Raw genomic sequence first — 57,671 nt, forward strand, 5'->3', positions numbered from 1 at the left:
TGGGTCTCACATTACCCGAAACAGGGAAGTATTTGTAAATTAGGTGGGTTTATTATCCATACAAGGCATTTAAACGGAACTAAAACAGTTGGTTAGGTTTCGCTTCGCTACACATTGTAACCAACAATTTTAGTCCGCTTAATGCGGCGTTGAGGCTGTAGAATTTCTCTAAAGTAGAAAATAGCAGGTGATTTTTGTGTTCATACAGCCCGTCAAACTCACTTTCTAGTGGAATATTCCCTCAGATTTCACGTAGCAACGCAATTTGAGGCTTAATTTTTTAATAAATTTTGAGACTGTTTTTCTAAAATAGAAATTCTACAGTCTCGTTATGCATCAAAGGATGATTATGTTGGAAGCAAAGAAGATTTTTGACTGGCTCAAGCTTTCCCCTAAGCACGCTTTCATCTTGCTAGTGCTTACCAGTATTTTACTTTTTGGTGGAGATAAACTGACAACACTGCTTGGTTTAGAAAAGGCGAAGGAGTTAGTCCAACCTTGGCTAGGTGTTGTTTGGCTTCTTTGCGTATCTCTGTTAGCTGCTGAACTTTTTATTCCTGGTTTTAAATGGGCAAAAGGTCGTATCTCCCATCTACGAAAGATGAAGTTCTATCGAGAAAAATTGCATCAGCTAACTCCAGAAGAGAAGGTGTTTCTGAACCTGTATATTGAAAACGATACGAAAACAGTTTCGGCTCGCTACACGGATGGCATTGTCCAGGGGCTCATCACAAACAGAGTTATTAGGATCGCATCGAGTATGTCGCAGTACGATGATGTTTTTCCGCTCAACATTCAGCCATGGGCATGGCGCTACCTTAAAAAGAAGCCTCATTTAGTGAAAGTTGATGCATAACAATCAAATGAACCATGCACTCGTCGCTGCGCTCCTCGCGGGGACAAGTGCCACGACGCGGCGGAGCCGCTGCACTTGCCCGTTATTGGGCTACATGTTTTTCATTAATGTTATAGGAGTTTTATCATGCAAATAATTTTCTTTGCTGTTGGTGTTTTAGTTTATTTCTTGGGTTTTACTGTTTTTGCTGGAGCTAAGAGTTCTATACATGAAACGGTTGGTTTACTGATATTTATAAACGGTACTTTATTTATTATCGGTGCTGGAATTATCGATGCTGTTAATAAGAAAGCTAAAGCAGAAGTGGCAACCCAAGCATCTTAAAAACATTAACTTGCAGTAGTGTTGTTCAAAACATAACACATATGAGCCTACCACCAGTCAATAAGCGAACCTAACTAATTTGACTGCTTTTGCAGTCAAATTAACATCAATCAACAAACTCATCTTCTGAGTGTGTCATTTAGCTGTTACATCATCGTGCTTTTAGAAATAGCAGCATACCAATACAGGTAGAGGCTGTTTGTGGGAATTCTTTAACAATAAAGGGTGCTGCCTGTGGCTTTCCATTCCTTTGAAATATCAGGGGCACTACGACTAAATGGATTTAGGAGGTAGAGCGACGCAGGAAGCCAAAGCCGAGACATTTATCGGTTAACCCTAAGATGGCACTATTCAAGTCTCAAGTGCTTTATGCACAGTTAGTTTCAGGCTCATTTAAGGTGTAAACGACTTTGTTGATTGCATTCATTAATGCGCGCCAATAAGGTGTCATTATTTATAAAATCAAGTGCAGGCGATGTAGCTTAAATAGCATTTGGCATAGTGATGATGGTGAGAAGTCATTGCTTCATTAGCCACATCATTCACGGTCATGCTCGCTTCTCTTTATTAGAGTATCTAGTTAGACGTTCAGCTCACCTTATTGCGCGACTTATCCTTTCAATAATCGTTGTTCATCACCCTCAGTTTTTTCAGTATGAAATTGACCCAGCGGCATACTTTTCGTTAATAATGAAGTTATTAAGTGTTTGTGAAAGCGTTCGAGATATCGGTTTAATAAAACATACCAGCCATTTAAGCGGAACTGAAGTCGTTAGTTTTGTTTGTTGCTTAACCGTCTTAATCCATTTAATGTATATGTTGTTTTAATGTAACCCAAACATGGAAGGTTGTATGAAAAAAATGAGTTATATCTTGATAATCCTAGGTCTTATGGGATGTCAAGCAACATCTACAAAAGTAGAACCCGTATTCACTTCTGATGTTATTGAAATTACAGAGAAAAATTTGCCCAACTATTGGGTATTAAAGAATACAAAAGTTAAGATGCTAAATAAACGTCCTGCTTGGTTATCAAAAGGTCGTGGTGAGTGGACTGTATTAACTGTTATAGACTCCAATGGGTATGTAGTAGAAAAAACGTTAATTAGCTCAACCCCCGAAGGCTTTATGACACAAAGTCAAGTTGATGAAATGCCTAAATCTGAATTTAAACCGTCAGAAGCAAATAAAAACACAACACCGGTTAAATTTTATAGTACAGGAAAAGTAGTGCGTAGAAGCGAATTGTAGAATATAAACGGCTGTTAAATATGGAGAAATATAGCTTGCAGCGTTTCGCTTTTAAACGTTTTAGCCAATACTTTAACTAACGTTTTAAAAAACAAGGTTTTGCCCATTAATCGGGTTAATAACTAAAGCCTCTATTCATACTGTTTAATCGCAAAAGTACAAATAAATTTCGGTACCCTTAGTCTGTACATACTTGCTGATAACCAAGTATGTACAGACTAAAATAAACTCTTGTGAGTTTATAGCGTTAACCAAAACCAAAGTAAAACAAGGCCACCAAGTAAAACAAGGCCACCCATAATTATTACAGAATATTGTGAGCATTTAGAGCTAAAGCGACGACAAGGTGCATCAAACTGCCAACGTTGGCTGTGCGCTTAAGTAATTATTCCTGACAAACCACCATCTTTCTTATACTTGATTGAAATCAAGATTTTCTGCTGTGCCGATTTCTGCAAATGATGAGTAAATCATTAATTTAACTTTAATTTTTAACTACATAAATTGAAATTGATGAATTGAGAACATCGAGCAAAACCCTCGCCAAAGCTATAAAAACGAGTTATGTTACTTGTTTAAAAAATGGGTGGCTCTGTTTTTACTTCGCCAATAAGGTGTCATTATTTATGAAGTCAAGTGCAGGCGACGTAGCTTAAATAGCATCTCGGGTCACTAATAAGATTATGCCTAAGGAAGTTGTGTCACGAGTATGGATATTATTCTCAAATTTTTCATTTTAGGGTTTCTAATTTTCTTTGCTGGTTTTCTACTGTTCCAAACTTATATCAGGGAAGTGAAAAAGATTGATATAGAAAATATTGGATGGTGGAAATTCAATATGATATTGAGAGGCTCTGCGCTTGTACTTTTCCTCAGTATGATGCTTTCAGTAGCAGGTTTAACTATGGTGGTTTTCTTTGCCAAGCCATTAATAGAGTTTTACTTTTAGTGTTAATTGGCACATAACAAGAGACTATGGCGTCAAGAGTTAATTTTATACTTTTGGCACTTCCCATAAAACGCTATCTCTTAACATAGGCTTAAGATCACAACCCTCTTTCTAATACAGGCAATAATAGCCACTTTCTTTGGTTTTCCTGCCGCAACTAACCGCTGATAGTCTATTTAAAACCTGATTGAGGCAATGCCACGAAGGTGAATCATGATGATTTGTGAGCCGACCGTCCGCCTCATGGACGGGGCGGTTGAGCTATAGGGATATACTTGTGCGTGTCGGTGAGTGAATTTCATGGTTCGCTTGTAAAGTGAACTTAGACGAGTCTAGTTTGTTCTTGGTGAACCCACGACGTTATTGACTTATCAGAGTAGCATTGCACTACCACTCTGTAACATTGTATTTACATCTTGCGCTGAGACTATTTGTCTTATCCATCTTGGTTATATCTTATTCCACTGTATCTTAAATCTGGCTCGCACTTCTAAAACGACAATAACAAAGTGAGCAAGGAGAATAAAATGCAAGACAACAAGCAAGCCAATTGGGATTTAGCGACGATCACTATTCACGGTGGTCATCAACGGGAAGCTTTCGGGGCATTAGTGACTCCTTTGTATCAAAGTGCCACTTTCGTGTTTGATAGCGCCGAGCAGGGTGGCGCCCGATTTGCCGGAGATGAAGCCGGTTACATTTATACCCGTTTAGGTAATCCCACCACTTCAGAACTTGAACGTAAAATGGCGCTGCTTGAAGGTGCAGAAGATGCCGCCGCCTGTGCTTCTGGCATGGCTGCGGTATCAAGTGCATTGCTTACCCATCTGCAGGCGGGAGATCATTTAGTGGCCTCTAAAGCGGTTTATGGCTGTACCTTTGCATTAATGACCACTCAGCTAAGCCGATTAGGCATCCACGCCACCTTAGTGGACTTTGCCGATTTAGCTGCGGTAGAGGCGGCTATCACCCCACAAACCAAAGTGCTTTTTTGTGAAACACCAGTAAACCCCCATTTAGAGGTGTTTGATTTAGCGGCGATGGCAAAAATTGCTAAAAAACATCAGTTGGTATCGATTGTCGATAACACCTTTATGACGCCGTTATTGCAGCAACCGCTGGCAATGGGGATCGACATGGTGATCCACAGCGCGACTAAATACCTTAATGGTCATGGTGATGTCATTGCAGGCATAGTGTGTGGCAGTAGTGAGCATTTACATAAACTGAAATATGAAATATTAAAAGACTTTGGCGGCGTGATATCGCCGCACGATGCTTGGCTTATTTTACGTGGATTGAAAACCTTAGATGTTCGTTTAACACGACATTGTGATAATGCAGAAATTTTGGCTGAATATTTAGACAAACATCCGGCCTTTGGCAAGGTGTTTTATCCTGGACTTGCTAAACATGCTGGGCATAAATTTATTGGCAAGCAGATGAAACGAGCTGGTGGAGTGATTGCATTTGAATTGAAAGGCGATAAACAAGATGCGATTAAATTTGTAAATCGTCTTGGCTTGTTTGCTATTGCAGTCAGCTTGGGCGATGCGGAGTCTTTGATCCAGCACCCAGCATCAATGACCCATTCACCTTATACACCAGAAGCCAGATTGGCCGCTGGGATCACTGATAATCTGTTAAGAATTTCAGTGGGTCTTGAAAATGTGCAAGATTTGATTAATGACATTGAACAAGCTTTGCGCTAATTAAGCTCAATTCGAGAGATGAGTTGAATAACAGATGTTTAACGCACTCATATTCAATTGGTTATCTTCAAAGTGGCACGTTGAAGATAACAAGGCGGAATAACCTGCCAATCGCTGGCCTGTTGCAAGTAGATTCAATACTGTTTGCGGTGCAACGGCTGTTTGATATCCAGTTATTATCCCAAGCTGGGATGAGTCTGCCTAGATGAGATCTTAAAGGCTGTCGGCAATTTGCTGATAGCCTTCAATGACGCGGCTATCCAGTGCCGATTTAGTGTTGGCTGTTTTTGAATAGTGTTTAAGCAGCTTGTTCAGGTAACGCTGGATAACTAGCGATTGTTCAGCGCAATGGCTTTGCCATATCTTATCGCCAAATAAGCTGATTAAGGGCGCTGATGTTAGGTTTATCTGATTAGCTGATGGCTGACTAACGTAAAGCAGTTCATAATAACGGCGGTTTTCGCAGATAAGCTGTTCATCAATCAATTGGCATTGACTTACATTAAGCATGGCCCTGAGTTTTGCCACGTGATGTACCGGACAAAGTAGAAAATCTAAGCTCAATGACGGATGCGCGCTTATCAGTTGTTGCACCATTTGTAGCATTAAATCTCCGCCAACCCCAGCAATTATAACCAGCTGTCGACCTTGATAATCATTTAATGGCAACCGCGCCACATCGATGCAATGCACTTGCCAGTGTGATGTGATATCAGTGCTAAGTGGAAAAAATAATTGCAGCTTGTGTTCAACCTGCTGCATAAGCTCGGGGACGATATCCACAAAGTGAGTCGTTGTTGCCAGTTTTTGCTTCAGTATCTGTGCGCCTAATAATCCATGATCGCAGCAGCAATCCCAAATATGCTCGTATTGTGGGCCGATCATATTGATAATTTCGGATAAACGATGACTGAGTTTCATAAGGTCTTATAAAGTGTCTAAAGTGATATAGCTCAAAGCTGGTGGATTTTAACCATAATAAGATGTTATCGCTAGAGGAGAAAATGGCGATAGTTATAGATATTGCCTTGATTCTTCCATAAAATGATAAGTTAACTTTTTTGCTGCTATTTTGATAATTGTCAGCGGCGTACTTGGATGTAATGAATGTCGGCTAAACTGTTTAACCTTCCTATCAAGCTATCTCATGACTTATTGGCTAAGTTGTTTACTGCCACGCAAATGCAAAAAGCACAAAACTACTTAATCCAAGGGCGAGTGCTAGAGGTTAGCGCCAGCCATGATAATCATAATATCGAAGCCTATACGCAAGGCGCGGCAGATGAGCCTTATCGCCAAGATATCAGTTTAGTGAATGTGAATCATAAAGTGATTATGCGCTCTTATTGTACTTGTCCTGTTAGACGAGACTGTAAGCATGTTGCCGCAGCGTTGCTGGCTTTAATTGATAATAAGCCTGTGGAAGAACAGCGGGTTTCTCAATGGTTAACTCAGCTTACCCAATTAGATGGCTCTCATGTCAAACAGGATGATAATACGGTACCGGATAGAATTATTTATTGTCTATCTAGCGATCCTCAAGGTGTATATGTTGAGCTAAAAAGTAGCAAACTGAATAAAAAAGGCCTTTATAATCGCGGCAGTAAGCAAATTATCAGTGATTTACGTCTGCATCTTCCTTGGTGGATAGGCCCAGAAGACAAACAAATTATTGGGTTACTGTTTGCTAATAACTTACAGGGAAACAAAGTTTATTTAGAGGGTGAAATTGGCTACCTAGCATTGATGAAAATGATGCAAGCTCAAGTGGCATTTTGGGAAGATAATCGTTTTCCTTTGGAAGAGTGCGCGGGTGTGGTACCTGAATTTATTTGGGCAGAGATGGATAAAAATCATACTCAGATGCAAATGACTATGCCAGGTTTAGAAAACTGGGAGTTTATCGCCACTGAGCCGCCATTATTTATTGAGCTGGATTATTTGAAGTTGGGTTTAATTGATACCGATCTGTCAGTGGGGCGTTTAAGCCTGTTACAGAAAATGCCCCCAGTACCGAAAAGCAAACTTGATACCATTAGCCATGCACTGTTAAAGCATTTCCCATCAAAAATAGTACCGATCCCAAGTGAAATTGAATTTAAAGAGATTAACCAAGCGGTAGAAACACGCCTGACCTTTGGGTTAATTAATCGCAGCGATAGCATCACTAAGCAACCGGCAATGCGAGTTGAATTTTGCTACGGCGATGTTCGTTTTGATGCAAATGAGCAGTTTGAACGCATCAGTTTATTGAAAAAAGGCAATGTGCAGTATCAAGTCCATCGTCAAGTTGATGTCGAGCAGCAACAGTTAGCGGTTCTGAACGAAATGGGTTTAACTCGGGTGGCCAGTGAGCTGGTGGATATGAGCCAGAATAAACGCTTCTTTTTAACTCAAGGCTTATTGCCCGATGCCATTATTGCTTGGTCTGAATTGTCGACTGAAGGCGCGGATGACCTTGTCGAGCGTGGATTTGTGGTACGTTTTGATAGTGATTTTGACCTTAATATCATTGATGCTGAGCTTGATGTCGATTTGGATGATGAAGATGAGTCTGGCTGGTTTTCATTGTCATTAAATGCCGATATTGATGGGCAACGTATTTCGTTATTGGCATTGGTAGCTCGATGGTTACAGCAGCATGGCGAACCCGATGACGAACAAGAGCTGATATTACCCAGCGATAACGGTCGGTTTATTAAGATTAAAGCTAAGTCGATTAAACCGCTTATTTCAGTGATCCAGGAGCTGTTTAATCGTAATTCATCCGATGCGATTCAAATTCCACGCAATCGTGCCCACTTGCTAAACGATCTTAGCGCCAGTGAAGTGCGTTTACTGAATGGGGAGCGTGTCCGATTACTTGCCAGTAAGCTGGCTTCTTTTAAGGGGATTACCCCCATCACTTTGCCTGACGGCCTCAATGCCACTTTGCGAGATTATCAGAAGCAGGGCGTTGATTGGTTGTGTTTTTTGAAAGAGTATCAGCTTGGCGGCATTTTGGCCGATGACATGGGGCTGGGTAAAACCATTCAGGCGTTAGCTTTTTTATTGTATGTAAAACAACACACGCCGGTAAGCGAGCGCAAACCGAGTTTAATTATTTGTCCGACAAGTTTAGTGGGCAACTGGCAAAAAGAGGCTGAAAAGTTTACCCCAAGCCTTAAAGTGGTGGTGATCCATGGCAGCCAACGTCATCAGTGGTTAGCCAAGCTGGAAGAGTACGATGTAATAGTAACAACCTATCCGCTGATCATGCGAGATGAAGACATTTATCATGAACATGTTTTTGAGCACATTATATTAGATGAAGCCCAGCAAATAAAAAATGCTCAGGCTAAAGTCACTCAGGTTATTAAAACCTTGAAAGCGCGCTTCAGGCTTTGCTTGTCAGGCACACCATTAGAGAACCATTTAGGTGAGTTAAAGTCGCTAATGGACTTTTGTTTACCAGGTTTACTGGGGCAACACACCTATTTTAATAAAGAGTTTCGTGGACCGATTGAGAAGCAAGCCGATCTTGAGAAATCAATGCTACTGAATCAACGTATCTCGCCGTTCATGTTAAGACGCACCAAAAAGCAAGTTGTGGCCGAATTACCCGAAAAAACGGAAATTATCCAATCACTTGAATTAGAAAAAGATCAACGTAACTTATACGAATCTATTCGCTTGGTGATGGAGAAAAAACTGCGCGAATTATTTGCTAAAAAAGGCGTGTCGAGCAGTCATATTGAGTTTTTAGATGCGCTGCTTAAACTGCGTCAAGCCTGTTGTGATCCTCGTTTGGTCAAACTTGAGCAAGCCCAAAAGGTTACAGACAATGCCAAGTTAAACTGGTTGGTGCAAAATTTGCCAGAAATGCTAGAAGAAGGCCGCAAAGTGCTTATTTTTAGTCAATTTACTTCAATGCTTACCCTTATCGAACAAGAGTTAACGACATTAAACATTCCGTTCAGTAAGTTAACCGGGCAAACAAAGCAGCGTCAAAGCCAAATAGATGCCTTTCAAGAAGGTGAAAATGCGGTGTTTTTAATTAGTTTGAAGGCGGGAGGCACCGGACTGAACTTAACGGCTGCGGATACTGTCATACATTATGACCCTTGGTGGAATCCTGCCGCTGAGCGTCAGGCAACTGACCGAGCATATCGTATAGGTCAGCAAAATCCGGTATTCGTTTATAAGCTTATTGCAGAGGGCACGGTTGAAGAGAAAATTCAGGCAATGCAGCAGCATAAGCAAGGTTTAGCGGATGCGATTTTGTCTGATGGACAACAAGGCCCGTGGAAAGGCAGTGCCGACGATCTATTAGCCTTATTGAGCTAATTGCAACTAATCGGCGCGACAAGCTTATTACCAAGAGCTAACGTGCTAGTTGCATGGTTGCTGCATGGTTGCATAGTTGCATAGTTGCGTAGTTGCGTAGTTGCGTAGTTGCACAGTTGCACTGTTGCATTGTTGTATAGTCGCTTAATACTTAGTCGTATTTTTGCTTTAGATGTCATAGTCACAGGTAAAGCTTAATTGAACAGGGTTCTACACTAGGGGATTTTTGCATTAATAAGCCCAGTGCTGAATCAAACCTGCTTAGCTTATTTTTATCAAGTTGAGACGCTGAAAAATGTCATCACGCCTACTTTTATGCGGTTAAATGTATGCGGTTGATAGGAGCACAATATGCAAAAATTAAAGAGTCAGTTGCTTAACATAGCCTTGCCATGCAGTGTGTTGTTTTCAATGTTTTTATTCATGAGTGGTTGCGATAACTCTCTATCTCATCCGGAAATGGCCGAAGAGCAAGTTCGGCAGAAGATAGTGATTAATTGCTCTGAGGTGTGGTATCAGCAAGTTGAAAAACAATTACTTTCAGGTGATGGCCAAGGTCATGGGCCTGATTTAGGCAGTGACGAATGGCAAAGTGTTATTGAGTTTAAGTTAGGAATAAGAGGCGATAAAACCGTGCCTCAGCGAAACACCGATGCCTGGTGCACTTTTATTGATGAGCGTTTACAGCACTAAAACCTTGCCTGCACAGGGTGCAGGCAAGATAAAAGCGGCCTAAATTTGTGGCTTAAAAATCCCGTTGCCAACCTGCATAAATCGTTGTTTCCCATTGGCTGCTGTCCAGTGTTTGTGGGTACTGACTGTAGCCAATAGTGCCTCCCAGCTTTAGTTCTCCAGCAAACAATGGGCGATGATAGCTGCTATCTAGCTGATAAACTCTTTCATATCTTCCCGGTGAAACAGGGTTGCCACCTATATCTGGATGACTGTCTGAGCCATCAACATTTAATCTTAGCCAACGTAATTTAGTGGTCAAGGTTTGCTGATTATCCAGTTGGGTAATAGCCCCTATAACGAGTGTTTCTGAGTCATTGTCATAAGTGCTGCCTAAACTTCGACCGTAATAACGATATCCAGACTTGTAAAAACCATGTTCATAAAGGCAGTTGTATATTTGAGGGTCTATGCCGCAGGCCACTTTGGTATCAGAGTATTCTAGAAAAAAGCGTGTTGACAGTTGCGTGATATAAAAATCGACACCGCCCATGTTAGCTGAGTTGATCAGTTTGTTTTTACCGTGATGATAATCTTCATGGGTACGTTCATAATAAACACCGTAGGGGATACCAAACGCGGTATCTGACCACCTAAAATCATACCCTGCCAACATGTTTTCTTGGCCGTTTTCAATTTCACCTTCAGGCATGCCGCCGTTGAATATGCCATCCCACCAGTCAGACAGGCTATTGCCGTAGCCATCGCCACCCCATTGCATGGTCCAAGATGCGCCAATTTCTAATTTTGATATCGGGCGTAGTGTGCCTCTTGCGCCCCAATGGCGTGCATTAGCGACGTGACGCTCACTTTCCATTTGGCTGAAGCTAGTGGTAAATGTCCAAGGTCCAGCCCAGTTTAACCAAGGGGTTTCAAATGCTTGGCTATTGTTTCTTGAAAGGGTTATGCCGGGTAATGGTCGTGCATTATTTGTTTGAATTAACCCTGTGTCCCAGCTTGGCCCCCAGTATTTTTGCACTGCGCCAGCGGAGGCAATCCAATTTCCCAGCATTACCGCAGCAAAGCTGTCATCTAAACGACTGCTGTTGCCATCAATGGAGTCATGATGATAGCTGGCTGCGAGTCGGCCACTAAACCAATCTTGGGTGACTTCCACTTTAATCTCGGCTTGCGCTTTATCGCGGTAATCATTGCCAAAGCCTATGAAGCGAGCGCGATCATTTGCACCATTAAAACCGGCAGAGATGTTCAGGTCTTGATGATCTTTACGATAAGCGGCAATGACCCTTTGATAGGCATCGGCTTGTGCGCTGGTTAATGAGGCGATATCTGAGTTATCGAGATCGTTTTTAATTCCAGCCCACATCAATGGATAAGTGGTAATGGGCTGAATTATGATGCCATTATCTGATAAAAGTTGTATGTCGGCGCGTAAAGATAGGTCGGTTGGTTCTATCCACCAGGCTGCTTGAAGGCTAAAGCTGGATAGTACAGCAATCCCTGCCAATGGTAATAACTTCATTGATTTTCCTAATTGAACTTTAATGTTTTAACCTCAATATGACGGCCAAATGGCGATAATAAATGACTTTTTCATATTGATCGTTTTGATGGCTATGTCTTGGTATTAATAGAATTGCTTTGGGCTGATTTTGTCGTTTCTGCATAGGTATTTAACATGGCAACCTGATGGTTTTGAGCCATGCTATTTACGGTAAATGCGCGGGCATCTTCATTGTTCGATAGATAATATGCCGTTGCAGGTTTAATCGAATCGCTATTGCCAGAAGAAATATTGGCCATATCAGCATAGATTTGATATTTCATTTGGGCTTTTTTGTAGTGCACATAATTATCGAGCTTTTCATTGTCTTTAATGACCGGTTTGGTGGTTTCAATTGGGTTTTCAGGCGATGGATTAGCACTGACATCCACATCGGCAGTAGATTGAATTTTGGATTGTTCCGCAGCCAATAAAGAGTGAGCTTGAGGGCTAATAGAAACGCTCGTTAATGCCTTTTTAGCTGAGTTTATCGAATGTGCAGCATCGTGCGGTTGACCTTCTGCTCGCTCTACTTTTTGAGCAAGGTTAATGACACTTGAATGTGCATTTGCAGTAACAGATGAACTTTGAGTTGAAATGATATGCATTATGGGCACCTTTAATGTGAGATATATCGAGTGACTAGACTGAACTCCGGCGATAATTTTAACCAAGTAATTCGTTAAGTCAGATTAAAAAATCACCTTATGGCTTGTTGCTAACGCTCTCTTTACAACTTAATTCCGCTGGCAATGTGATTATCACAATAATTCAACTTTTGTGTTATTTTGCTAAACATCTATACCCAGTGTGGCAGTTGCTGTTTTTACTGCGTCATTTAGAATATTGACAGCACAAAGCCAAGTTTTGTAGTCAATGACGCTAAATGGCAGCACCACAAATCAGCACCACCAAGATAGGATTAAATGAAGATAATTTTACTGACCCATCAACGCGAGCGAGATAGAAAGACCAATACAGGCCAGCTGGTACTTGATGTGTTGGGAAGTGCCGCAAACCTTGTTATATGGGATAGAGTTAACCCAGATAGGGCACTGTTAAGTTTGATTGAACAGACAGCGGTGGGCTTGTTATTTCCTCACTCCGAGACAAATGAGATGGGCGAGGTAAGTGTTCCGTCGAGAAACGTTTGTATTGATGAGAATAATAAAGCGGCACTGGCTGGATATGAGTACCTGATTATTATTGACGCCACATGGCAAGAAGCTCGCAAAATATACAATCGTAGTGCTTACTTACATTCTTTAGCAAAAGTCAGTTTGTCTGATTCGATGAAGTCTTGTTTTCAGCTTCGAAGAAACCAAATAGAAGGCGGATTGTGCACAGCAGAATGCGTTGGGTTGTTATTAACTTATTCAGGACAAGCGCGGTTCGCAGAACAATTACGCGATAAGTGGGAAAGTTTTAACCAGATAGGTGGAAATATAACGGTTTGAAAACAAAACTGGGCAAGTCCCTGTGCCCAATTTTTAATCACAAGATAATTCATTTGTTAATATAATGTTAACAGTGGGTGTAATGCAAGACCTTTACAAAAAAGCCGGTATCTTTTTTATAAAGATACCGGCTTGATAGAAGTTAAGCCTACGGGTTAGAGTTTGTAACTCATGCTTAGCATGACCATGTGTGCTGTATAGTCATGGCTATTGCTACCAAAACCAACCACATTCCATATTCCATCAGGGGCGATATCGTTTGCGGCATCATTATCTAAGTACTTTTCAATTTTGTAGTCTAAACGTAGACCCATTTTGTCAGTAGCTTGATATTGTGCATACAGATTAACATTATGTACTTTGGCAAAGTAATCACCGTAATCGCCGGTAATACCTTGGCGAACCTGAGTATTACTATCAGAGTCAGAGTAGCTATAATCTAAGCCCAAACGTAAACGACTATCCATTAAGTTGTTGTAACTTAAGCCAGCTCCCATAACATCAATTTTGTCTTCAATTTCAGCTTGCCAAGTTGCAGAGGCAAAATTGCTGCTACCAGATTGATCTGAATTGATGGTTTGATGATTGTAGAAAGCATTAAACATAACATCTGCTGAGAACATATAGCTTAGATTTGCATCATAGCTGGTGTCTTTAGATTCAGTTAAGCCGATTTCGGTATTATTGTAGTCATCAAGTGCATAGCGAACACCAAAGTCGATGGTTAGCTCATCCATTGGGGTATGACTTACACGAGCTTCAATTTGACTTCTGTCTCTGTCAGCAAGGTAGTATTTACGCAGTAATTGATTTTGCTCTTTTGATGTCCATTCAGAGACTTCATAGTCTGAGCCGTCACGTTGGCCATAACTGCCTTTAACCCACATATCCCAGTTTTCAAAACTGCTCACACGAATACGAGCCCAAAGGTTACTCTCATCAGTGATTTCACGATCTTGGTAGCTACGCTCATCCCGTTTAAACTGATAACCGCCGTCTAATTTTAAACCGTAATTGATGCGGTAATCTGCGCCAAGTTTTGCTCTGTGTGAGGTGTGGTCGTATGGCGTATTATAAGCCACCTGACCATTGACATTATTGATACTAATTTGGGTCCACTCTTCAACTTGAGTGTTGTTTTGGCGGTCGCTGTAATCGTAACTGCCATTAACTCTAAAGCTGCGACTAATTTTAGTGACAGCCTTTAAGTTCATCCCTGTGAGATCAACACTTGCATCCAATGACTCAGCAGGCAGTTGATAGCCATAACCAGATGTAACAAACTCTTGGTCTTGGCTCATTTGACCGACCATTAATCGTCCTGAAACAGCAGTAACCGAGTCATTGAATTGTCCCATCAATGACACTGTGTGTGCTTCGTTATCAGGATCGAGTGCCATATAACCCCGAGTTTGAGCACCAAACGTTGGGTTAAAGGCGTTATCATAACTCAGTTGATTATTAGCATTCTTAAATGATGAACCATTGTAATTTAAGCTAGTAAACCAATTGTCACCTTTTAATTTAATGCCTGCTTCTAAGGTATCGGTTGTGTAATCTACCGGCTCTGCAAGCATGATTGATTGATTAAAGAAGCTGCCTGAAGCTTGCTTAATCCCGGTTTTCTCTTCACGTTGAAAATTGACAAAGGTGGTGAAAAGCGATTCCGTTTGATATTCAAGCCCAAGACCCGCGCGTTCACGGTTAAGTGACAATTCAAATGGATTCAGACTTGAATACAACATGGGCATTTGCGAACTAGCACCTGCGGTGACCCAATCGTCTGGTAAGGTTAAATCATTTCCACCCACACCTTGATAAGGGGTAAGGGCGGTATTTGATTTATAGCTGGCAAGTGAGCGATAGTTAAAATTAAGGTTATAAGTTCCTAACTTGCCCACATTAATATCGGCGCGACCATTGTCCATACCGATATCAGTGGCTTCGATATTTGCTCTATAGCCATTCTCGCCGCGGTATTGAATATCTGCATCGAGTTTGCCAGCAACTTCATTGGCGTTGTTAAACGCATTAGCCGATTTGATATCGTCTTCGCTGTTGTAACCGGCACCTATACCAATACTGCCCGTAGTGCCTGCTTCAACGGTACAGCCTTTACAAGACCATGCTGAAAATTTCACATTTTCAGTGTTAGCGTTGGCTAACCCATATCCGCCGGCCGTTGCCATAAAACTGGCTGGAGCAAGCAGGGCTAGGGTAATTAAGTTTAATTTGTATTTCATAGTGTTAACTCCCTAGCGCTGTAATAGCTTACCTGATGGGTGGTTTGAACCATGCACTTGGCTGTGACAGTTTAAACAACTGCGGCCACCGGTAAATGCATTGTCTCCAACCGTCGAGCCCATACCTGTGTTACCTAAATAGGCATTGCTAGCATGGCCATCGCTGGCATGACATTGCTGACACAGTTGCGGCGCACGTGTTTTTAACATGCCATCATTCACACTACCGTGTGGGTTATGGCAGCTAACACAATTTTCTGTTACTGGCGCGTGTTCCCAAAGTTTAGGACCACGTTTTTCGGTATGACACTCGTAACAAGTTTCATTTACGCTAGGTTTAATTAAATCCGCATCAGCTAGGCTTCCGTGTGGGTTATGACAATCACTACATGTCATTTGATTCCACTTCATTGGGTGACTAGAGCGCTTATTCATATCGGTTTTTTGTTTAGTGTGACAGCTTGTACAAACTTCCATTTCCGTTTGCTTAGACAGCACAGGATCTTTAGCGGTATGAACACTGTGGCAAGAGGCACAAGCCACGTCAGCATTGTCGTGATGGCTGGTGTTCCAAGACATACGTTTGTCATCTAAGTGACAACTCATACAAACACTATTTTGCTTGTCAGCTGGCAGAGTCGAGTTAGGCCCGAAAGTGATCATCGGCTCTTTGCCACCTTTGTTGTGCGAACCTTGCGGACCATGACAGGCTTCACATTGCAAACCCGCCATTGGGCTTTTACTTGAATCAATTGCCCCATGCACGCCTTTGAATAGGTCCATGACCTTTTCTGAACGTTTGTGACACATTAAGCAAGAGTCTGCACCTTTGGGTGAGTATTTGCCTTCTGCAAACTTGGTGTCTAAGGTCGCTTCGACTTCCGCAGGCGACATTTTTTCATCCCATTTCGCAGCATGTGCAGGCATTGCCAAACCCACCATTAATACGGCGGCTGACATTAACCCTGCAAATATTGAATTGGTTTTGTTTTTTGTCTTCATTAGTAGACTTCCTAATTTGTCCATAAAAGCGCTTTGGATATCAAAAAGCGCATTGCCAAGAAACAGGGAGAAGCTTTGGGCTTCTCCCTATGGGCAAATTACATTTTCATTTTGCTATGATTTTCTACGCTTGGCATATGACATGCTAAACAGAACTCTAGTTGAGCTGCGTCATTGGCTTGTTGGTAAGAACCGTTTACCACCGCACCTTGTCCTTCTGCGTGAGTTTTGATTTCTTCAAAACCATGACAAGAAGCACAGGTTGCTGTGATAGGTGTGGTGTAGCTATCGCCACCACCAGCAGTTGCTAATGCACCTTTAAGCTTGAATGCATCAAGATTGAAGTCATTATGACATTGGGTACAATCTTTAATAATACCTTGCTCACCATGAACACTGTGCAGTTTCATTTCAAGTGCACCTTGGTTTGCACCAGAGGCATAAGTGCCATCAGGCGTGTGACAAGTCACACAACCATCTACGCCAATAACAACTTGACCTTCAGAGTTTTCACGGCCTAGTTGTTCTGTCATCACAAAACCGGCGTGGTAACCTTTATGGATTTCAAAGGTTTCGCCGTGACAGTTTTGACAGCTGCTAAAGTTTACTGAATCAGTGTGACGTAAGCTGGGTGCATTACCAGATAATGTGCCATGTGTTAATTGAGCTTTCATTGATGTTGTTGCAACACCTTCAGCACAGTCAACGGCTTTAATACCATCGTTACACATTTCTAAACCAATGAAAGTGAATGCGGTATCGGCATCACCTGCACCAAATGGTAATGAAGCAAAAGTATAGCTTAGGTTACCATTTTCAATGGTGACGCCTTGTTGCAACTGACCCGTTTTAATTAAGTCTTTGGCAATTTTAGCTAAGCCACTACCAGGGCTTGGGTTATAGCCCATTATTGGGAAGTTTGGCCCGACGTTGGTTAAGGTTTCAACCCGTTGAATTTTGCTTAGCATCGAAGCAACATCAAGTGCAGTACCGTCAGCATTTAACATTGAAACGGATAAAGTCGCCGACATATCTGTATCGGTAGCTTTATTTGCGGTTAATGTTGCACTCATGCCATACATGTCAATAAAGGCTTTTTTCTCAACAAATGGACCTGTATGAATTTCTTCGGTCCAAGAGGCGTTATGACAAGCGATACAGTTTGAATTATCTAACTGCTGAGAGTGACCTTTACCGGCTTTAAAGTCGATATTGGTGTGACAACTTGTACAGGTTTCCATTGTTGGAATACGTGTCCAGTTACCCCATTCAGTTAGCTCTTCAGATTCAACGTGACAGGTTTGGCAGTTATCTTGAACAATCGCATGAGCCGTTTCTGCGGTGTAGTCGTTGCGGCCCCAAACTTTGTTTGAGTTGTGAACGTTATGCACTAAATGAGCAAAGGCGACTTCAGGCTTACCACGGCCATCAGCCCACTCTTGAGTATGACAAGTGATACAGGTTTCAACTGAAGTGGCTTTATGATAAATCTTCTCGCCTTCAGCATGACACGATGCACAAGCTGCAGCCGATACGATATTTTTGGTGTATTTTGCTTGGTAGCCTTCGCCGTCAAAATCACGGACAATTTCTTTGACTGCTACTGGGGTTACGCCATCAATCAATGTCGAAGTTGGAGAGACCACGTTAAAGCGTTGGGTCAAGGCAGCGTTAAACTTTTCAGAGTCAAACGTATCGAAGGTAAAGATGTAATTACCGTTCTTTTGATCTTCAAACGTTTTTGATGAGCCCAGTTTTTGCCAATTAGCGCTGCTACCAGCACCCGCTGCACCCTGAGGGATTAACTGGGCTGCGTTTTCAATGACAATGTCTTTTAGACCAATAACCGGTAGGTCGTCTTCATTAGTGGCAAATACTTTTACTACAGGTTTGCCCTCTGTATAGCTAACATTGGTAATTTCAAGATTTAGCACTGTAATGGCTTCTGCGGGTTCACCACCTGGATTGCCAGGGTTACCCGGATTACCATCATCACCACCACAACCAACAAGTGTCATAGAGGTTGCTGTTGCTAATAACAGCGCAATTTTTGAGTATTTTGTGTTCATCATATTTTCCCTGCAAAGGTAAAACATCATCTTAACTGGCAGTTTCCTCTGCAAGGTGCGCCTAAATGGTGCTTATTATTCAGCTAAGTCAATGTTGGAAAATGTATTCCTATCAATAAGGTTACTGCATACATTTGAATAAAGCTTTATTGGTTTATACAGAGTGTGAAGCTGATCTTTCTATTTATAAAGAGGTATTTAACTTGGTAGTTATACCCTGATAAATATTGAATCAAACAGCAGAGCCGCTCCTTGAGCGGCTCTTAAAAACACTCGTTATCCTATTAATGCCCACCCCAGTTAGAGTGAGATTCAAGTATGCGATTATCTGTGTGACATGTAGAACAAGCTTCTTGAACATTCATCGCATCATAATCAGCAGCAGGAATACCTAGCTTCTCGATAGTACCAATTACGCCACCGTTATTCTCAATATGACTAATTGTTGATTCACTTAAGCCGTATGGAGGAACATGGCAACTCACACATGCCGCCGTTTGTGGAGAAACGACCAACAAATCACCATTGGTATCTTTACCAAAAGCAACAGGTGAAGCTGTGGCTTTAATGCCTTGGATAGAGAATCCTTCATCGCCATGACAAGCTTGGCATTCAGTCTTTTTGAAGAATAAAGAGCCACTTGAATCATAAACATAATGTTTTGAATGCACTTTAATCGCTAAATTTGAGTTTGAGCGAGTGCCATTATGGCAAGAGGCACAACCATCAAGATCATTTGAATAGCGATGTGTAATCTCAGTGGTATGACATTGTTGACAGTCTTTCATTTCTGCATGTTGCATGCGAGGTGAAGAATCAACTTTTGAGCCATCGACATTAAAGTAGTAGGTGTCAGATGTTACATATGGCGCTGATTGCTTATTCAGATCTAAATCTTCTGTACTACAATCTGCAATTACACCTTTTCTAGAGCAAACATGAAGTTGACTGCTTAATGCGATCGTTGAGTTTGCATCCAGTAATGTTTTGATTTTAAAATCGTTTGAACTGATTGTTGCAGTAATAGAGCCATCAGTTTGTTCAACGAAGTGATTAATCCCTACTTTTTGGTAGTTAACCAAGAAGTCATCATTTAGCACACCGTTAATCACAATCGCACTATTAAAACCACCGTATTTGTATGGGCGAGGATCGATTTGCTTAAGTGTGACTACGTCATTGCCATTTTTAACAAAAAAGTTAACAGCAATGGAAGATTCATCTTCGGCGACAGACATTGAATTGAAGCTAACTTTGATTTTTGACGCTAAATTATTGCTGTTTAGTGAGTAATGCGCACTTTCAGCGCCACGACCTCGGCCTTCACCACCATGACAGTCAAAACAATTTGCACCTTGTTTATGGGATGCTTTTACTCCCGCAGCTTCAGCCGCTGGGCTTGGGCTGTGGCAGCTCCAACATGCTGTGGTATCCACATCTGCTTTCCAGCTGTCTGTTAAATTGAAATCTTCATTCGGATTATGACAAGTCAAACAGTTTGATGTCATTTGTGGATATACGCCATCACTGCTTAAGTTAGCCGTAGTATGGATACTGTGAACCATACCTTTAATCGAACCATCAAATGCATAGGCTTCACCAATGGCATTACCGTCAGCATCTTTATCTTGTTTGCTGTAGCGGTTGTAATCGGTATGACAGAATGAACAGGCTTCTTCTGTATTATGCTTGCTACCATGCATAGAGAGTTCGCCTGCTTGGCCAGCTCTATGACAGGTTTGGCAGTCAGAGTTAGCTAAGATTTGCAGGGGTTTTTCTACTTGTACGTCAGTGGCTGGTACCCAATAAAAGAAACTATTGTCGACAAGTGTTTTAGATTGGTCATTAGTGGTTTTAATTGATAAATAAATACCATTTGTTGCATCGGCAACAAAGTCATACTTTTCAAGAGTATCAATAGCTTTATCTATTTTTATAGAGTAAGAACCATCTTTGTTGTCTGTGAAGCAGTCAGTGCATGTGCTTTTAGAACCGTCAAAATAGCTTGAACCCGTGAAGTATCCTTCACCTTTATCTTTGTTGAAATAACTTAACCAAATTTTGCGTTCTGGGTTTGGATTGATAATGTCATCAGCGCCGAGTTCAGTCGCAGAGCCTACACGGCCAAAAGAAATTGTAGCGATATCTGTTTGAGTTAACCCAAAAATCGCTGCGCCTTTGGCATCAGCAAGTTTGAAGGTTAAAGATAATAATTTACTGTCGTCTACTTTAGCTTCTGTAATTGTACTTTTGATAAAGGTAGCTGATTTAATTGGGGTGCCAATTGGACCATCTGGACCATCAGGGCCATCTACACCATCGCTACCACAACCTGCTAGTACAAAGGATAAAATCCCTGCACTAAAAACAGCTTTTGCTGTTGTATTAAAATTGAATCGTTTCATCATATTTCCCTGCAATATTTTTATCACTTTCGGTTGTTCATCCAAAAGTGTTTGGTTTTAACCCATAGACAGTTTAACTAACCTCTCACTCTAGTTCAGCGAGAGGACGCGAGAGTTGTGAACTATGCCCATCTATTCCTTTAGTAGTAGCGCTTTAACTATGATGTTGATGTCTCATGTTAATTTTTTACTTAACTAAACTGTTTATTTGTAAAGATATTAGTTTTCTTCGAAACTTTTTTCCAACAATAACATTAGCAAATCTATGGTAATTAAGATTGTCAGAAGTGTGTGCTTTTGGGGTGAAAATATAGATATGTGACTAAGATCACATTTTGTAACTCACTGAAAATAATATGAATTGAGAATAGATCTCATTAACACTTTTCTGTTTAGATAATTTAACTGGAGTAAATGGGTTTTGCGGCGAAGATGCGGTACTTGCAGATATCATCCAATCTAAATGTAAATTTAAATTCTCGATGAGTTGGTAATTCATATAGGTTCTGAGCTGTTGATTTGATGTGTTAGATTGTTCAAATAGAGGTAGGGTCATTTGATAATTCACGCCAATAATGAGTTTATTACTCAGTAATTGGTGCATGATGACTTCGCTGCCTAGCAGGGTATATTCATTGTGACCCGATGCATTTTCTTGCAACCTTTCTGTCGCTGGGTGATTTGATGCATATTCCAATGAGTAAATGGTATGTCTTTGATGCTGAAAGTAACTATTGATGCTGAGTTTGGTTGAAAGTTGCCATTGTGAGTTTATGCCAATTTGTGCTGAGGGAAATGTTGACCAGGGGTAATGCTCAAAGTCGTCATACGTTTCGCTATGACTCAATATGCTTACTGACGGAGAGAAATTTATTGTGTCGGCGTCAAAATTTTGGACCGCTTGGGTATAAGACATGAAATGGTTTGTTAACTCATGAGGTGGATTATTTTCAAACTCTCCGGCATTAATGGATTTATTTATCCCCAGCAGCAAATATAAGGAAAATGTGACAAGTAAGATGTGGCTCATCTACGTTCTCCTTTCAGTAGTAGGGGATACAGCTGCAAGTGTTGTAAAAATATCGAAGCGCTTAGGTCGGTATCTTTATCGTAAATAAAGTATAGAGGATGTTTTACAGCCTGCTTTGGTAAACCACAATTGAGTAATGATTGTTCAACTAGTGGGGAAAACGTAAAAAGGCAGGCTTTAGGGGTTGATTGCACTGATGCGTTAAGGGATAATCGCCGCGTTCTAGATAAGGTTTTAGCCTTTTTAGAAAACTATGGTGACCCTAGGGTCCCCCCGCAACGATAACTTGTGAACTCGGCCAGGCCCGGAAGGGAGCAACCGCAGCAAGCGACTCGTGTGCCGGGGTGTCGGCTCTAGGGGAGCCTCCAAACTCTCCTGATTTACCTTTCACATCAATGCAAATTAGTCATTAGCTTATTCAGTGTGTTTTAACGGCATTACTGATGTTTGTGTTTGTTGAGTTTCTTGCTCTTCTTTTAATCTTTTTTGCAAATTTGCTTTTAGAAATGCCCTCGAACGTTCTAATGCCGTGCTTATTTCAGTTTTCATTTGCTTAAGTTCGTTATAATCTTCAAAAAAATAAGTATCAACTAAGTGTCTGATGTATCTGACAGGTAATTGATTTAACGTCACACAGCAAAGATCTGCCAAGTAATCTTCAGGTAACTCTTCCATTAAGCCTTCATCGCGCAAGATTTCCAACAGTAAGACTTCATAATAATTACGGAATTCTAAATGCATGGTGTTACTCCATTGAAATGTTTTTATGCTGCCATTGTTGTTTTTTAAAGGCTGGCTAAATTGTTCATTGTTTTATTTTTACACCCAAACCTGATTTGCTGCAATCAACAATTGGCTGTGTCTTTGGGTTAATGCTGCAGCTTGACGACTATAGCCTCCGCCAATCACCGCGGCTATAGGAATGTTTTGCTGTTTTGCTATAGACAATACTAGCTTATCTCTTTCAAAAATGCCTTGAGTTGAGATATTTAAGTAACCTAAATCATCATCCTCATGAATATCGACTCCAGCATCATAAATAATCATATCCGGTCGATGTAGCTGGATTAAATAGCTCAATATGCTCCCAATGTGAGACAAGTACTCGTTATCATCGCACCCTTTATCAAGCTCTATATCATAATCCGACAGAGGTTTTCTGGAGGGGAAGTTCTGTTTGCAATGTACCGAGCAACTGATAATGTTCGGTTGGTTTTGGCACAAGGTTGCTGTGCCATCACCTTGATGGACGTCACAATCAAATATCAGTACCGTATCAAGCTGCTCAGTGGTAATAAGATGATTAGCTGCAATGACTAAGTCATTGAAAATACAAAATCCACTACCAAAATCTCGGTGCGCGTGATGATACCCGCCAGTAAAATGCACCGCTATTTGATGTTCAAGCGCCAGTTTGCAGGTTAGCAAGGTGCCATTTACTGCATATAAGGTTCTGTCCACCAAGCGCTGACTCCAAGGGAAACCTATTCTTCTGATTGCTTTGGGCTCTATTGTTCCATTTATAAAGGCATTGACATAATTAGGGTCATGGACAGCTTTGATTAATTCAAGATCTATTTTTTCAGCTTGGTAATGCATACTTGGGCAAACTAAGCCGCCTTGAATAGCATGCTCAAATAATTGCTGGTATTTAGCGGTAGGGAAGCGGTGCATAGGGGGTAACGCCAGCTGAGAATAGCTGGCGTGATAAACAAAAGGCAGTTTCATTATGTCATTACAATTGTTTTATAGCCCATCCCATAAACTCTTTACGGGTTTTTTCATCGGCTTGTAACCACCAATATTGCAACATTTGCTCAGCTTGGGCTGGGTTATCCGCTTTAATAGGTTGAGCCGTTTTAGTTTCAGTTGTGGCAACAGTTGTGGCAACAGCTGTTGCAGCGACTGTGGCCGATGCTGGAGGTGTTGCTGATTGTACTACTGCGGCTGGAGCTACCCCATTACTAGTGGCATTTACAGATAAGGCATCAACGTCATTACCTTTGTTGCCATTAAAAATGTTGGCAAGAAATGACTCTTCTTCAAAATTAGTTTGTTCAACTGAGTAATTAACCGAACCTTTGTCTTCTCGTGTGATAATCACTTTAGGATCTTTAGCAAACGATTTTGGGCGTTTAATCACTTCGCCATCTGCCGCCGAAAGAGTGTAATTCACATCGCCAACAACATTTAACGTCACAATAAAGGGGGCCGACTTGATAAAGCTTTGGCTGTCGCTGAAATCATCTTCAACCATATCATGATATCTAATGGCGATTTTATGACTTCCATTGTCTAGTTTTAAATCAGATTTGTGGCTGAACATGTTCGTTTCAATCTGTTTCCCATCCAGCGCCAAATATTCAAAAGACATAGGAATAGTGAGGTTAGCTGCCATCAACGACGTTGATGATAGCAATGCCATAATAGCACCGGTGGTGACGAATGATTTCATTGTTGCTCCTTAACGATTAAAACTCTGGCGCGGACGCTCAAAGTGCTGTATCCGCTCTTCAATATAGCTAATGGCTTGGCGGCATTTACCTAAACGACGATGCATTAAAAGGATGTCATTTTGCAATCTAATTTTGTCAGCAGCATGACATAACTCTAGATTTGTTTCCATTTGTTGAATTTTATTTTCAAACTTTTTAGCCCAGTTTACATGCTTGTTCAATTCTTCATAAAGCTGATGACTGTTAGACATCACATTATTTGCAATCCAACCAAACTCACTGTTTTGTAATGTTTGCTGTTGTTTTTTTGCATATCGAGCACGATTACTGGCTTTTTTCTGCTCGGCCGACTTTAAGTTCAAACCTGTAGTTAACAATGCCCGTCTTAGGGCGGTGAACCTATCTTGAATGCGTTGACAGCTAAGTTCAATAGTGCTTTTGGCTAGCTTCAGGGTTAACTGTTTTTCTAATTGGCTGACATCTTTTCGCAGCTGTTGAACACAGGGGAGTAGTTGCGCGCCTTGCTGAACAAATAAATTATGGTTAAACCGTTCAACGTGTTCGAGTGTCTTTTTCTGTTGTGGGGCGAGCTGTTGGTCGTGTTGAAGCACTTCTTGTTCGATGTGATCAAGTTGCTGTTTCAACGTTAGAATTAATTGTTGGGTGTTCATACCCAAGCGCTCCAGGCTAAATGGGTCGCGATGGAAACGACAGAGATGATAAACAGTGGTTTGATAAAAGGAATGCCGAATCGAATAGCACTGCGGGCACCAATAAAAGATCCTGCCATCATGCAAACTCCCATCCATAATCCTAGTAACCAATTGACCTGACCAGCAAAAGCAAAAATTACCAGCGCGGTAATGTTACTTATCAATGTCATAATTCTAGCCAATGCACAGCTTTCTAAAAGCGGCAGTTTATGTAGCGATATCGATGAAACCGTCCAAAATGCGCCTATCCCGGGGCCTGCAAAGCCATCATAACTGCCTAATATTACCCCTTGTAACCCTTGGCGGTTATTTGAAGGTGTTTTGCTTGGCGACATACAATGTTGTCCGCCCATAGCTTTGGGGCTGAATAAAGTATAAATAGCAATGCTGATAATAAGTAAAGGTAACAGCTTTTCAAGCCAGTTAGCATTAATCAAAAAAACCAGACCAGAGCCTAAAATGGCGCCAAAAAATGTCGCTATGGCACAGGTTTTCCAAAAATGGGGGGTAAATAATTGCTGCTTATAATAAGTGTAGCTAGAAGTGATAGAACCAAAACAGGCTGCCAGTTTATTGGTGCCTAAAGCCATATGCGGAGGGATCCCAACGGCGAGTAATGCTGGAATGGATAATAGTCCGCCGCCGCCAACAATGGCGTCAATAAAACCCGCAACAATTCCAATAATAGCCAAAACAGCAAGATGGCTTGGGTCTAACAATAATTCCAAAAAAATACCTACTCGATCACACGCCTAAAAGGCGGCAATGCATCAATTAATGATTTTCCATAACGCTTAGTGACTAAACGACGGTCTAAAATAGTCACCCGACCGTAATCTTGCTCTTTACGCAGTAATCTACCACAACTTTGAACTAACTTGCGCGAAGCATCTGGAATGGTTAATTGTAAGAAGGGATTTCCGCCTTTAACCTTAACGTATTCAGCATGAGCTTGTTCTACAGGTGATGTAGGAACAGCAAAAGGCAATTTAGTAATAATTAAGTTAGTAAGGTAGTCGCCGGGTAAATCTAAGCCTTCAGAAAAGCTCCCCGTGCCAAAAATAATACTCGGCTCACCCTCATCACAACGCTCTTTATGTTGGCTTAAAATTTGTTGCCTTGGCATAGTGCCTTGAATAAAAAGTTGCGAGGCAGGGATTTTTCCCTCGACAAGTTCAGCTACTTTTTCCATTTGCCAATAAGACGCAAATAATACTAATGAAGCCATTTCACCGTCAATTAAGGCAATGATTTGAGTGGCTAATTCTGCGGTGTAATCATCGTCGGTTGGCTCATTATCCATTTGAGGGATAAATAATGTGGCATTATTTTCATAATCAAATGGCGATTGCAGTGCTAAGAAGCGGCTACCATCATTGGTGCTTAAGCCCACTTGGTGGGCAAAATGGTTAAAGTTATTCAATGCCCTTAATGTGGCGCTGCATAGCACAACACCAGCGGCTTTTTGCCACAACATAGATTCGAGCATAAAACCCACTTCAATGGGGGATGCACTAACCAGATAATCCTGCTGTTTACCGGTAATAAGTTCAATCCATCTTGCCGTGGGAGCGCCTTTTTTACTGTCTTCTTTGGCGATCATTTTCCACACTTTATGGAGGTTTTCGAGGCGCTGAAGAATAAAGCCCGTTTCAGACAATAAACCTTCGGATTGATGTTTTGGCACTTCGCCGTCTTTAATGGCTTCAGATAATACAGCCACCACTTTATTAAATTGCTTTAGTCCACTGCCTGTGGCTGTGGCCAAGTTTTCAGATTGAATAGTTAATGATTGCGGCAGTTGACCGTGTTCAAAGCGCCATCTGGTTTCTGGGTTAGCAAAAAACTGAGGCTGAGTGTCACAAAAATGAGCCACTTGATTAAGTAAGCTAATTATCTCGGTAATGTGATCAAGCATGGCTTGAACTGGGGCAATAATATTATTGGTTTTCAGCTGGTTTTGTAATTTGCTACACGTTTTACTGGCTTTATCTAACCAATCACATGCCCCTCTAAGAGTGGCTTGGCCGCTGGAAAAGTCCCTTGCAACAATCGGCAGATGATGTGCTTCATCGATAATATAAAACATGTCTTCAGGCTCGGGCAGGATAACGCCACCCCCTAACTCAAGATCGGCAAACAACAAGCTATGATTGGCAATCAATACATCCCAGGTATCGACATCTTCACGAGCTTTATGAAATGGACAATTATGATGAGCCGATACTTGACGGTGGCAACTGTGTTTGTCACAGCATATTTGTTGCCACAAAAAATCAGCAATGGGATCTTTTAAACTATCAAGCTCGCCGTTCCATTTCTTCTGATGGTAATCTTGATGTAATTTTTGCAGTTGTTCTACCTGGCTTTGATCTGGTTTTGTCTGCCACATCGCCATTTGAGAACCATCTTGCGAACCCATCATAGCTTCCAGTTTAGCCAAACACACATAGCGCTGACGACCTTTCACTAAACCAAATTTAAAATCTAAGCCAGAATGTTGCAAAAAAAATGGCAGATCTTTATGTAATAATTGTTCTTGCAGTGCCACGGTTGCTGTCGCTATACAGACTTTCTTTTTACTGGCTATTCCTAAAGGGATTGCACCTAGAATATAAGATAAGGATTTACCAATACCTGTACCGGCTTCAACCACAATAATACGACGCTGCTTGTCGTATTCACCCGCTAAGGTTTTAGAAATTTCTGCCACCATATAGTTTTGTTCTCGACGCGAACGAAACTGCGGCATTGCAGAAGCAATGTCTTTGTAGATGGTGCGAATTTGCGTTTTTACCTTATCGGTTAGCATGAGTAGTATGTATTCTGCCGTGACTGATTTATGCTGTACATAATAACAGTGAATCGTAATGCTTAAAACAGATAATAAAATTGAACTCAAAACTATTGCCAGCAAATAAAACATTAAATCGAATAGAGGGGCAGGTATTAACACGCCATGCGAGCTATCGCCAAGGTCAGTTAGTGCTGCAATATTATGTCAAAACCTTGAGTGGCCCAGTGTTAGTTGAGTTACATCATGAAGAGTTAGTGTGTTTTTGTCGGCAAATTGATATTGATAAGTTAACGCCTTTTCTAACTCAAGCAAGAGTGGCCTCTCTGGCTATGTGCAACTTTCAACATCAAAGTGTTTGCGGTATTTATCTGAAAACAAGCTCCGCTTTAAAACAACTTCAACGCGTGGCGAATGATATCGGTGTGCCTTTGTATGAGGCCGATATTCGCGCTGAGCAACGCTATTTAATTGAACGCTTCATTGCATTTGATATTCAGTTTGAAGGCATTTGGACTGAAAGTTTAGCCAATTTACCTAAGTTAGATGCGTCAAGAGCCAGAAGGGCGATACCGGCTAAATTATTGAATAAAAATATTCAAGCCGTTGTTACAGATGCCTTAGAGCAAGACTTTAATCTCAAAGTTATTTCCCTGGATGTAGAGTGCAGCATGCAAGGCGAACTTTACTCTGTCGGTTTATATGGGGCTAATTACAAACGTGTCATCATGATTGGTACGGCAAATGATTATCCCGATGCTGAGGAATACATCATTTGGGTTGCTGATGAAGAGGCTTTATTGCATGAGCTAATTGCTTGGTTTAGTGAGTTTGATCCCGATATTATTATCGGTTGGGCTGTGATTGTATTTGATTTAGCTCTGTTATTTAAACGCTGCCAGCTGCATCATCTTCCACTGTTGATTGGTCGAGGTGACACCGCGTTATCTTGGAAAGTAGAGGATAAATATCGCCCAGAAACCTTAAATTTACCCGGACGTGTTGTTCTTGATGGCATTGATTGGCTGAAAGCTGCGTTTTATAAGTTTGATAGCTTTTCACTTGAGTTTGTCTCACGAGCCTTACTCGACGAAGGCAAAGCGATTGCGCATGTAGAAAATCGTGGTGGTGAGATTAGTGATATGTTTATTACCAATAAACAAAAATTAGCTCATTACAACCTCACCGATTGTCGATTGGTGTGGGATATTTTTGAAAAAACGCAATTACTGCCTTTTGCAATTGAGCGAGCCAAGCTAACGGGACTAGAGTTCGGCCGGGTAGGGGCATCAATTGCCGCATTTTATCATTTATATTTACCTTATTTGCATCGAAGTGGCTTTGTTGCACCACAAATGCCAGCCAGTAATGGCTTAGAAAGTCCTGGGGGGTATGTTATGGACTCTATCCCTGGGCATTATAAAAATGTTTTGGTACTGGATTTCAAAAGTTTGTACCCATCAATTATTCGCACTTTTTTAATCGACCCCAAAGGGCTAGTAGAAGGATTAAAAATTGCTGAGTCAGATGTCGATTCTGATGACATTGTCGAGGGTTTTTTAGGCGCGAAATTTCACCGTAACAATCCCATCCTTCCGAAACTGATTGCAAGTTTAGCCGAACAAAGGGAGTTGGCTAAAAAAAGTCATAATCAGCCTTTGTCGCAAGCGATTAAAATTATCATGAATTCGTTATACGGCGTTCTGGGCTCAAAGGGGTGCATATTTCATGACGCTAAACTTGCTAGTTCAATCACTATGCGTGGCCATCAAATTATGAAGCTGACAAAAGCTTGGGTTGAAGAAATGGGCTACCAAGTCATTTATGGCGACACCGACTCTACTTTCGTCTGGCTTGGAAACGAGCTGCAAACAAATGCCGATTTAATTGGTCATCAGATGGCAGAGGAAATTACTCAAAAATGGGCTTCATGGTGTGATTCTAAATACAATTTGACCAGTTTTCTTGAGTTAGAATTCGAGAGTCATTTTAATCAATTTATTATGCCGACCTTAAGAGGCAGTGAGCTTGGCAGTAAAAAACGCTATGTAGGGTTAAAACTGGATAAACACCATAAACCTGAAATGGTGTTTAAAGGCATGGAGCAGGTAAGAAGTGACTGGACTGAGCTTTCAAAACGTATTCAATATCAGCTATATCAACGTTTTTTTAATCAGCAAGATGTAAGTGAGTTTTTACAATCTCAAGTTGCCTTGCTAAAGCATGGGGCATTTGATTCTGAATTAGTTTTGAAAAAACGGTTAAAACGAAATGTTGAAGATTACACGGCAAAATCTGCACCGCATGTAAAAGCTGCCAAGCTTATGGCTGAATATCAGCAAGACAATAATTGGTTAAAAAGAGGCGCTGTAATTGAGTATGTGATGACGACAGTTGGTGTACAGCCTGTTTGTGAAAAAATCTGGATATTAGATTATGACTACTACATTGAAAAGCAGATTAAGCCCATTGCTGAACCGATACTTTCATTACTTGGACTGAGTTATGATGACTTTTCTAACGGGCAAATGTTGTTGATATAATGTTTTCGTTAAGATTGTGATTAAAGCTTAACTAAGTTAACAGATGAATAAATTCTATTTACACCATTGAGAGGGTATTTCTTACAGTCGAATTGAATTTTGCGCCGATAATAAGGCCAATTTAGGTGCTAATAGCGGGGCTTTTGCAAGTAAAAACCAATAGCAAAAAACAGTTTAATATGCTTTGTTGTTCTCAAATAAAGATGACTAACCCTCACACATTGATGAAGTCTCCAATCGCAATGTGACTGCTTAATCTGTGTGATATTCAATAGTTTTTTGGTCAAATTTCATCCATCTTTAGTGTCATTTCCCCATGTAAATAACGGCATTGGCTTGTTTTGTTCAGTCAAGTGTTAACCATTTTGTTGCAGCTAACATCATCAGACAACTCAAACAGGCTATTACAGCTGTTGTTCTTTTGTTAAATCGCATAATTTTGTGAGAAATAATTATATATTTAGCTAAGGTATTGAAAAGAAAGTGATATATCGCAGATTTTGACGCCAGCGTTCATAAAAGTGAACAGCTTTAAGTTGATAACTTGATTAACTTTTGCGCTTACAATGCATCAATTGTTGATTACTTGTTTCAAATGTGATTTTATTGCGCTGTAAATGTGTTTTTGTGGCTAAAGGTGTTACAAATCACGTTAACCAGCATGTCAATTAATGAACTGTTGGAATTATAAGAAAGACAAATATGTCCAGGGAGATAGACAATGCATAAGAATTTACTAGCTAAGTCAGTGCGCTTCGCACTTATTAGCGGTGCAGCCGCTGCTGCATTTACTGCTCCAGCAGTTTTCGCTGCTGAAGAAGATGGCGCAAAAGTTGAACGTATTGAAGTTACTGGTTCACGTATTAAGCGTAGTGACTTAGAAGGTGCTTCACCTGTAACTACAATTACAACTGAAGACATGAAGATGGAAGGTAACTTTACTGTTGCTGATGCTCTTCGTAATAGTAACTTAAACTCATTTGGTTCGTTCTCTGAACGTTCAGGTAGCTCTGCTCAATCTCAAGCTACTATCGATCTACGTGGTGCTGGTTCAAGCCGTACACTAGTTCTTATCGATGGTAAGCGTTTCCCTGGTTCACCAACTCTTGGTGGTGCATCAGCAAACTTAAACGCTATCCCAATGGCAGCAGTTGAACGTATCGAAATTTTAACTGATGGTGCATCTTCTACTTATGGTTCTGATGCGATTGCTGGTGTTGTTAACATCATCATGAAAAAGAACTATCAAGGTATTGAGTTCAACGTTGGTGGCGGTTCTCGTGATAGAGACGGCGGATTAACAAGTAAAGAATTCTCAGTGGTTGCTGGTTATCAGATGGATAAAGGTAACATTACTTTCTCTTTCGACCACCAAGACCGTAAAGGTATTTCAGATGCAGACCGTGACTACACTGCAGCTGGACAACTTAATGCAAACTCACAAGCATACGTAGACACTCCAGGTTGGAGTATTTATGGTGCTACAGTAGCAGCGCCTGATTTCTCTTCAGCAGCAGCTTCTCCTTTATGTGACGATTTGATCAACGAATATGGTAATGATGTATTCGCAAAAGTAAAAGCTGACACAGACTGGAGCCCAGGTTCTGAGTACTGTATGTATGCATTTGCTAACGTTTCATACAACAAAGCATCTGTAGACCGTAACACTGTTTATGTTGATGCTAACTATGAAATTGCTGAAGATGTAGAATGGTTTGGTCGTGCAATGGTCACCCAAAACAATTCATTCGGTCGTTATGCTCCTCCAGCAGCTCCTTGGCGTAACATGTCTGCTACTAACCCTCACAACCCATTTGGTGCTGAAACAACAGGTTATTTCCGTTGGGTTGGTATCGGAACACGTGATGGTATCGTAGATGACTACAACCAAGATTATTTAACCGGTTTACGTGGTACTATTAGTGCATTAAATGATGCTCAGTGGGAATTCTACTATCACCACAATATCGCTGATAACAAATCTATCGGTGAGTACTACTTAAGCTACTCAGGCCTTGCTTATAACCAAAAAAATGGTATTGATCTAGGTTCTGAAGCTGGTGTGAACAACATGAAAGCGACAACCTTAACTCAAGGTCGCGCTACTTTTGACCAGTATAGTGGTGGTATCGGTTTCGATGCTTTCGACTTACCAGGTGGTACAGTCGCTCATTACTTCGGTATGGAATACTTCGATCAACAGTTCAGTGAAGTGTATGATGCACAATCTGAAGCTGGCTTAATTGGTGGTAGTGCTGGTGGCGACCGTCAAGTTTGGGCTGCATTCTATGAAGCAGTATTACCAATTGTTGATGACGTAGAATTGAACTTAGCAGCTCGTTACGATGACTACTCAGACTTTGGTAACAACGTAGCACCTAAAGCTTCTGTTCGTTGGCAAGCGCTTGATAATGTTGTTGTACGTGCATCTTACTCAGAAGCATTCCGTGCACCTTCATTAGATCAGTTATATGCAGCAACGACTTTCAGTGCTGATACCGGTACCGATTATCCATTCTGTGCATCTAACGGTATTTCAGATGCTGATTGTGCTTCACGTCAATTTGATACTTATATCCGCGCTAACAAGGATCTAGGTCCTGAAACTTCAGAGTATGTTAACTTTGGTATTGCTTGGGATATCGTTGATGACATCGGTTTAAAAGTTGATTACTTCAACTTGAACATTGATGATGTTATTAGCCGTCGTTCAATCACCAACGTAATGCGTGGTATTGACGCTGGTACTTTACCAACTTCTGAAACTTTCTATGTTAACCGCGCTCCAAATGGCCCAGGTGGTACTTTAGGTCGTGCAAATGAAGTTGGTACTGGTTATGGTAACGGTGACAAACTAGAAATCACTGGTATTGACGTTGCATTAAACGCTAAGTTTGAAACTGGCGCTGGTGATATCGGTATCAACTGGAATAACAGCTTCGTTCTTGATTATATTCAAGAAATCGAAGGTGGTTCTGAAGCAACTGACATTGCTGGTTGGAACGGTTCTCCAGATTTCAAGTCTAATATCACATTAAGCTACTCGCTTGCTGATCATAGCGTTTCTTGGAACTCTAACTACACTTCATCTACTTATGAAGATGATGACACAGGTCGTTTAGACTCGTGGTTAATTCATAACTTAAGTTATGTTTATGATGCTGGTAACTTTGGTTCTATCTTACTAGGTATCAACAACCTAACAGATGAAGACCCAGTACTAAGTTCAGCAGGTACTTTTGATAATCCTGACCTATATAACAACTATGGTCGTGAGTACCGTGCAAGCTATACTCTTAAGTTCTAATTTTAAGAAATATAATTTGTACTAAATAAAAAGGCTCCTAGTGAGCCTTTTTTATTTTCAAAAAAGATTAAAGGTGGTGTATGAGTCAGCATTGGTCAGACTATTGGGAGCAAGGTTATGTGACCTCTTTTGGTTCGGAGTTAACACAGAACTATCAGGGGGAGTTAAAAAACATATGGGAATCATTCGCAACTAAGCTTCCTGCAAACTTCGAAGTATTAGATTTGTGCACTGGTAATGCTTCATTACCTTTGTTAATTCAAGATTGCTTATCCGAAAATGAACTGAATGGACACATTACCGCAGTAGATCTTGCACAAGTCAAACTGGATGAAAAAAGACATAAAAATAGCAAGATCCACATTGAACTGATTTCTGGCGTGAATTGCGAGGCTTTGCCTTTTGAGTCAGGAAGGTTCGATTTCTGCATATCACAATTTGGAATAGAATATTCTTCAATATTACAAACATTATCTGAAATCAGTCGAGTGCTAAAAGTAAACGGGCAGTGCTTGTTGGTACTACACCATATAGATTCAAGGATATTACAGACAAATCGAAAAATTTATCAATTCATTAACCAACCTCAAGTGCAAAGTTTGTTGCAAAACATGAGTAAGCTAATTTTGGCCATGGGCGAGATTAGTACACATGAAGATGTTATTAAAATAAAGCAAGATCAAGAATGTGAAGCGATAAGAAGTAATATAAATAAAGATATAAAAACACTCATTCAAACTGATGAATTAACAGCTAAAGAAAGCGAATTGATGATGTACGTTGGTCAATTTTTTACTCAAGGTATGTTTTGGCCTATTAGCAAAAAACAACAATTCTTAAATTTTATTGAACAAGAGATATCATCATCAAAAGTAAGACTTACTGAACTGATAAATGCTGCGGTCGATGAAGAAAAGCTGGACAGTATTATCTGTGAAACTAGAAAGCTCAATCTCGGTTTAGTTAAAGCTGAAATGGTGATTGAGAATGAAGAACTGATTGCTTATACATTGTCCCTTCAAAAAGATAATGTGGGTTAAAACCGTTAAAATTAGCCTTAAAATGCCCCAAATTATATACACAATGTATAGAAAATAAGCTTTCAATTTAAAAAGACAGACTAACACCTCTTTCCAGTTCTTTTAGATGTTCCCAAATGTTGACACAGGTCAACATTTTGTGAAATGATGCGAACGGGTCTATGCCTTAACTGGTATAGAAAAGGGAAGAAAAACTAACAATCACAAGAGAAAGATGGACTTACCATTGTTAACGTTTTATTAACATTGTTATCAAACATTTACAATTGTACTTCTACACTTTTTTAATTCACTTCAAATTGGTTGGGAACTATGTCCAAGGTAAGCAATAGAACAAAAATCGCTACTGCACTTGTTGGCGCACTGGCATTAGCTAGTAGCAACTTGGTAGTTGCAAATCCTCTTGCCGATGTGCAAAAGGCGGACAGCAAAATTCACGCAGAATCTGCAGCGTCACAACAAAAGGTTGACAAATATTTTGACCAAGCTCAAGACATGTTGTTTGAGTATGGCAGTGTTGCTGATGAGCGCGAATCGCTGAAGTCTTATAATGACTACGTCGCTGGTTTGGTAGCTGATCAACAAAATTCAATGGATGCAATTCAAACAGACATCAACGGTGTTGACCGTTTACGTCAAGGTGTTGTGCCATTAATGTTTAAAATGGTTGAAGCCTTAGAACAGTTTGTTCAATTGGATTTACCATTCAATACTGAAGTTCGTAAAGAACGTGTTGAAAACTTAAAAAACATTCTTAATACAGCTGAAGTTACTTTAGCTGAAAAATATCGTTTAATTCTTGATGCATACAGCATTGAGCGCGAATACGGTAACTTCGTTGCAGTTCACACTGGTAAGCTAAACCTTGATGGTAAAGAAGTATTAGTTGATTTCTTTAACTTAGGTCGTGTTGCACTTTACGCACAAAGCTTAGATCAAAAAACAGCTTGGATGTATGACGCTGAAGCTAAAACTTGGAACAAGTTAGAAGACAGCTATTTACGCGACATCACCAAAGGTATTCGTATTGCTCGTAAGCAAGGCGCTCTAGACCTATTCGCATTACCAATTCCAGCTGCGGAGACTGCACAATAATGAAGAAGTTAATTACATCAGCGCTAGTAGCTGCAACTTTCTCTTTAACAGCCGGTATGGTTTCTGCTGCAGATGCACCAAAAACTATTGATCAACTGTTACAGCAAGTGAAAGTTGACCGCGCTAACGAAGGCAAAACAAACGCTAAACGTGAAAGAGAATTCCAAGCTGAACGTGGCGACAAAGCTTCTCTACTGAAACGTGAAAAAGACGCTCTAGCAGCTGAAAAACAACGTGGTAAAGATCTTAACCAAGCGTTTTTAGATAACGAGCGTAAAATTGCTCAGTTAGAAGAAGATTTAAAAACAGCTCAAGGTGACTTGGGTGAAATGTTTGGTGTTGTTAAAGGTGAAGCCGGTGATTTCGCTGGTAAACTTGCAGCATCTAACATCAGTGCACAGTTCCCTGGTCGTGATGCATTCATCGCTGAACTTGGTGCGCGTAAATCATTACCAAAAATTGAAGAACTAGAGCAATTCTGGGAAGCTCAATTATTCGAAATGGTTCAATCAGGTAAAGTTGTTAAGTTTGACGGCGCGGTAACTGCTATTGACGGTAATGTTGTCAATACTGCTATTCACCGTGTTGGTCCATTCAACTTAACAGCTGAAGGTAAGTATGTTGTTTTCAAGCCTGAATTAGGTTTAATTCAGCAGTTATCACAGCAGCCTGAAGGTTACCAAGTGAGTGCTGTTGGTTCGTGGGAAAGCACAACTTCTGGTTCAGCTCCTTTCTATATCGATCCAGCTCGCGGCGTGTTATTGAATATCTTCACTAACAAAGCAAGCTTAGAAGACCGTTTAGAAGCTGGTGGAACAATTGGTTATATCATTCTAGCTTTATTAGCCTTAGGTATGTTGATTGCGGTTGAGCGTTTAATCACTCTTACTGTTATTGGCGGTAAAGTGAATAGCCAACGTAAGAATATTGCTAACCCAGGTAACAACGCTTTAGGTCGCATCCTTCAAGTTTATCAAAACAACAAAGATGTTGATGTTGAAACTCTAGAGTTAAAACTTGACGAAGCTATTTTGAAAGAAACTCCAGCTTTAGAAGCGCGTATATCTATCATTAAAGTTATTGCTGCTATCGCACCTATGATGGGTCTTTTAGGTACTGTAACCGGTATGATCGCAACCTTCCAATCTATTCAATTATTCGGTACTGGTGACCCTAAATTGATGGCTGGCGGTATTTCTATGGCGCTTATTACAACGGTTCAAGGTCTAATCGCTGCATTACCGTTAATGTTATTACACGCTGTAGTTGTTGCACGTAGCAAGTCTATCGTTCAAGTTCTTGAAGAACAAAGCGCCGGAATCATTGCAGAGCACGCTGAGAAGAGGGCTGACTAATGATGCTAATCCTGATGGACATATGGGATTCCGTCAGGGGCTTCATGGCCTCCGGAGGCGACGTCCTCTGGTTGGTAGCAGCTGTGCTTTTCCTAATGTGGGTTTTAATGCTTGAGCGTTACTGGTATCTGAATTGGATATCACCAAAGCAACATCAAGCCGTTATTGCTGCATGGGAAGCCAGAGATGAAACACACTCTTGGCACGCACACCGTATCCGTGAAGCTTGGGTGTCCCAAGCGAAGCAAGATTTGAATGCACGTATGCTGTTAATCAAGACCCTAGTAGCCATTTGTCCAATGATTGGTTTATTAGGTACCGTAACCGGTATGATTTCAGTATTTGATGTGATGGCAGTTCAGGGGACGAGTAATGCTCGTTTAATGGCGGCTGGTATCTCAATGGCCACAATGCCTACTATGGCAGGAATGGTAGCAGCTCTTTCAGGTGTTTTCTTTAGCACCCGTTTAGACTCAAAAATGAGAATCAGTTTAGAAAAGCTAAAAGACAGCATGCCTCACCACTAGAGAGAGATTGAACATGGCACGTAAGAAGCATTCCAGTATGGAAGAGGAAGCTCAAATTGATATGACCCCGATGCTAGACATCGTGTTTATCATGCTGATCTTCTTCATTGTAACAACATCGTTTGTTAAGCCATCAGGCTTAGACTACAACAAGCCTAAAGCATCACAGGCTACGTCTAAACCATCGGCAAACATCTTTATTGGCATCAGTAAAACTGGTGTGATTATGATGGAAAACCGTCAGGTTGATATCGAGCGTGTAACAGCTAACGTAGAACGTATGTTAGCTGAAGCACCAGAAGCAGCTGTTCTTATTCAAGCAGACAAAGACACTCAGCATGGCTTAGTGGTTAAAGTTCTTGATAACGTTAAAGCTGCCGGTATCGACAAAATTTCTGTATCAGCGGGGAATGAGTAATATGCTAAGAGCACTCGTATCAATCATCATTGGTGCCGCAGTGACTTTTGGTCTGTTCGCCTTCATGGCATTCTTAGTCGGCGGCGGTGCACAACGCAACGATGAGTCGACTGAGACCCCTGTTATTGAAATTACGATGGATAAGCAGGATTCGAAGGCACAGAAGAAACCAAGGGTGACTCCTAAGCCACCACCACCACCAGAGCAACCACCGAAGCCGGATACTACACCTCCAGATGCTTCAAGCAATATTGATACGAATATGTCGTTCAATATGGGTGGTGTTGAAGCGGGTTCAGCATCTACAGGCTTTAAGCTTGGCAATATGATGACTCGTGATGGTGATGCTACACCTATTGTTCGTATCGAGCCTCAATATCCTATTGCAGCAGCTCGTGATGGTAAAGAAGGTTGGGTTCAACTGACATTTACAATTAACGAATTAGGCGGTGTTGATGACGTTTCTGTTATCAAGGCTGAACCAAAGCGCTTATTTGATCGCGAAGCAATTCGTGCATTAAAGAAGTGGAAATATAAGCCTAAGATTGTTGATGGTAAGCCATTAAAACAACCAGGTATGACAGTTCAACTTGACTTCACATTAGAAAAAGGGAGGTAGATAATGCGTAACGTTACAACTATAGCAACAGCACTACTACTTTCTGTCTGTGGAAGTACCATGTTGGCTGGCACCGCAATAGCAGCTGAAAAGTGTGAAATTGATAAACGTCAATCTCGTGCTGTTGGTGAAAGTGCGGCTAAAAAGGTTCAAAAATCTTTTGAAGCTTATACTGAAGGTAATTTAGACCAGGCTATTTCTATATTATTAGAAGCAAATGCTAAAAACGATTTCGACAAAGCTTATGTCGATCGTATGTTAGGTAACTTCTATGCAGAAAAAGGTCAAATGTCTACGGCTATTAAGTATTTAAAGACTGCCGTTCAAGCTGACATTCTTGGTGGAACAGATCACGCTGCAACAATGCGTTTGTATGCCGATTTGTTACTTCAAGAGCGTAAGTTTAAAGAAGCTATTCCATATTATTATAAGTGGATGGAGTTTACCTGTAAGGCTGATTCTCAAATGTATCGCCGTATAGGTATCGCTTACACTGAGTTAAAAGAATGGAACAAAGTACTTGAAGTTGCTGACAAAGGTTTAGCTTTAGCTGAAGCACCTGATAAGAACTTATATCAGATGAAATTAACCGCATACTTTAACCAGAAAAAGTATAAAGACGCCGTAAAAGTCCTTGAGACTATGGTGCCTTTATTCCAAGACGATAAGCGTCTCTGGGTTCAGTTAGCGCAATTCTATCTGATGACTGAAGATTATGATCGTTCTCTAGCGACTTATGATTTAGCTTATAAAAATGGTTTCTTAGAGACTGATGGCAACATCACTCGTTTGTCACAATTGTTAGCGCAAAAAGGTTCACCTTATAAAGCGGCTAAAATTTATGAGAAACACATGAAGTCAGGTTTAATTCCAGAAAATGAGAAAACTCTTAATATTCTCGCTGGTTTTTACCATAATGCTAAAGAGTTAAAAGAAGCTGCTACCTATTATGGTAAAGCAGCGTCTGCAGGAAATAGCGGTGAATTGTATTTGAAGCAAGGGCGTATTTTGTCTCTTGATCAAAAATACAAAGAAGCGATTCCTGTTTTAGAGAAAGCGCTTGACGCCGGGATTGATAATCCAGGTGAAGCTCAGTTTGAGTTAGCGTTAGTTCACTTAAGTCTAAAGCAATACAAGTCAGCTTATAATCGTGCTGTTCAAGCATCGAAAGATAAGAAGACCGCAAGAAGCGCAAACAGTTATATTTCTTACATTAAAGAAAAAGCACGTATTCATAACGTTGCTCTATAACTTGTTCTTCAACTAAAAAAGCCCCGAAAGGGGCTTTTTTTATTGCTATTTTATATTGCAGTGTTGGTTTTATGGGGGTGATACATTGATGCGTTGCCTATTAACATTGAGCATGGCAATTTTAAGCATATTTATTCAATTAACCGTACTCCACAGATTCTTTTATTCATTGCGTGATGGCAACCACAGTGTTTGATTTGGCACTGTTCAAATAGTTTGATAAGTATTGATATCACTCTGATTGCAATTTTTACTGCAGCATCAGAGGGGGATATTTTAATGGATGTTAATTAGCGCTTGGTGTTGGTCGTGTTCTTGCTCAAGTTTGCTTGATAACGATTCGACTTGTACAAACAAGGCTTCAATATTTTTATCATCACTCGGGGTACAAATCCCGCCAGCGAGTTTATAAGCGATACTGAAGTTATGGTCTTTGCCATATTTTTCTTTAAACAGTTTTATTTGTTCGTCAATTCGCTTTAACACTACTTCAGTACCTTGCTCATCAACATTAAATAATCCTAGCGCAAAATGGTTAGTGTCGAGCCTTGCTATTAAATCTGTCGCGCGTAAAAGTGCTTCTTGAACCTGATTGGTAAATAATTCCAGCAAATGAGGTTGTTTTACTGTTTCATGAATGTGTGGGCACAGATACAATAAAGCTAAGCTTTGTTTTTCTCGTAAATGGCGATGCCATTCACGATTAAACACCTCCATAAAATATATCTGATTGTAAACACCCGTTTCTGGATCTCGGAAACCTGAATTGCGAAAAGAATAGATCATTGAGTAACTCCATTGAATATTCTTTTTTAATTATAGATATGATTTTTGATTCATGTGTAAAAGGAACAATAAAAATGAATAAAACCCTCCTTGCGGCCAGCATATCGTTATTATTTTCGATTCAAGGTTGTAGCGATAATACTGCTCAACAAACATCAACTACAACGAGTACGTCTGCAGCTATGCCTGCTGAGAAAGTCAGTGTTTCTGCTAAAGAAGCTTATTTAACTATGGTAGATGACTTTTTTCAGGAGCAACTTAAGTTAGAACCTATTTATGCCACTTTCGTTGGTGTGAACGAGTATAACGATCAGTTCGGTGATTCTTTATCCGAAAGCTACCTTAAAGCCCGCCATGATCTAAATGCTAAGTATTTTGCCCAGGCTAAAAAGATTGATGTGGATGCTTTACCGTCAGATTTAAAGCTAAGTTACAGTATGTTTATTTATGACCGTGATATGGCTTTGATGAGTGAAACCTACCCAGAACACTTCCTGCCTATGAATCAGTTTTATAATACGGTATTTACCATGGTTCAATTGGGGTCAGGTGAAAGTGCTCAGCCATTCAACACCGTCGAGGATTATCAAAACTGGCTGTCTCGCCTAAACGGATTTGTTACTTGGCTTCAATTAGCGCAAGTTCGTATGGAAGAGGGCGTCAATAGCAAGGTCGTTTTACCAAAAGTGCTTGTCGATAGAATGATCCCTCAGCTTGCGGCACAAGTGGTGAGTAACCCTGAAGACAGTTTATTCTATTCGCCTATCAAGTTATTACCAGACTCTTTCACCGATGAGCAAAAAAGCAATCTTACCCAAGATTATAAGGATTTTTTATCTACTAAGTTAATTCCTGCTTTGACAGATCTTCATCAGTATGTTCAAAACTCATACTTGCCAAACGCAAGAGCATCAGATGGATGGTGGGGATTACCAAATGGCAAAGTGTGGTACCAACATTTAGCCAACAGCCATACAACAACAAAAATGTCTGTTGATGAAATCCATCAAATTGGGTTGTCGGAAGTGAAACGTATTTTAGCTGAAATGGACAAAGTGCGTGAACAAGTAAAGTTTGCCGGCGATTTGACGGCTTTCTTCGCTTCATTATCCTCTGAACCACAGTATTTCTTCACAGACAAACAAGATTTGATTGATGGCTACATGGTGCTCAAAGACTCAATTAATCTAGTACTACCAAACTACTTTAATGTCATGCCTAAAGCCGATTATGTCGTCAAGCCGGTTGAAGCGTTCCGTGAGCAATCTGCTGCTGGTGCATCATACGAATCGCCAGCGGTTGACGGTTCTCGTCCAGGTGTGTTCTATATCAATACGTTCAATTTAAAAGCACAACCTAAGTGGGGCATGACTACGTTATCTTTACACGAAGCAGCACCGGGCCATCACTTCCAAATAGCAATTAAGCAAGAGTTAACCGGCGTACCAGAGTTTCAACGATTTCAGGGTTATACCGCGTTTGAAGAAGGTTGGGCGTTATATGCCGAATATTTAGGCATTGAAATGGGACTGTTCTCAGATCCTTACCAATATTTTGGTAAGCTATCCGATGAAATGTTACGAGCTATGCGTTTAGTGGTGGATACTGGGTTACATGCAAAAGGCTGGAGCCGTGAGCAAGCGATTCAATATATGAAAGACAACTCACCGATGGCCGAGTCTGATATTGTTGCGGAAGTGGAGCGATATATGGCGATTCCCGGGCAAGCCTTATCTTATAAGGTGGGTCAGCTAACCATTCTTAAGCTACGTGCAGAAGCTGAAGCTAAGTTAGGTGATAAGTTTGATATTAAAGGTTTCCATGATCAAATTTTGACGACGGGTTCATTGCCTATGGCTGTGATGGAAACAAAAGTGGCTGAATGGGTTGAGACTGAGTTAGCCAAACACTAGTTGCACAGAGTGTGTCACGTATTCGATTTATGTTAAGGTATGTGGCACTTTATATCTTTATCTAAAAATAAGTAGGAGTAAGAATGGTACAGGCAACAGCAAGACATTTGTTAGTCAGCACTGAAGAGCAATGTAACGAATTAAAACAACAAATCGAAAATGGCGCTGAATTTGCTGATATAGCGAAGTCTTATTCTTCATGTCCATCTGGTTCTCAAGGCGGTGATCTAGGCTCTTTTGGCCCTGGAATGATGGTTAAAGAGTTTGATGAGGTTGTTTTTAGTGCACCTCTTAATACTGTTCAAGGTCCAGTTAAAACTCAATTTGGTTATCATTTGCTAGAAGTGACTAGCCGAGGTTAGTTGTTAATCCAGGCTTAATTTAAGCCAGGATTAATGTTTAAAAGGCGGCTTTTGCCGCCTTTATTGTGTCATGAGAAATAGATGAATATTGCACTTTATAGCGATAGGTTGATAGTTAGAAGCCTGCAACAAGATGATTGGCTCAATTTCTTGATGATGAACCAAGATGTTGAAGTCAATAAATATATTCGTGAATTGGCTGACGAATCAGCAATTCTGTCAACCTTTCAACAACGTTTATCATCTTGGTCTTTAGAAACCGGTCACTGGCTCACCTTAGTTATTGAAACTCTCGATAAACAATTTGTCGGATTAACGGGGTTTTATTGCCAAGATATTCATTCGAAAAGAATGGAAGTGGGGTATTTAATCGCGCCCAATATGCAGGGAAATGGATATGCAACCGAAAGCTTACAGGCGGTAATTGATTGGGGACGATTGCAATTTGATATTCACAAGTATGTCGCTGTGTGTGAACGACGCAATGTAGCCTCTCAAAAGGTGCTAACAAACTTGGGATTCAAATTAGAAGGCGAGTTTTTACAACACACGTATTTGAACGGTAAGTGGGTAGATGATTTTCAATTTGGTCTGCTCCTTGATTAACGTAAAGCCCGTTAACCCACAATAAGATTTTTATGGCTAAAACACCGTTTGCCTTAATAAGTCCTATTACTTTTACAAGTATGTTGATTGTGCCGTTTGCGGTATAGATTAACATTAACCCATCAAACATTAACGTATTTGCTTTTGCGCTTTTATATGGCAGATATCACTTTGCCGTAAAGGTTGAAATCCGCTAAGTAAATTCACGACAAATTACTTCTTTTCCTATGGGCTTTATCACATAATACCAAATACAATTGAAAATAATTCTCGTTAACACTGAAACTTTGATCTAGGTAAAGTTTTCAATGTGTAAGCTTGTTTAGAATTGTCTGGTAATTAATGTTGTATAAGGTGACTTTGAATGAAACTGAGTGAGCTAAGCCCTGGTGATAAAGCGACCATTTGTCAAATTGGACATTTATCTCTTCCGCAAACGGTAAAGCGTAAGTTGCTTTCTATGGGGATTACTCCAAATACTCACTTTAGTTTAGTGCGAAGAGCGCCAATGGGCTCTGGTGTCGAGTTAAATCTTCGAGGTAGTCATATTTGTATGCGTAAAGACTTAGCGGATGTGATTGAGGTGGTAGTACAGCATGACTAAACAATTTCATTGTGTAACCGTAGGTAATCCAAATGCGGGAAAATCGACACTCTTTAATGCCTTAACGGGTGCTAACCAACAAGTGGGTAACTGGTCTGGTGTCACCGTAGAAAAGAAAACTGGCCAATTCTCACTTGCGGGAAATGAGGTTTTTTTAACCGACTTGCCCGGTATTTATGACTTGTTGCCTGCTGGCAACAGCTGCGACTGCTCGCTAGATGAACAAATCGCCCAACAGTACCTAGCAGAACATAAAGTAGATGCCATCATCAACCTCGTTGATGCCACTAATATTGAGCGTCATTTGTACCTAACAGTGCAGCTACGGGAACTGGGTATCCCGATGATTGTGGTATTGAACAAAATAGATGCGGCAAAGAAACTTCAAATAGATATCGATATTGAAGCCATGATTGAAGCATTAGGCTGCCCTGTAATTTGTGTTTGCTCACGCGATTTAAGCGATGTTGAATCGGTTAAAGCGGGGGTGTTATCTATTGTTAATGGCGAAATAGCAGAAAAAGCACTGCAACTTGAATATCACCCAGAAATTGAACAAAGCGTCATCACCTTACAACAACAATCCGAGTTGCATCTTTTACCTGCTTTGAGTCGGGGCCGTGCCCTTGCAATGCTTGGTAATGGCAATGGCTGCGGAGCTTGTGACAGTAGTCAGCTCAAAGAGGTTGTCAGTGCTTGTACATTAAAAGCTGAAGCCAGTGGTGAAGACATTGAAGTGATGGTTGCTGCTACGCGTTATGACTTTGTTGAACAAATTTTTAAGGCTTCGGTTAATGTCGGTCAACACCTAAGCATGACAGATAGACTCGATAAATTCGTACTGCATCCGTTGCTTGGCATACCAGTATTTTTATTGGTGATGTATTTGATGTTTATGTTCAGTATCAATGTCGGTAGCTCATTTATCGACTTTTTTGATATTACCGCAGGTGCCATTTTTGTTGATCATTTTGGCGCCATGCTCAGCTCAATAGGCTCACCTGAGTGGTTAGTGACTATCCTTGCTGGCGGTGTTGGTCAAGGTATTCAAACTGTTGCCACCTTTATTCCCGTTATTGCGGCATTATTTTTGGCATTATCTGTGTTAGAAGCCTCAGGTTATATGGCCAGAGCCGCCTTTGTTGTTGACGGCTTAATGCGCCGCATTGGTCTACCGGGTAAAGCATTTGTGCCTATGATTGTAGGTTTTGGATGCTCAGTTCCAGCAATCATGGCAACCCGTACGCTAGGCAGTGAACGTGAGCGAATTGTCACTGGCATGATGGCACCGTTTATGTCGTGTGGTGCTCGTTTACCGGTTTATGCGTTATTTGCAGCGGCTTTCTTCCCTGAGTCGGGCCAAAACTTAGTATTCTTGCTGTATATCATTGGTATTTTTGCGGCGATTGGCACGGGCTTACTTCTACGTCATACTGTGTTACCCGGAACCAGCAGCGCAGTGGTCATGGAGCTGCCTAGCTATGAAATGCCAAGAGCCAAAGCGGTATTTTCTCGAACCGTAAAACGGACCAAGAGTTTTATCTTGGGCGCGGGTAAAACCATTGTTATTGTTGTTACGCTACTTAACTTCATCAATGCGATTGGCGTTGATGGCAGCTTTGGCCATGAAGATAGTCAAGAGTCACTACTCAGTGTTGCCAGTCAGCAAGTTACCCCTTTGTTTGCTCCTATGGGGATTGAGCAAGACAACTGGCCTGCAACCGTAGGTATTATTACTGGTATTTTTGCTAAAGAAGCGGTTGTTGGTACACTCAACAGTTTGTATAGCTCAGCTGACTCAGGTGATGAAACCTTAGCGCCATTTAGTGATACCTTCATCGAGGCGTTAACAACTATTCCACAAAACTTATTGGGTATTGCCCCAGAAGACCCACTGTCAATTGATGTTGGAAGTGTTGAGAATATCGATACAGCTGCAGAAGAGTTAGCGGTAGATAAATCAACCTTTAGTGCACTACAGTCAGGTTTTAGTGGCCAGGTTGCGGCGTTTTCTTACCTGCTGTTTATTTTGCTGTATACGCCTTGTGTTGCCGCAATGGGCGCGCTAGTGAATGAATTTGGTATGAAATGGGCACGTTTCGCCGCATTATGGACATTTGCTTTGGCATATGGCGCCGCGACTGTCGTGTATCAAGGCGCAACGTTTGCTAAGCACCCATTACAATCAACTGTTTGGATTGGTTTCTTTATGCTGGCGTTAGTGGTTTTCTTCATGTGGTTAAAGAAGAAAGGCCAAAAAGCCCAGCAAATTATTCCTGGTATTAAAATTATTACCAGTTAGGATTATTAAAAGATAAATTTTGACCAATAAACCCAGCTTTTGCTGGGTTTATTGTTTTTTTCGTTATTTTTTTTGTGCAATAGTTGTAACTGCTACAGATCTGTAGGATCATCTGTTTTTTGACAATATTGCCATCGTGTGCCAAGAGGATTTTCATGAGTCAAGTGGACACCGAAGTACGTCCAAGTAACTTCATTCGTAATATCATTGATGAAGACCTAAAAAGTGGTAAGCACAACCAAGTGCACACCCGTTTCCCGCCTGAGCCAAATGGCTTTTTGCATATAGGTCACGCAAAATCAATTTGTTTGAACTTTGGTATCGCTAAAGATTACCAGGGACAATGCAATTTACGTTTTGATGATACTAATCCTGAAAAAGAAGATATTAACTATGTTAAATCTATTCAGGAAGATGTGCGCTGGTTGGGATTTGAATGGTCTGGCGATATTCGTTATTCATCAAATTATTTTGACCAATTACATCAATATGCCGTTGAGTTAATCACCAAAGGATTAGCTTACGTTTGCTTCTTAAACGGCGAACAAACCCGTGAATATCGCGGCACATTGAAAGAGCCTGGCAAAAACAGTCCATATCGCGATACGTCTGTTGAAGAAAACCTCACGTTATTTGAAAAAATGCGTAATGGTGAATTCAAAGAAGGCGAATGTGCACTGCGCGCAAAAATTGATATGGCCTCACCTTTTATGTGTATGCGTGATCCGATTATCTATCGTATTCGTTTTGCACATCATCACCAAACGGGTGATAAATGGTGCATTTATCCAATGTATGATTTTACCCACTGTATCTCTGATGCGATGGAAAACATCACCCATTCGATTTGTACCTTAGAGTTTCAGGACAACCGTCGTTTATACGATTGGGTATTAGATCATTTAGATGATTTTCAGGCGCCAAACCGTACCCGCCAATATGAGTTTTCACGCTTAAACCTTGAATACACTTTAATGTCTAAGCGTAAGTTAAACGATTTGGTTACTCGCAACCTTGTCAGTGGTTGGGATGACCCACGTATGCCGACCATTGCTGGCTTACGTCGCAGAGGTTATACGCCGGGCGCTATTCGTGAGTTTTGTCTGCGCATTGGTGTGACAAAGCAAGATAACTTGGTTGAAGTGGGTATGTTAGATGCCTGTATTCGTGAAGAGCTAAACGACCATGCACCACGTGCAATGGCTGTGCTTCGTCCAATTAAAGTGGTTATTGAAAATTATCCACATGCGGAACCTGAAAGCATTCAAGCTGCGGCTCATCCATCGAATGAAGCTATGGGCACACGCGAGCTATTTTTCGGTCGTGAATTATTCATTGATGCTGAAGATTTTAAAGAAGAAGCCAATAAACACTTCAAGCGTTTAGTATTAGGCAAAGAAGTGCGTTTACGTAATGCCTATGTCATTAAAGCTGAGCGTTGTGATAAGGATGCCCAAGGTAACGTGACTACGGTTTACTGTAGCTACGATGATGAAACATTAGGTAAGAATCCTGCTGATGGTCGCAAAGTAAAAGGCGTGATCCATTGGGTTGAAGCATCATCTGCTAAACCTGCTGAGTTCCGCTTATACGATCGTTTATTTACCGATGCCAATCCAGCAGCCTTTGACACTGTCGATGAAGTGATTAATCCAAATTCATTAGTGGTGTTAAACGGTTTGGTTGAGCCAAGTTTAGTTTCAGCTCCTGCTGAAAAAGCTTATCAGTTTGAGCGTGAAGGGTATTTCTGTGCTGACAGTAAAGACTCAAGTGCAGAGCACTTAGTGTTTAACTTAACAGTTCCGTTAAGAGATTCATTCGCTTAAATCATCTTATGTAATTAAGGCGCATTGTGCGCCTTTTTTGTTATTTAACAGTGTAGTAAGCCCATGAAAATAGTTGCTGATGAAAACATGCCTTATGTTGAGGCATTATTTGCGGAATTTGGCCAAATTGAATTTGTTAACGGTCGCACCTTAACCGCTGAGCAAGTAAAAGACGCCGATGTATTGTTAGTGCGTTCTGTGACCAAAGTGGATCAGACTTTAATCGAAGACGCGGCAAAGTTACTATTTGTCGGTAGCGCCACAATTGGTACCGACCACATTGATTTAGATTTCTTGCACCAACGAGGTATCGCTTTCTCAAATGCCCCAGGTTGCAATGCCACAGCCGTAGGAGAGTTTGCTTTCATCGCATTACTAGAACTTGCCAAGCGACTGGGAACACAGTTAAAAGGCAAAGTAATAGGTATTGTTGGCGCGGGCAATACAGGGACTGCCGCAGCTAAATGCTTCGAAGCCTATGGTTTACAGGTTTTGCTGTGTGATCCGATTAAACAAGCCGAGGGCGATAGCCGTCAATTTGTCTCGTTAGATGAGCTAATTGCCAAGGCCGATGTGATTTCGTTGCATGTGCCTATTACCAAAGAAGGGCCACATAAGACATGGTACTTATTTGATGAAACACGACTCAATACATTAAAGCCAAATACTTGGCTGATAAATTGTTGTCGAGGCGAAGTGATCGATAATCATGCCCTCATCAAAGTGAAGCAAACTCGTGATGATATAAAAGTCATTTTAGATGTGTGGGAGGGCGAACCTAATCCCATCGCAGAGTTGGTGCCTTTGGTCGAATTTGCCACACCTCATATTGCAGGTTACAGCTTGGAGGGCAAGGCTAGAGGGACTTTTATGTTATATCAAACCCTATGCCGATTATTGCAAAAAGACCCAAGTAAATCACTTATGGGACTGTTACCTCCATTTGAGTTTCAGCAGCGATTAAATACCGCAGATTTAGATGAGAACAAGCTGCTAAAAATGTGCCGTTTGGTATTTGATCTTCGTGATGACGATGCGTTATTCAGGCAGTCATTTCATACCGCAACAGGGTTCGATTTACTCAGAAAACAACATACTCATCGCCGTGAATTTAGTGCATTAGCAGTGAATCCTGCCAGTGACAATGCAATTTCTGCAAGTTCAGATTGCATAAAAATGTTGCATTCATTGGGGTATTCACAGTAATTATTGCTATTTATTAGCTATTCTTTATCTATTTTGCGACAAGTGTAGTCAGTTGAGAAAAAATCAGCTAAATCACGACACTTTTCACTATTCAACCCTAGCATAAGCTCAATAAACTAGGTAGATTGTCAGTTCAATAAGATTATTAGGAGTCGGGCGTTAATATGTCTCAAGAATTTAATGTTGTCGTTTTAGGTGCATCGGGCGCAGTGGGTCAAACAATGATTGAGATCCTTGAAGAGCGTAATTTTCCGGTTGCTAAGTTATTTCCTTTAGCGAGTAGTCGCAGTGCTGGTGAAACCGTTAGTTTTCATGGTAAGCAAGTTGAAATTCTTGATGTGGAAAAATTCGACTGGACTCAGGCGCAAATCGGATTCTTTTCTGCTGGTGGTGACGTGTCTGAAAAGTGGGCACCAATAGCTGCAGAAGCTGGCTGCGTGGTGATTGATAATACTTCACACTTTAGATATGACATCGATATCCCATTAGTCGTACCAGAAGTTAATCCTGAGGCCATTGCTGATTTTCGTAACCGCAATATTATCGCCAACCCGAATTGTTCAACCATTCAAATGTTAGTCGCCTTAAAACCAATTTACGATGCATTTGGTATTACACGTATTAACGTGGCCACTTACCAATCGGTATCGGGTACAGGTAAAAAAGCCATCGATGAATTAGCTGGACAATGCGCTAAGTTATTACAGGGCTTACCTGCAGAACCAAGTGTTTATCCAAAACAAATTGCTTTTAACGTGTTACCACAAATTGATAAATTTATGGAAAATGGTTACACCAAAGAAGAAATGAAAATGGTGTGGGAAACACAGAAAATTTTTGGCGATGATGAAATTGTCGTAAACCCAACGGCGGTGCGCGTTCCGGTATTTTATGGACATTCAGAGGCCGTTCATCTTGAAACCCGTGAGCCTGTCGACGCTGAAGCGATTAAAACCGTCCTTCGTGATGCGCCAGGCGTGGTACTTTTTGAAAACGATGATGATTATCCAACCGCAGTAACAGACTCTGCAGGGCATGATCCTGTTTTTGTTGGACGTATCAGAAAAGATATTTCTCATTCTCATGGTATAAATTTATGGGTAACGGCCGATAACATTCGTAAGGGTGCGGCGTTAAACAGCGTACAAATTGCTGAAATTCTCATTCGTGATTACTATTAAGTAACCGATGAATTAACTATTATCTCAGGTAATAGAGTGATTTAGTGTAAAAAGCCCGCATATTGTGGGCTTTTTTAGTTTTAGGCTTGCCTCAATGTAGCAGGGCTGACAAACTTAGTTTATAGTCGTTAAATTGCCAAAATTTCATTAACCAATAACAACTAACGAAATTTAATGGCATATAACAAAAGAAAAAAATGACCTAAAGCCAGTTGTCATGATGACAAATATTTCGTGCTAAAAGGGAAGGACTGAATGACATCTCGTACTTCATATTGGGTGGGTTTACTTTTATGTGCCACCACTGCAATCTCAGCGAGCCAGCTTATTGCTTCGGCACAGGCCGATACGCTTAAAATTACCGGACCCAATGGCGAGGTAAAACAAGCACGGCAATATGGTCCCACAACACCTTCCGATACTTTCTGGAGCATTGCTCAGAAAGTTAGACCGAATGATAAAGTGACTATTTATCAGGTGATGTCGGCATTATTTGATGCCAACCCGCATGCATTCAGTGGCAATAACTATAACACCTTAGAAAAAGGCATGATTTTAATCATTCCGTCTGCTGAAGTGATGGCGGCCATCCCTAAAGCACAAGCTAAATTACGTGCTGAACGCGATGACAGATTAGCCAGAACCGCTAAAACTACAACTAAACCTGCATTGACGCCACGCCCTGCTGTTAACACTGATGCCGTTAAGCAAGTTCAAGCCAAACCCCTTACACCAGAAAAGCCGTTACAGATCACGCCGCAACAACCTAGTCAAGTTGCCAATAATGAATCGCTTAATGCTGCCAAGACCAATCAAATTACCGAGTTAAATAACCAACTCGATAAAGCCAACAACAAGACCTTAATGCTGACCGATGAACTTGCTAGAGCGCAAGATCAGCTCATGGCAACGCGAAGTGACAATCAAGTATTAAAGCAAAAGGTAGAAGAGCTTAGTCAGATCATCAGTAATCTGGAAGAGGATGTTCAATTACAACTCGAAAAGCAGCAGCTTTTAGTCAATAAAAATGAAATGTTAGCCGCTGAATTAGAGGAAGCGAATAAACCACCTGTTGAACAACCCACTGATTTTTGGCGTAACTTGACCAATAATACTGGTCTGCTAATCGGTGCAGCAGCCTTACCTATTTTGTTACTTTTTGGCATTATCTTTTTAATACTGCGTCGCCGTTCAAGCGCAAAGGATGAGCCAAAATCAGTATCTGAAACGGCTTCAGAAACAAAAACAGCGGTTTCAGATGCTAACGATGACAATGATTTAGAAGATTTAGCCGTTCACCTTGACAGTGACGATGAAGAGTCAATTGATGATCTTCTTGATTTAGACAGTTTAGATATGCAGCCAGAAACTGAGCTGCACATTGATGATGAGCAAATGGATATGGCGTCGGCTATGTTCATTGAAGAGCCTGAAACATCGGTGGAACCTGAGACGGAAGATGATGTCACTTCATTAGACGATCTTTGGGCCGAAGCTATGGAAGAGCAAGACTCTGAACTCGACCCTTTAGAAACCGATGAAGATCTTGATAGTTTACTTGATGGTTTAGATGACAATGATGTCGCTGAACCTTCAGTTTCTTCTGGGCCAGAAGACGATTTAGAGGCTTTGTTGGCGGATCTTGACAAAGATCTGCCAGAAGACATTATTGATGAACCACAATCATCAGCATCAACGGAGCAAGATAATATTGACGACCTGTTAGCGGGTTTTGATATGCCAGCGGATGACATCAATGAACCAGAAACACCTGTCGACAACCCAAATAGCCAAGATGTCGATGATGACGATATCGATTCTTTGTTAACAGGATTTGATGTTGAAGATAACGGTGATGTTGCAACCGAATCATCAGACAAGGATGAGTCGATAGCCGATATGGCTGATGAGTTAGAGTCAGAAAACGCTGTAAATAGTGCTGAAGCCGATGAAGATATTGACGCGTTATTAGCCAGTTTTGACGTTCAAGATACTGACGACACGTCAGACAGCAAAGCAGATGACAATGAAGATTTAGCCAATGCTATCGCCGCAGAGCTAGAATCTGATGATGATCTTGCTAGCAAAGATGTTGAGGTAGATGCAGATGATGACATCGATGCGCTATTAGCCAGTTTTGACGTTCAAGACGCTGACGGCACGCCAGACAGTACAGCCGATGGTAATGAAGATTTAGCCGATGCTATCGCCGCTGAACTAGAATCTGATGATGATCTTGCTAGTAAAGATGTTGAGGTAGATGCAGATGATGACATCGATGCGCTATTAGCCAGCTTTGATACTTCTACCGAAGCCCCAGACAGCAAAGCCGATGATGACAATGAAGATTTAGCCGATGCTATCGCCGCTGAACTAGAATCTGATGATGATCTTACAAGTAAAGAAGTTGAGGTAGATGCAGATGATGACATCGACGCACTATTAGCCAGTTTTGATACTCCTACCGAAGCCCCAGACATCACGACCGATGACAGTGAGGATTTAGCCGATGCTATTGCCGCTGAACTTGAATCAGATGATGATCTCATAAGTAAAGCTGTTGACGTTGCAGAAGATGATGATCTTGATGCGCTATTAGCCAGTTTTGATGCTTCTGCCGAAACCGAAGCCCCAGCCAGCACAGCCGATGACAGTGAGGATTTAGCCGATGCTATCGCCGCTGAACTTGAATCAGATGATGATCTCACAAGTAAAGCTGTTGACGTTGCAGAAGATGATGATCTTGATGCGCTGTTAGCCAGTTTTGATGCTTCTGCCGAAACCGACACACTAGAGGGCACAGCCGATGACAGTGCGGATTTAGCCGATGCTATCGCCGCTGAACTTGAATCAGATGATGAGCTGACAAGTAAAGCTGATGACGTAACAGAAGATGATGATCTTGATGCGCTGTTAGCGAGTTTTGATGCGCCAGCAAATAGTGAAAAGGTAGATGACGATATTTCAGGTTTAGATGAAGTGGAACTTGAACCATCGGCTATCGATGAAACTGTTCAAGATCGTGATGCAAACAAGCTAACCCCAGAGGACGCCGAGACAGAAGTCAATGAGGTGCTTGCTGATAATGAGCTTGAGACTGATAACGCTTTAGAGAGTCCATTAAGCGTTCAAAGTGATGATGTAGATGGGTTATTAACTAGCCTAACAGCTGACGCAGAAGATATCGCTGAGGAAGCACTCGATTTTGACGAAGTACCAGAGAACGATCATCGATTAGATTCATTGTTGGCAGATCTAGAATTGGCTAGCATGGAAGATGATGCTGATGACAGTCTGCAGTTAGACACGCTCGACGATGATGAAAGTGATGATTTAAGCGGTTTAATTGCAGAGTTAGAGCAGGCAAATGAGCCAGCAGCCAGCCATGAGGAACTTGATCTAAACACATTAGAATCTGAGTTAGTAAAAGCTGAAGATACCACGGATGAAACAACTCGTTCAGTGGGTGCAATTGATGATTCCATGTTATCCGATGCTGAAAATGAGCTGGATGCACTATTAGCGAATATGGGCGCTGATGAAGTCGATTTACCTGCATTACAGGATGAGGATGCTGCAGATTTTGACTCTCTTTCATTTGAATCGGATCTCGACTCTGAGCCCGTTCCAGATGTGGATATCAATAAAATAAAAGGCACAAATGTTAGAGCTGAAAAAGATTCCGGATTTTTCAATGATTTGAAAGCGGCTAAAAAGTCTCAAGAAAATATCTTGGATTGGGAAACCGATATCTTTAACAGTGCAACTAAGTCTTCTTCCAACGATGAGTCCATTTCAAACCTCAGTACTAAAGATGACGAAATAGATTTAAGTGAAGATGATTTAACCGAATTTTCCCTCTCGGATGATTATACTGCCGATGATGATTTTGTATTAGACGATGATGCGCTTACCGTAGAACAAGCGCTTGCGGCGCTGGACAAAGAAGAGGGGCAGGCTACTTCACCACAGATATCTGAAGCCGAGTTAACTAATTTTGAGCGTGAAAATGGTTTTATTGATATTAATAAATTGCTCAACGATGCTGATGAAGATGACAGTTCGGTATCAGATAATTATAAAGACGTCGATGTTGACATGGGCGATGTTGAATCATTGTTGGGTAATGCCAATATGGTTGATGTTGATGATGAAGAAAACTCGGTTAATGCCAAGTTAGATCTCGCCCGTGCTTATATTGAAATTGAAGATCAAGATAGCGCCAAAGCACTGTTAAAAGAAGTACAAAGTGATGGTAATTCTCGCCAGCAGGCTGAAGCTAATTCTTTATTGAAAAAATTAACCTGAGATTAGGGTACTTTTTTAAAACGACGCTTAGACATGCGTCGTTTTTTTTGTGCTAAAATACGCGCCATTTTAAAGTGAAAGGGTCAAGTTATGCGGATAGCCTTGGGTGTCGAATATGATGGCAGTAATTATTTTGGTTGGCAGCGCCAGGCAGAAGTCGATTCTGTCCAGGCACAATTAGAAAAAGCGCTTTCGTATATTGCCAATAAATCAGTTGAAGTGCTGTGTGCCGGCAGAACGGATTCAGGTGTTCATGGAACCGGTCAAGTGGTTCATTTTGAAACCGATGTCGAGCGTCCAATGTCAGCCTGGACATTTGGTGTGAATACCCAGCTTCCTGATACGATCGCCGTACGCTGGGCAAAGGAAGTTGATGACAGCTTTCATGCTCGCTTCAGTGCCACAGCCAGACGCTACCGTTACATCATTTATAACCATGCATTACGTCCAGGAATATTACGCCAAGGCGTGAGTCATTATCATGGTGATATTGATGAGTCACGTATGCATCAGGCGGCGCAACTATTACTTGGCGAACATGATTTTACCAGTTTCAGGGCAGTACAATGCCAATCAAATACGCCATTTCGGAATGTGCATCATGTGCGTGTTACCCGCCAAGGCATGTATATCATGGTCGATATTAAAGCCAATGCATTCTTGCATCATATGGTGCGAAATATTGTTGGCTCATTAATCGAAGTTGGATTAGGTAATCAGCCTGTTGATTGGTTAGGCCAATTATTAGTTGCTAAAGACCGAAACCTTGCCGCAGCAACAGCAAAGCCAAATGGTTTATATTTAGTTGATGTTACCTATCCAGAGCAATATGATTTGCCGAAGCTGGCCTTAGGGCCTTTGTTTATGCTGGATTAATACAATTTAAGGCAACCACCTCCGATGGATACAATTAAAACCCTTATGCCAGATCATCAAGCAAATCTAGAACAATGGCTGGATTATTTATTAGCCATTCACCCAAGTGAAATTGATATGGGACTTGCCAGAGTCTCTGAGGTTGCAAGGCGTTTAGCACTCATGGATTTAGCGCCTGCACAGGTGATTACGGTTGCTGGCACAAATGGTAAAGGCACAACCTGCGCCATGCTTGAGTCTGTATTAATCCAAAGCGGAAAAACGGTAGGCGTTTACAGTTCGCCACACCTATTACGCTATAACGAACGTGTGCGTATTAACCAACAAGATTGCCGTGATGAACAGTTTATTGAAGCTTTTGAGGCCATAGAGCAAGCCAGAGCTGAAATCTCATTAACCTTTTTCGAGTACGCAACCCTGGCTGGCTTGTACTTATTTAAACAAGCTAATTTAGATGTGATTATTTTAGAGGTGGGCCTAGGAGGGCGTTTAGATGCCACTAATATGGTTGACTCAACCGCAACTATTATCACTTCAATAGATTTAGACCATCAAGAATATTTAGGTAATACGCGAGAGTTAGTTGGCCGAGAAAAAGCTGGCGTGTGCCGAAGTCATTGTATCAGTGTCGTTGGCGAGCCCAATTTGCCGAACTCAGTGACTGAGTATGCACAGCAAATAGCGTGTCAGTTGTTAAGAGTGGGCCATGAGTTTGAATATCAACTCAATGGTGACAGCTGGTCATTCTCGACTAAAACGCAGCAATTGACGTCTTTAACAGTACCTTCACTGCCTTTAGCCAATGCTGCTTGTGTAGTGGCTTTAGTTAATCAAATTTGGCCACAAATTAGCATTTCAGATATCAACCGCGGATTGGCATTAGCCACATTACCCGGACGGCTAGAATGCGTGAGTCAAGCTCCGCTGGTGTTGTTAGATGTTGCCCATAACCCTCATGCAGCAAAATATTTAGCCGTGCAATTACGTCAAAAGCTGGCGCAAAAAGCGAATGTTTCAGCTAAGGTTATTGCCCTCTGTGGCATGTTAAAAGACAAAGATATTGCGGGTGTTTTTGCTGAGCTGATAACTGTGGTTGACCAATGGAATTTAGTCACCTTATCTACAGAGCGAGGTGCAACCTCAACGCAATTGCAACGCCATTTACTGACTGTTGAACCAGCACAAGCAACCACTGAAAATAAATTAAACATCAACACTTTTGATGATATGGATGCCGCTTGGCAATCGATTAGCACTACTATTGAAGCCGATGATGTGGTAATTGTATTTGGCTCTTTTTATACTGTCGCTGCTTTTAAATCAAATATGTAATACTGGGAAATCATCTTGAAACGTCAATTTCAAAATCGCTTAGTTGGAACCATAGTACTTGTCGCTCTTGGGGTGATTTTTTTGCCTGATCTTTTGGACGGTAAAAAAGCCAAAGTCGTAGAGGAATTTACTGAAATTCCTTTGCGACCCGCAAATCAAATTCAAAATAATGATGCTCCACAAGAGTTTGAAGTACTTGAAATTGCCAGTGTTGATATTAAGACAGACAGCAATCAGACCAAATTAAATGAAAAAAATGCCGATATTGTGCCATTAGGTGACATAGATGCGGCCACACTCAGCAAGCCGGTTGCAAAAAGCGAGACTGTAAAAGAGGTTGTGGTTGCTAAAACCCCGCCAGTGAAAGAGCCTGCAAAAAAGGATATCGAGA

44 protein-coding genes, 1 other RNA gene and 1 pseudogene (1 of these 46 running past the window's edge) are annotated in these 57,671 nt (G+C 41.1%); 30 read left to right on the forward strand and 16 right to left on the reverse strand.

From position 1 onward, the window contains the following. The first annotated feature begins 349 nt into the window (after positions 1-349). The 4 genes from IEY03_RS13820 (at position 350) to IEY03_RS13835 (ending at position 3,380) form a co-directional block, all read left to right on the forward strand. Positions 350-856, forward strand: a complete 507-nt coding sequence (locus tag IEY03_RS13820) for a super-infection exclusion protein B (protein WP_188842715.1) — start codon at positions 350-352, stop codon at positions 854-856. A gap of 126 nt (positions 857-982) precedes the next feature. Further along, complete coding sequence (locus tag IEY03_RS13825) at positions 983-1,180, forward strand: hypothetical protein (protein WP_188842718.1); 198 nt, start codon at positions 983-985, stop codon at positions 1,178-1,180. Between the two features lie 852 nt (positions 1,181-2,032). Then, entirely contained in the window at positions 2,033-2,431 is a 399-nt protein-coding gene (locus IEY03_RS13830; RefSeq protein ID WP_188842720.1) for a hypothetical protein, read from the forward strand. Positions 2,432-3,140: 709 nt separating this feature from the next. Beyond that, positions 3,141-3,380 carry a hypothetical protein gene (locus IEY03_RS13835; RefSeq protein ID WP_188842722.1) on the forward strand — a complete coding sequence of 80 codons (240 nt, stop codon included), beginning with the start codon at positions 3,141-3,143 and terminating at the stop codon, positions 3,378-3,380. 45 nt (positions 3,381-3,425) lie between these two features. On the opposite strand, the pseudogene IEY03_RS13840 reads toward IEY03_RS13835, so the two are convergent. Beyond that, positions 3,426-3,550 (reverse strand): annotated as a pseudogene (locus IEY03_RS13840) (IS110 family transposase); the annotation flags it as partial. 357 nt (positions 3,551-3,907) lie between these two features. On the opposite strand from IEY03_RS13840, the gene IEY03_RS13845 reads away from it, so the two are divergent. Beyond that, positions 3,908-5,092: a trans-sulfuration enzyme family protein gene (locus IEY03_RS13845; RefSeq protein WP_188842724.1), complete on the forward strand. Its 1,185-nt coding sequence runs from the start codon at positions 3,908-3,910 to the stop codon at positions 5,090-5,092. A 213-nt stretch (positions 5,093-5,305) separates the two neighbouring features. Here IEY03_RS13845 and IEY03_RS13850 read toward each other — a convergent pair whose 3' ends face one another. Beyond that, positions 5,306-6,013, reverse strand: a complete 708-nt coding sequence (locus IEY03_RS13850) for a tRNA (adenine(22)-N(1))-methyltransferase (protein WP_188842726.1) — start codon at positions 6,011-6,013, stop codon at positions 5,306-5,308. 186 nt (positions 6,014-6,199) lie between these two features. On the opposite strand from IEY03_RS13850, the gene IEY03_RS13855 reads away from it, so the two are divergent. Beyond that, positions 6,200-9,418 (forward strand): DEAD/DEAH box helicase, encoded by a 3,219-nt coding sequence (locus tag IEY03_RS13855; RefSeq protein WP_188842728.1) that lies wholly within the window; start codon positions 6,200-6,202, stop codon positions 9,416-9,418. A 351-nt stretch (positions 9,419-9,769) separates the two neighbouring features. After that, positions 9,770-10,111 (forward strand): hypothetical protein, encoded by a 342-nt coding sequence (locus IEY03_RS13860; RefSeq protein WP_188842730.1) that lies wholly within the window; start codon positions 9,770-9,772, stop codon positions 10,109-10,111. A 52-nt stretch (positions 10,112-10,163) separates the two neighbouring features. Here IEY03_RS13860 and IEY03_RS13865 read toward each other — a convergent pair whose 3' ends face one another. After that, positions 10,164-11,633: a capsule assembly Wzi family protein gene (locus tag IEY03_RS13865; protein WP_188842732.1), complete on the reverse strand. Its 1,470-nt coding sequence runs from the start codon at positions 11,631-11,633 to the stop codon at positions 10,164-10,166. Between the two features lie 92 nt (positions 11,634-11,725). Then, positions 11,726-12,262, reverse strand: a complete 537-nt coding sequence (locus IEY03_RS13870; RefSeq protein ID WP_188842735.1) for a hypothetical protein — start codon at positions 12,260-12,262, stop codon at positions 11,726-11,728. 318 nt (positions 12,263-12,580) lie between these two features. Here IEY03_RS13870 and IEY03_RS13875 point away from each other — a divergent pair, with 318 nt between their 5' ends. Next, the gene (locus IEY03_RS13875; RefSeq protein WP_188842737.1) at positions 12,581-13,111 is read left to right on the forward strand and encodes a tRNA-uridine aminocarboxypropyltransferase; all 531 of its coding nucleotides are present in this window, start codon (positions 12,581-12,583) and stop codon (positions 13,109-13,111) included. A gap of 155 nt (positions 13,112-13,266) precedes the next feature. Here the strand turns inward: IEY03_RS13875 and IEY03_RS13880 are convergent, their stop codons facing one another. The 5 genes from IEY03_RS13880 to IEY03_RS13900 form a co-directional block, all read right to left on the reverse strand. Beyond that, complete coding sequence (locus IEY03_RS13880; protein ID WP_188842739.1) at positions 13,267-15,354, reverse strand: MtrB/PioB family decaheme-associated outer membrane protein; 2,088 nt, start codon at positions 15,352-15,354, stop codon at positions 13,267-13,269. 12 nt (positions 15,355-15,366) lie between these two features. Beyond that, a complete protein-coding gene (locus IEY03_RS13885) occupies positions 15,367-16,314 on the reverse strand; it encodes a DmsE family decaheme c-type cytochrome (RefSeq protein WP_373290875.1) in 948 nt (315 codons plus the stop codon). 140 nt (positions 16,315-16,454) lie between these two features. Beyond that, entirely contained in the window at positions 16,455-18,428 is a 1,974-nt protein-coding gene (locus tag IEY03_RS13890; protein WP_188842742.1) for an OmcA/MtrC family decaheme c-type cytochrome, read from the reverse strand. A 281-nt stretch (positions 18,429-18,709) separates the two neighbouring features. Further along, positions 18,710-20,830 (reverse strand): OmcA/MtrC family decaheme c-type cytochrome, encoded by a 2,121-nt coding sequence (locus IEY03_RS13895; RefSeq protein ID WP_188842745.1) that lies wholly within the window; start codon positions 20,828-20,830, stop codon positions 18,710-18,712. Positions 20,831-21,158: 328 nt separating this feature from the next. Continuing rightward, positions 21,159-21,860 carry a hypothetical protein gene (locus IEY03_RS13900; protein ID WP_188842747.1) on the reverse strand — a complete coding sequence of 234 codons (702 nt, stop codon included), beginning with the start codon at positions 21,858-21,860 and terminating at the stop codon, positions 21,159-21,161. A gap of 262 nt (positions 21,861-22,122) precedes the next feature. Here IEY03_RS13900 and ffs point away from each other — a divergent pair. Next, an RNA gene (gene ffs / locus IEY03_RS13905) (signal recognition particle sRNA small type) lies at positions 22,123-22,220 on the forward strand. A gap of 54 nt (positions 22,221-22,274) precedes the next feature. On the opposite strand, the gene IEY03_RS13910 is transcribed toward ffs, so the two are convergent. The 6 genes from IEY03_RS13910 to dinG form a co-directional block, all read right to left on the reverse strand. Next, the gene (locus tag IEY03_RS13910; protein ID WP_188842749.1) at positions 22,275-22,601 is read right to left on the reverse strand and encodes a late competence development ComFB family protein; all 327 of its coding nucleotides are present in this window, start codon (positions 22,599-22,601) and stop codon (positions 22,275-22,277) included. Between the two features lie 78 nt (positions 22,602-22,679). Continuing rightward, positions 22,680-23,591, reverse strand: coding sequence for a histone deacetylase family protein (locus IEY03_RS13915; protein ID WP_188842947.1), 912 nt, complete (start codon positions 23,589-23,591; stop codon positions 22,680-22,682). A gap of 4 nt (positions 23,592-23,595) precedes the next feature. Next, a complete protein-coding gene (locus IEY03_RS13920) occupies positions 23,596-24,315 on the reverse strand; it encodes a DUF2057 domain-containing protein (RefSeq protein WP_188842751.1) in 720 nt (239 codons plus the stop codon). Between the two features lie 9 nt (positions 24,316-24,324). Continuing rightward, positions 24,325-24,987: a primosomal replication protein gene (locus tag IEY03_RS13925; RefSeq protein WP_188842753.1), complete on the reverse strand. Its 663-nt coding sequence runs from the start codon at positions 24,985-24,987 to the stop codon at positions 24,325-24,327. Continuing rightward, complete coding sequence (locus IEY03_RS13930) at positions 24,984-25,757, reverse strand: TSUP family transporter (protein WP_188842755.1); 774 nt, start codon at positions 25,755-25,757, stop codon at positions 24,984-24,986. Before IEY03_RS13930 ends, IEY03_RS13925 begins: the two co-directional genes overlap by 4 nt. Before the next feature lie 8 nt (positions 25,758-25,765). Beyond that, positions 25,766-27,841 carry an ATP-dependent DNA helicase DinG gene (gene dinG / locus IEY03_RS13935; protein WP_188842949.1) on the reverse strand — a complete coding sequence of 692 codons (2,076 nt, stop codon included), beginning with the start codon at positions 27,839-27,841 and terminating at the stop codon, positions 25,766-25,768. 80 nt (positions 27,842-27,921) lie between these two features. Between dinG and IEY03_RS13940 the strand changes: the two genes are divergently transcribed. From IEY03_RS13940 to IEY03_RS13980, 9 genes are all read left to right on the forward strand, one after another. Then, positions 27,922-30,366, forward strand: a complete 2,445-nt coding sequence (locus IEY03_RS13940) for a DNA polymerase II (protein WP_229778339.1) — start codon at positions 27,922-27,924, stop codon at positions 30,364-30,366. 721 nt (positions 30,367-31,087) lie between these two features. Continuing rightward, on the forward strand, positions 31,088-33,673 hold the full coding sequence (locus IEY03_RS13945; protein ID WP_188842757.1) for a TonB-dependent receptor: 2,586 nt from the start codon (positions 31,088-31,090) through the stop codon (positions 33,671-33,673). 80 nt (positions 33,674-33,753) lie between these two features. After that, positions 33,754-34,713 carry a class I SAM-dependent methyltransferase gene (locus tag IEY03_RS13950; protein ID WP_188842759.1) on the forward strand — a complete coding sequence of 320 codons (960 nt, stop codon included), beginning with the start codon at positions 33,754-33,756 and terminating at the stop codon, positions 34,711-34,713. 312 nt (positions 34,714-35,025) lie between these two features. After that, complete coding sequence (locus IEY03_RS13955; RefSeq protein WP_188842761.1) at positions 35,026-35,808, forward strand: DUF3450 domain-containing protein; 783 nt, start codon at positions 35,026-35,028, stop codon at positions 35,806-35,808. Beyond that, the gene (locus IEY03_RS13960) at positions 35,808-37,163 is read left to right on the forward strand and encodes a MotA/TolQ/ExbB proton channel family protein (protein ID WP_188842763.1); all 1,356 of its coding nucleotides are present in this window, start codon (positions 35,808-35,810) and stop codon (positions 37,161-37,163) included. Before IEY03_RS13955 ends, IEY03_RS13960 begins: the two co-directional genes overlap by 1 nt. After that, positions 37,163-37,690 carry a MotA/TolQ/ExbB proton channel family protein gene (locus tag IEY03_RS13965; protein WP_188842765.1) on the forward strand — a complete coding sequence of 176 codons (528 nt, stop codon included), beginning with the start codon at positions 37,163-37,165 and terminating at the stop codon, positions 37,688-37,690. The genes IEY03_RS13960 and IEY03_RS13965 overlap by 1 nt, the downstream gene beginning before the upstream one ends. A 13-nt stretch (positions 37,691-37,703) precedes the next feature. Beyond that, entirely contained in the window at positions 37,704-38,108 is a 405-nt protein-coding gene (locus tag IEY03_RS13970; RefSeq protein ID WP_160053370.1) for an ExbD/TolR family protein, read from the forward strand. Between the two features lies 1 nt (position 38,109). After that, positions 38,110-38,727, forward strand: a complete 618-nt coding sequence (locus tag IEY03_RS13975) for an energy transducer TonB (RefSeq protein WP_188842767.1) — start codon at positions 38,110-38,112, stop codon at positions 38,725-38,727. 3 nt (positions 38,728-38,730) lie between these two features. Continuing rightward, positions 38,731-39,978: a tetratricopeptide repeat protein gene (locus tag IEY03_RS13980; protein ID WP_188842769.1), complete on the forward strand. Its 1,248-nt coding sequence runs from the start codon at positions 38,731-38,733 to the stop codon at positions 39,976-39,978. 276 nt (positions 39,979-40,254) lie between these two features. On the opposite strand, the gene IEY03_RS13985 is transcribed toward IEY03_RS13980, so the two are convergent. Beyond that, the gene (locus tag IEY03_RS13985; RefSeq protein WP_188842778.1) at positions 40,255-40,764 is read right to left on the reverse strand and encodes a diguanylate cyclase domain-containing protein; all 510 of its coding nucleotides are present in this window, start codon (positions 40,762-40,764) and stop codon (positions 40,255-40,257) included. Positions 40,765-40,838: 74 nt separating this feature from the next. On the opposite strand from IEY03_RS13985, the gene IEY03_RS13990 reads away from it, so the two are divergent. The 12 genes from IEY03_RS13990 to dedD form a co-directional block, all read left to right on the forward strand. After that, positions 40,839-42,677 (forward strand): DUF885 domain-containing protein, encoded by a 1,839-nt coding sequence (locus IEY03_RS13990; protein ID WP_188842780.1) that lies wholly within the window; start codon positions 40,839-40,841, stop codon positions 42,675-42,677. An 83-nt stretch (positions 42,678-42,760) separates the two neighbouring features. Continuing rightward, the gene (locus IEY03_RS13995; RefSeq protein ID WP_188842783.1) at positions 42,761-43,039 is read left to right on the forward strand and encodes a peptidylprolyl isomerase; all 279 of its coding nucleotides are present in this window, start codon (positions 42,761-42,763) and stop codon (positions 43,037-43,039) included. 81 nt (positions 43,040-43,120) lie between these two features. Next, positions 43,121-43,645 (forward strand): GNAT family N-acetyltransferase, encoded by a 525-nt coding sequence (locus IEY03_RS14000; protein WP_188842785.1) that lies wholly within the window; start codon positions 43,121-43,123, stop codon positions 43,643-43,645. 364 nt (positions 43,646-44,009) lie between these two features. After that, complete coding sequence (locus tag IEY03_RS14005; RefSeq protein ID WP_188842787.1) at positions 44,010-44,249, forward strand: FeoA family protein; 240 nt, start codon at positions 44,010-44,012, stop codon at positions 44,247-44,249. Next, a complete protein-coding gene (gene feoB / locus IEY03_RS14010) occupies positions 44,242-46,551 on the forward strand; it encodes a Fe(2+) transporter permease subunit FeoB (protein WP_188842789.1) in 2,310 nt (769 codons plus the stop codon). Before IEY03_RS14005 ends, feoB begins: the two co-directional genes overlap by 8 nt. Positions 46,552-46,706: 155 nt before the next feature. After that, complete coding sequence (gene glnS / locus IEY03_RS14015; protein WP_188842791.1) at positions 46,707-48,377, forward strand: glutamine--tRNA ligase; 1,671 nt, start codon at positions 46,707-46,709, stop codon at positions 48,375-48,377. A 63-nt stretch (positions 48,378-48,440) separates the two neighbouring features. Continuing rightward, complete coding sequence (locus IEY03_RS14020) at positions 48,441-49,583, forward strand: 4-phosphoerythronate dehydrogenase (protein WP_188842793.1); 1,143 nt, start codon at positions 48,441-48,443, stop codon at positions 49,581-49,583. A gap of 164 nt (positions 49,584-49,747) precedes the next feature. Further along, positions 49,748-50,764 (forward strand): aspartate-semialdehyde dehydrogenase, encoded by a 1,017-nt coding sequence (locus tag IEY03_RS14025; RefSeq protein WP_188842795.1) that lies wholly within the window; start codon positions 49,748-49,750, stop codon positions 50,762-50,764. Positions 50,765-51,019: 255 nt separating this feature from the next. Then, on the forward strand, positions 51,020-55,072 hold the full coding sequence (locus tag IEY03_RS14030) for a FimV/HubP family polar landmark protein (RefSeq protein ID WP_188842797.1): 4,053 nt from the start codon (positions 51,020-51,022) through the stop codon (positions 55,070-55,072). A gap of 90 nt (positions 55,073-55,162) precedes the next feature. Next, positions 55,163-55,948 (forward strand): tRNA pseudouridine(38-40) synthase TruA, encoded by a 786-nt coding sequence (truA, locus tag IEY03_RS14035; protein WP_188842799.1) that lies wholly within the window; start codon positions 55,163-55,165, stop codon positions 55,946-55,948. 24 nt (positions 55,949-55,972) lie between these two features. After that, positions 55,973-57,280, forward strand: coding sequence for a bifunctional tetrahydrofolate synthase/dihydrofolate synthase (folC, locus tag IEY03_RS14040; RefSeq protein WP_229778340.1), 1,308 nt, complete (start codon positions 55,973-55,975; stop codon positions 57,278-57,280). 15 nt (positions 57,281-57,295) lie between these two features. Continuing rightward, a protein-coding gene (gene dedD, locus IEY03_RS14045) for a cell division protein DedD (protein ID WP_188842801.1) crosses the window boundary here: on the forward strand, positions 57,296-57,671 show its 5' portion. Its footprint extends 281 nt past the window's final position; 376 of the gene's 657 nt are visible here — the first part of the coding sequence; its start codon is at positions 57,296-57,298; its stop codon lies off the right edge, out of view.

Source organism: Shewanella aestuarii (assembly GCF_014647215.1).
Classification (GTDB): Bacteria; Pseudomonadota; Gammaproteobacteria; order Enterobacterales; family Shewanellaceae; genus Shewanella; species Shewanella aestuarii.

Coding starts and splice junctions, on each gene's coding strand:
- IEY03_RS13900 (WP_188842747.1), bottom strand. CDS start 21,860: ATGAGCCACATCTTACTTGTCACATTTTCCTTATATTTGCTGCTGGGG.
- IEY03_RS13970 (WP_160053370.1), top strand. CDS start 37,704: ATGGCACGTAAGAAGCATTCCAGTATGGAAGAGGAAGCTCAAATTGAT.
- IEY03_RS14005 (WP_188842787.1), top strand. CDS start 44,010: ATGAAACTGAGTGAGCTAAGCCCTGGTGATAAAGCGACCATTTGTCAA.
- IEY03_RS13985 (WP_188842778.1), bottom strand. CDS start 40,764: ATGATCTATTCTTTTCGCAATTCAGGTTTCCGAGATCCAGAAACGGGT.
- IEY03_RS13835 (WP_188842722.1), top strand. CDS start 3,141: ATGGATATTATTCTCAAATTTTTCATTTTAGGGTTTCTAATTTTCTTT.
- IEY03_RS13975 (WP_188842767.1), top strand. CDS start 38,110: ATGCTAAGAGCACTCGTATCAATCATCATTGGTGCCGCAGTGACTTTT.
- IEY03_RS13830 (WP_188842720.1), top strand. CDS start 2,033: ATGAAAAAAATGAGTTATATCTTGATAATCCTAGGTCTTATGGGATGT.
- IEY03_RS13960 (WP_188842763.1), top strand. CDS start 35,808: ATGAAGAAGTTAATTACATCAGCGCTAGTAGCTGCAACTTTCTCTTTA.
- IEY03_RS13860 (WP_188842730.1), top strand. CDS start 9,770: ATGCAAAAATTAAAGAGTCAGTTGCTTAACATAGCCTTGCCATGCAGT.
- IEY03_RS13845 (WP_188842724.1), top strand. CDS start 3,908: ATGCAAGACAACAAGCAAGCCAATTGGGATTTAGCGACGATCACTATT.
- IEY03_RS13855 (WP_188842728.1), top strand. CDS start 6,200: ATGTCGGCTAAACTGTTTAACCTTCCTATCAAGCTATCTCATGACTTA.
- IEY03_RS13880 (WP_188842739.1), bottom strand. CDS start 15,354: ATGAAATACAAATTAAACTTAATTACCCTAGCCCTGCTTGCTCCAGCC.
- glnS (WP_188842791.1), top strand. CDS start 46,707: ATGAGTCAAGTGGACACCGAAGTACGTCCAAGTAACTTCATTCGTAAT.
- IEY03_RS14000 (WP_188842785.1), top strand. CDS start 43,121: ATGAATATTGCACTTTATAGCGATAGGTTGATAGTTAGAAGCCTGCAA.
- IEY03_RS13925 (WP_188842753.1), bottom strand. CDS start 24,987: ATGAACACCCAACAATTAATTCTAACGTTGAAACAGCAACTTGATCAC.
- IEY03_RS13895 (WP_188842745.1), bottom strand. CDS start 20,830: ATGAAACGATTCAATTTTAATACAACAGCAAAAGCTGTTTTTAGTGCA.
- IEY03_RS13990 (WP_188842780.1), top strand. CDS start 40,839: ATGAATAAAACCCTCCTTGCGGCCAGCATATCGTTATTATTTTCGATT.
- IEY03_RS13850 (WP_188842726.1), bottom strand. CDS start 6,013: ATGAAACTCAGTCATCGTTTATCCGAAATTATCAATATGATCGGCCCA.
- IEY03_RS13965 (WP_188842765.1), top strand. CDS start 37,163: ATGATGCTAATCCTGATGGACATATGGGATTCCGTCAGGGGCTTCATG.
- IEY03_RS13825 (WP_188842718.1), top strand. CDS start 983: ATGCAAATAATTTTCTTTGCTGTTGGTGTTTTAGTTTATTTCTTGGGT.
- dinG (WP_188842949.1), bottom strand. CDS start 27,841: ATGCTAACCGATAAGGTAAAAACGCAAATTCGCACCATCTACAAAGAC.
- truA (WP_188842799.1), top strand. CDS start 55,163: ATGCGGATAGCCTTGGGTGTCGAATATGATGGCAGTAATTATTTTGGT.
- IEY03_RS13945 (WP_188842757.1), top strand. CDS start 31,088: ATGCATAAGAATTTACTAGCTAAGTCAGTGCGCTTCGCACTTATTAGC.
- IEY03_RS13865 (WP_188842732.1), bottom strand. CDS start 11,633: ATGAAGTTATTACCATTGGCAGGGATTGCTGTACTATCCAGCTTTAGC.
- IEY03_RS13910 (WP_188842749.1), bottom strand. CDS start 22,601: ATGCATTTAGAATTCCGTAATTATTATGAAGTCTTACTGTTGGAAATC.
- IEY03_RS13955 (WP_188842761.1), top strand. CDS start 35,026: ATGTCCAAGGTAAGCAATAGAACAAAAATCGCTACTGCACTTGTTGGC.
- folC (WP_229778340.1), top strand. CDS start 55,973: ATGGATACAATTAAAACCCTTATGCCAGATCATCAAGCAAATCTAGAA.
- feoB (WP_188842789.1), top strand. CDS start 44,242: ATGACTAAACAATTTCATTGTGTAACCGTAGGTAATCCAAATGCGGGA.
- IEY03_RS13875 (WP_188842737.1), top strand. CDS start 12,581: ATGAAGATAATTTTACTGACCCATCAACGCGAGCGAGATAGAAAGACC.
- IEY03_RS13890 (WP_188842742.1), bottom strand. CDS start 18,428: ATGATGAACACAAAATACTCAAAAATTGCGCTGTTATTAGCAACAGCA.
- IEY03_RS14030 (WP_188842797.1), top strand. CDS start 51,020: ATGACATCTCGTACTTCATATTGGGTGGGTTTACTTTTATGTGCCACC.
- IEY03_RS13870 (WP_188842735.1), bottom strand. CDS start 12,262: ATGCATATCATTTCAACTCAAAGTTCATCTGTTACTGCAAATGCACAT.
- IEY03_RS13950 (WP_188842759.1), top strand. CDS start 33,754: ATGAGTCAGCATTGGTCAGACTATTGGGAGCAAGGTTATGTGACCTCT.
- IEY03_RS13920 (WP_188842751.1), bottom strand. CDS start 24,315: ATGAAATCATTCGTCACCACCGGTGCTATTATGGCATTGCTATCATCA.
- IEY03_RS14020 (WP_188842793.1), top strand. CDS start 48,441: ATGAAAATAGTTGCTGATGAAAACATGCCTTATGTTGAGGCATTATTT.
- IEY03_RS14025 (WP_188842795.1), top strand. CDS start 49,748: ATGTCTCAAGAATTTAATGTTGTCGTTTTAGGTGCATCGGGCGCAGTG.
- IEY03_RS13820 (WP_188842715.1), top strand. CDS start 350: ATGTTGGAAGCAAAGAAGATTTTTGACTGGCTCAAGCTTTCCCCTAAG.
- IEY03_RS13885 (WP_373290875.1), bottom strand. CDS start 16,314: ATGTCAGCCGCCGTATTAATGGTGGGTTTGGCAATGCCTGCACATGCT.
- IEY03_RS13980 (WP_188842769.1), top strand. CDS start 38,731: ATGCGTAACGTTACAACTATAGCAACAGCACTACTACTTTCTGTCTGT.
- IEY03_RS13995 (WP_188842783.1), top strand. CDS start 42,761: ATGGTACAGGCAACAGCAAGACATTTGTTAGTCAGCACTGAAGAGCAA.